Consider the following 57,671-nt stretch of genomic DNA (forward strand, 5'->3'; position numbering starts at 1 on the left):
GGTGGGGCGGTCGTCAAAGGCTACGGAGTCCAACTAGCACCTTCTCGAGCATGTCGATATCGAATGTGTCGCAGTAGGGTCCCGTGGCGAGTTCGGGATGGCGCACCGTGACTTTGCCGGTGTGCAGCAGATCCGCGACCAGAACCGTCGCGATGCCGATCGGCAGCCGCAGTTCGGCGGCGATCTCCACCACCGCGGTCGGCTGCCGGCACATGGTCAGGATGGCCACGTGTTCGCGCTGCATCGCCGGTGCGGGCGCGCATTCACTGACCACCAGGGTGACCGGATCGAATTCTTCGGTGGTGGGGGCGGCACGGCCGCCGGTGAGGGTGTAGAAACGGTCGGGTTCGTCATCGCGGCCGGGTCGGTTCACAGCAGTCTCGCTCGGCTCCCCCGCGGCGGCGCGGACAGATACTCCCCGACCTGTTCGATCAGCGCCGCCATCTGCGCGCCGACCAGGCCGGCGTCGGCGTCGTCGTCGGCGAGGACCGCGATCTGGGCACCCGCACCGGCGCCGACGATGAACAGGATCCCGCCGTAGAACTCGGTCATCGACTGCCGTACCCCGCCGCGGCCGTTGCCGAATTCCGCGGAGGCGCTACCGGCCAGGGCTTGCACACCGGAGGCGATGGCGGCGAGCCGATCGGCCTGATCCATCGACAACCCGGCGGTATGGCACATCTGGATACCGTCCGCGGCGAGCAGTACCGCGTGCCGGGCCCCGGGGGTTTCGCTCAGCAGCCGCTGTAGCAGCCAATCCAGTTGCGCTGGATCCGATGTCATCGTCATCGATCGTTCTCCCAGTCGGTTGTCGTGGAATGACGCGCTGGGCGCGCGGCGCCGTTGCCGGGCGACCCGATCGGTCCGCCGAAGGGCTGGGAGTCCTCCTCCGCCCGACCGGTGACCGCGCGTTGGAACGCTCCCATGGCCGAAGCCGTCGATCGGTGTTTCGCGGTGGTGTCCTCCTGTGCGGAACCGTCGAAGAGATCGGGCCGGTCGGGCAGGCCTTCGGGGTGGGCCGCGGCCAGAGTGCTGCCCCGGCGTCGTTTCGGCAGGACCGTCGTGGTGGTCGCCGAGCTCTCCGATATCGCGGCGGGGAACTGTCCCGACGTGTACTGCGTGACCTGATGCCGCCCCGATGTGTACGGGGACTGCGCCGGATAGCCGGTGTCGCGGTCCGCGCCGGTCTCCAGGGCGCCGTCGGCGGCCGCGGGAACGGTCCGATAGCGGGAGCCGGTATCGGCGGCGGGTCCGAACGGGCCGGTGCCGGTGGATACCCCCGGCGGCAAACCGGGCTGCGCCGCCGAATGCCCGGCGGGCAGTGCCGGCGTGGCCGGTGGTTCGATGCGGGCGGTGAGGTCACGGGGGATCATCACCACCGCCGCGGTACCGCCGATGGCCGACGGCCGGTAGCTGACGGTGAGGCCGTGTTTGCGGGCGAGCCGGCCGACGACCGCCAGCCCGAACCGGGTGCCGTTGAGCGACGAGAGCCCCTCCGCCGCCTCGTCGGTCCCGGAAACCGTGAGCTGCGCGCGGCGCAGCGAGGTTTCGCTCATCACCAGCCCGCTGTCCTCGATCGTCACCACCACACCCGCCGGGATCTCCGCGGCGTAGATATGTACCTCGGTGGTGGGCGGCGAGAACCGGCAGGCATTGTCGACCAGTTCGGACAGGGCGTGGATCACGCCTTCGGCCGCATGCCCGGCGATCGCGATCTCGGCGATCGCCCGCATCCGCACCCGCTGATAGCCGCCGACCCGGCCGATGGCCGCGCGCAATACCCGCTCCATCACGATCGGTTTGGCCCAGCGCCGGCCGGTGCGCGCACCGCTGAGGATCGCGATACTGTCCGCAAGGCGACCGGCCTGGGCGGTGGCGTGATCGAGTTTCAGCAGATCGGCGAGAACGGCCTGGTCGGCGTATCGATGTTCCAGGTCCTGCAGTTCGGCCAGCATACTGGTGGTCATGGCCTGCATCCGGCCGGAGGCGTTCGCCAGCGCGGCGATGGCCGCCGAGCGGCGCCGCTCACTGGCCGCGGTGGCTTCCTTCTCCGCGGCAACGGCCTGTTCGGCGGCCGCCACCCGGGCCTCCGCCCGGGCCAGGAGATGTGCCGTTTCCGCCCGGCGCCGCTGTTCGGCCACGAACAGGCCGCGCACGTACACCGCGGTGGTGATCGCGGTGCACGCGGCGACGACGGCGACGGAAATCCATACGGCCGTGAGCATCCGGTCGGCCGGGGTCACCGAGAACATGGCGCCGGCCACCAGGCCGATACCGGCAGTTACCGAGAGGGTCAGTGTCAGTGCCGGAGCCACCCACTGCCGCCGGGTCGTGGATCCGGGCTCGTTCGAGGGGCCCGCTGCCGTCGATTCGTACATAAGCCGGGTCCCCCCGCTCGCGCCAAGTCCTGCCGACTCGACATCGAGCCCGCTTCGCCACCCCAATGTGACCGTTACCGAATCGCCGGATGAAAAGTGGTTTCACCCCGGTTGTTTCGGGTACTGGGGCCGAAGCATATCGGCCTAGTCCAACCAGCGCTACCCGAGTAAGCCAAACCTCAGCCAACACTCAGTTTCCAGCGGATGTCGGCCGGGCTCCCACCCTTAGAAGCCGAGTTTGCCCAGCTGTTTGGGGTCGCGCTGCCAATCCTTCGCGATCTTCACGTGCAGATGCAGGTAGATGCGGGTGCCGAGAATATGCTCGATCTGCTTGCGCGCGTTGGTGCCGACCTCTTTCAGGCGCGCGCCGCCTTTTCCGATGATGATCGCCTTCTGGCTCGGCCGCTCCACATACAGCAACGCGTGCACATCGAGCATGTCCTCGCGTTCCTCGCGCGGCAGCACCTCTTCGATCACCACCGCCAGCGAATGCGGCAGCTCGTCGCGGACCCCCTCCAGCGCGGCCTCCCGGATGAGCTCGGCCATCAGGGTTTCCTCGGGTTCGTCGGTGAGTTCACCGTCGGGATAGAACGCCGGGCCGGGCGGCATCTGCGACGCGATCAGATCGATCAGCAGCTCGACCTGCTCCCCCTTGACGGCCGAGACCGGGATCACCTCTGACTCCGGGCCGAGCAGTTCGGAGACGGCCAGCAGTTGCTTGGCGATCTGGTCCCGGCCGACCTTGTCGATCTTGGTGACCACACCGAGCAGGGTGGTCTTCGGCGCCATCTGCCGCACCTGCTGCACGATCCAGCGGTCCCCCGGGCCGATCTTCTCGTCCGCCGGGATGCACAGCGCGATCACATCGACCTCGGAATAGGTATCGCGCACGAGATCGTTGAGTCGCTGCCCCAGCAGCGTGCGGGGCCGGTGCAGGCCGGGAGTGTCCACCAGGATCAGCTGGGTGTGTTCCCGGTGCACGATCCCGCGGATGGTGTGGCGGGTGGTCTGCGGCCGCGAACTGGTGATCGCGATCTTCGCTCCCACCAGCGCGTTGGTCAGCGTCGATTTACCCGTATTCGGGCGGCCGACGAAACAGACGAAACCGGACCGGAATTCCCGCTCACCGGATTCAGGCATCGGTGGCCTCGTAACCCTCGGCGATATCGAAAACCGCTCCCGAGGTGTCGGCGAAGATTATCCGTGCCCCCGCGGATACCTCACGTACCGCCGATACGCCCGCGTCGGCGAATTTCCCGCCCACGACGACCGCCGCCTCGAAACCCTCCGCGCCGCTGGAGATCGCCGCCGCGACCGCCGACTGCAACGCCGTGAGCCGCAGCGCCTGCAATCCCACCTCACCGGCGGCGTAGGTGCGGCCGTCGGCATCGCGGATCGCCGCTCCCGCGGCCCCACCCGTCCGGCCCAGCGCTCCCCGCGCCAATACCAGCAGCTTGTTGTCCTCGGCGTCCAGTTCAGTCATGGCCTGCTCCCTCGTCGGTTCGGGCGGACGGGCGGTCCCGGTCCGGCTCCGCATCGGTTTCCGTAGTCTGCTCCGGTGCCCGGGCCACCACCACGGTGTGCACCCGGACCCGGCCGCGGGCGTCCGCACCGCCCTCACCGCGTAGCTCCAGCCCGTGCGCGACCACCTCCGCGCCCGGTAGCGGTACCCGCCCCAATTCGTGTGCGAGCAAACCGCCGACGGTGTCCACCTCTTCCTCGTCGATCGGCAGCCCGTACAACTCCCCCAGGTCGGCGACCGGAAGTCGCGCCGACACCCGGTAGCGGCCCGGTTCCAGCTCCTCGATCGGCGGGGTCTCGTCGGTGTCGTACTCGTCGGCGATCTCGCCCACGATTTCCTCGAGCACGTCCTCGATGGTCACCAGGCCGGCGATCCCGCCGTATTCGTCCACCAGCAGGGCCATATGGTTGCGTCGGCGCTGCATCTCGTCGAGCAGATCGTCGAGCGGTTTGGAATCGGGCATGAACACCGCGTCACGCATCACCTCACGCACCCGCACACTGCGCCCGCGGTCGGCATAGGGCACCAGATCCTTCAGATACACCACACCGAGGATGTCGTCGACGTTCTCGCCCATCACCGGAATCCGGGAATGCCCGCTGCGCACCGCCAGCGACATCGCCTGCGCCACCGATTTATCGGCTTCGATCCACACCATCTCGGTGCGCGGCACCATGACCGCCCGAGCCGCGGTATCACCGAGTTCGAACACCGACTGGATCATCCGGCGTTCGTCGTCGGCGACCACCCCGCGTTCGCGCGCCATATCGACCACTTCGCGTAGTTCGATCTCGGAGGCGAACGGACCGTTCCGGAAACCCTTACCGGGAGTGATGGCATTACCGAGGAGAATCAGCAACCGGCTCAGCGGGCCCAGCAGCGCGCCGATGAACTGCAGCGGCAGTCCCGCGGTGAGGGCGATCGAATACGCGTGCTGGCGGCCCAGGGTGCGCGGGCCGACCCCGATCACCACATAGGAGACCAGCACCATCACCACGGCAGTGACCAGCAGCGCCCAGGCACTGTCGAGGAAGTGGGTCAGTGCCGCGGCCAGCAGCACCGTCGCGGTGATCTCGCACAGGATGCGCAGCAGCACCATGAGGTTCACATAGCGCGGCCGGTCGTCCACGATCCGGCTCAACCGCACCGCCCCGGGCCGGTCACCGCGCGCCATATCGTCGAGACGGGCCGCCGACAATGTGTTCAACGCCGAATCCACGGCGGCGAAGACCCCACCCACCGCAGCGAGCAACACAGCGAGCAGTAAGAGGATCATCTCGTTCACGCGTGCGCGTCACCCGGCCGCGCTCGGCCCTCTTCCGGTGCCACGAAACCCGTTTTGTCCAGCAGCCGGGCATCGCGTGCGGCGAGCTCGGCACGGCGCTGCTCCTCGCGCAGCTCCTCGTACCACTGCTCCAGCAACTGGCCCTGCAGGGTGAACATCTCCTTCTCCTCGGCCGGTTCGGCATGGTCGTAACCGAGCAGGTGCAATACCCCGTGCACCGTGAGGAGGGCGAGTTCGTGGTCGAGCGAATGCCCGGCCTTGGCGGCCTGATCCAGCGCGAACTCGGGGCACAGCACGATATCGCCGAGCATGGAGGGTCCGGGTTCCGGACTGTCGGGACGACCACCCGGCTCGAGTTCGTCCATCGGGAACGACATCACATCGGTGGGGCCCGGTAGATCCATCCAGCGCATATGCAGGTCGGCCATGGTGTCGAGATCGACCAGCACCATCGACAGCTCGGCCGCCGGGTGCACGTCCATCCGGCCGATCACGAAGCGGGCGACACCGACAAGGTCTTCCTCGGGCACGTCCATACCCGACTCGTTGGCGATCTCGATACTCACCTGGTCAGCCTAATGGGTAGCGCCTGCCGGACCGCATCCGACGCCCGCGCGCGAGGCGCTACTGCCGTGCCGCGCGGCCCGCCGCCCGCCGTTGCGCCCGATTCCCGGACATATGCGGCGGCCCGACCGGCGGACGCGTTTCGGCCTCGAATTTCTCGTAGGCGTCGACGATGTCGGAGACCAGCCGGTGCCGCACGACATCGCTGCTGGTGAGTTCGGCGAAATGAATATCTTCGATCCGGGTCAGGATCTCGCTGGCCGCCCGCAATCCCGACCGCGCCCCGTGCGGCAGGTCGACCTGCGTCACATCGCCGGTCACCACGATCTTCGATCCGAAACCGAGCCGCGTCAGGAACATTTTCATCTGTTCGGCGGTCGTATTCTGCGCCTCGTCCAGAATGATGAACGAATCGTTCAGGGTTCGGCCCCGCATATATGCCAGGGGCGCGACCTCGATAACGCCGGCCGCCATCAATTTCGGGATCGCTTCCGGATCCATCATGTCGTGCAGGGCGTCGTACAGCGGGCGCAGGTACGGGTCGATCTTCTCGTTCAGCGTGCCCGGGAGAAAGCCCAGACGTTCCCCGGCCTCGACGGCCGGGCGAGTGAGAATTATGCGATTGACCTGCTTGGACTGCAGGGCCTGTACGGCCTTCGCCATCGCCAGATATGTCTTACCGGTACCGGCCGGGCCGATGCCGAACACGATCGTGTTCTCGTCGATCGCATCCACATAGCGTTTCTGGTTCAACGTCTTCGGGCGGATGGTCTTCCCGCGCCGTGACAGGATATCCAGGCTCAGCACCTCGGCCGGCGATTCGGCACTGCCGTCGGTGAGCATGGTGACGGTATGCCGCACGGCTTCGGGGGTGATGGCCCGGTTACGGCCGGTCAGCGCCACCAATTGTTCGACGACCCGTTCGGCCAGCGCCACCTCGGCGGCCGGACCGGTGAGCGTGACGAGATTGCCGCGGACATGGATATCGGCGGACAACAGGTTCTCGAGTTCACGCAGATTCGCATCGGCCGAACCCAGGAAAGGAAACACCGACTCCGGCGCGAGTTCGATACTGGAACGGACAGTACGAGCCGCGGACCCGGAGGCGCCGTTCTCGGCCGCGGAGGAATTCTGATCGCCGATATCGCCTTGTGATCGCACGTAGTGGCTATGGCCTGCTTTCCGGTCTCGACAGGCGCGGTGAGGCGCACTGTTTGCTCTGCTCGCGAACGGTATCGCTGCCCCCGAGTCTAACTCCCGGGCCCGACAGGTCCCACCCGAATTACTGCGGTCCACACCCGATGAACCCGGAGGTACGCGGCGTTCACCCGAAGGTCACCAACGGGCCGTGAGCGCACCGAGCGCACCCAGCGCGACCGCGGCCGCGGTGGACGTGCGTAGCACGGTGGGCCCCAGCCGCACCACATCGGCACCGGCGGTGGACAGTGCCGTCAACTCGGCATCGTCGAGGCCGCCCTCGGGGCCGACGATCAGCATGACCGCGGGCGCCGCGGCCCACGGCAGGCCGGTGAAGCTACCGGTACCCGATTCGTGCAGCGCGGCGACCACCGCACCCTGCGCTTTCGCCACGCGTACCGCATCGACCACCTCGGGCGTGCGATGCAGGGCGGTCACCTCGGGGATATAGGCGCGGCGCGACTGCCGGGCCGCGCCCCTGGCGGCCACCCGCCATTTCGCCACGCCCTTGTCGGCTTTGGCCTCCCAGTTCGAGACGCAGCGGGCCGCCTGCCACGGGATGACGACATCGGCACCGGCCTCGGTCATCAACTCGACCGCCAGTTCCGAACGTTCGGATTTCGGCAGCGCCTGGACCACCGTCACCGCCGGGGACACCGGCTCGGCTCGACCCCGGTCACGCACCAGGAGTTCGAGCCGGTCCTTCTGCGCGGCAACGACTTCCGTCTCCGCGACCACGCCGCGGCCGTCGGAGAGGCTGATCGCCTCGCCGATCCGGATCCGGCGCACAGTCGCGGCGTGCCGGCCCTCCGGGCCGTCCAGTACCGCGATACCGCCCGGCTCCGGGATCTCGTCGAGATAGAAGACGGTCGGGGCGGCCATCGGGTCAGCGTCCGCTGAAGGAGGCGCGCAACCGGGCGAACAGACCGCTGTTGTGCTCGGACTGGGCCGACATCACCTCGGCCTTGTCCCGGCCCCGCAGGCCTTTGTACTTGCGCAGCAGATCGGCCTGCTTACTGTCCAGTTTGGTGGGCACGACGATATCCAGATGCGCCATCAGATCACCCCGGGCGCCGGACCGCAGCCGCGGCATACCGTGCCCGCGCAGCACCGAGATCTCACCCGGCTGGGTCCCGGGCGCGATGGTGAGCTCGGTGGGGCCGTCCAGAATGGTGTCGATCACCACGGTGGTGCCGAGGGCGGCATCCACCATGGGAACCCGGACGGTGCAGTGCAGATCGTCGCCGTCGCGGACGAAGACATCGTGCGGCTGTTCCACGATCTCGACGTACAGGTCACCGGCATGACCGCCGCCCGGGCCGACCTCGCCCTGCGCGGCCAGCCGCACCCGCATCCCGTTGGCCACACCGGCCGGGATCGGGGCCGCGATCTCGCGGCGGGCCCGGACACGGCCGTCGCCACCACATTTGTGGCAGGGGTCGGGAATGGTTTCCCCGGCGCCCCGGCAGGTCGGGCAGGGGCGCGACGTCAGCACCTGGCCGAGGAAAGAGCGCTGTACCGACTGGACCTCACCGGCACCGCCACAGGTTTCGCAGCGCACCGGTTTGGAGTTGCCGTTGGTACCCGCGCCCTTGCAGAGGTCACAGAGAATAGCGGTGTCGACGGTGAGATGTTTGGTCACCCCGACCGCGCATTCGGCGAGGCTCAGCCGGGTACGCACCAGCGAATCGGCACCGGGCTGCACCCGGCCCCGGGCCTTGCGCGCGCCGCCGCCGGCGCCGCCGCTCATCCCGCCGAAGAACGCCTCGAATACATCGCCCAGGCCACCGAACCCGGCACCGCTGAAACCACCGGCTCCGCCGCCGGCCTCCAGCGGATCGCCGCCCATATCGACGATGCGGCGTTTCTCCGGATCCGACAGCACCTCGTACGCCGCGGAGACTTCTTTGAACCGAGCCTGCGCGGCCTCGTCGGGGTTCACGTCGGGATGCAGTTCGCGAGCCAGTTTCCGGTACGCGCGTTTGAGCTCTTGGTCGGAGGCGTCCTTGCCGACACCGAGCAGTCCGTAGTAATCCCGTGCCACTTGAGTTCTCTTAGTCCTTGGTCGCTGTCCACGGCCCCGGCCACATCCGGCCGGCCGCATGACTCCTGTTGGATGTAGCCGCCCGGCCGTGATCTAAGTCGGGTCGACTCAACTTTAGCCGTCTGAATATCCGAGCGTAACAGTGCCTGTCGGCGCCGTTCCGGCACCGCGGCACAACCCTCACCGTTCGGCGAGGACCTCACCTATATAGCGGGCAACGGCCGCGACGGAAGCGATGGTTCCCGGATAGTCCATCCGGGTGGGGCCGAGCACCCCCATACCGCCGAGGACCGCGCCCGCGGCGCCGTAGCCGGTGGTGACGACCGAGGTTCCGCGCATCTCCTCGACCTGGGTTTCCTCCCCGATCCGCACCGTCACCGTACCGGGCTGCTGGGCGGCGGCCAGTAGTTTGAGAACCACGACCTGCTCCTCGAGCGCTTCCAGCACCGTGCGCAGCGAGCCGTGCAGACCGAAATCGCCGGCGTTGCGGGTGAGGTTGGCGGTACCGCCGAGCACGAGCCGCTCCTCGGGATGCTCGACCAGGGTTTCCACCAGCACCGTCGACACCTTGATCAGCACATCCCGCAGCTGCGGCGGCGCCTGCTCCGGTAGTTCGGCCACCGCGGCGGAGGCGGAGGCGAGCCGTTTACCGTCCATGGCCGCACCGAGCATGCCGCGCAGCGCGGCCAGATCCTCGTCGTCGACGACGGTGCCGAGTTCCACGATGCGCTGATCGACCCGGCCGGTATCGGTGATCACCACCAGCAGCAACCGCGCGGGATTGAGCGCCACCACCTCCAGGTGGCGAACCGTCGACGCCGACACCGTCGGGTACTGGACAACGGCCACCTGGCGGGTGAGCTGGGCCAGTAACCGGACCCCGCGGCGCAGTACATCGTCGAGGTCCACGCCCGATTCCAGGAACTGCATGATGGCCTTGCGCTCGGCGGCCGACAGCGGCTTCACCTCGGCAATGCGGTCCACGAACTGCCGGTAGCCCTTGTCGGTGGGAATCCGCCCCGAGCTGGTGTGCGGCTGGGCGATATATCCCTCGGCCTCCAGGACGGCCATATCGTTGCGTACGGTCGCACTGGAAACACCGAGGTTGTGCCGTTCCACCAGGGTTTTCGAGCCGATGGGCTCCTTGGTGGCGACGTAGTCGGCGACAATCGCCCGCAGGACCTCGAAGCGCCGATCTTCGGTGCTCGACATCGACCCCACCTCCTCGCTGTGCTGTACGCCGCCGTTGCCGGCCGGCGGCGCACCGGCTTCCTCCGAGCCCAGCTCGGACACCCGGGCTCGCTACCCAGTCTAAGTCCGCCGGGCGCCCGTCCACCCGCGCACAGTTACCCGGGCATGCTGATCGCGGTGTTCACCCGAGCAGGTCCAAGACCACACCGTCGGCGAGCAACCGGCCGCGGTCGGTGAGTATCAGCCGGTCGTCGCGGATCGAAACGAGGCCGTCCGCGGCGACCCGCTGCGCGGCGGCCGCACCGGCGGCATCGAGATCGGACAGCGGGAGCCCGGTGCGCAGGCGCAGGGCGAGCATGACCCGCTCCAGGTAGCGATCCTCTTCGGTGGGAGCTTCCCAGCCCGCGGCGGGAAATCCGCCGTTCGCGGTGCGGTCGGCGTAGCGGGCCGGGTGCTTGACATTCCACCAGCGCACTCCCCCGACGTGGCTGTGCGCACCAGGGCCCGCGCCCAGCCAGTCGCCGCCGTCCCAGTAGCCGAGGTTGTGGCGGCAGCGGGCGGCGTCGTCGGCCGCCCAGTTCGAGACCTCGTACCAGGTGAGACCGGCGGCGGTGAGGCGAGCGTCGATGCGCTCGTAACGGGCGGCCAGGACGTCGTCGTCGGGCGCGGGGAGTTCGCCGCGGCGAACGCGGCGGGCCAGCGCGGTACCGTCCTCGACGATCAGCGAATAGGCCGACACGTGGTCCACACCCGCGTCCAGTACGGCGTCCAGGCTCGCGTCGAGGTCGCTGTCACGTTCACCGGGAGTGCCGTAGATCAGGTCGAGATTGACATGGTCGAAACCGGCTGCGCGCGCCTCCCGGGCGGCGGCCACCGCGCGACCGGGAGTGTGGGTGCGGTCCAGCACGGCCAGCACGTGCGCCGCCGCCGACTGCATCCCGAGCGAGACCCGGGTGAACCCGGCCGCCCGGATACGTTCGAAGAATTCCGGGGACGTCGATTCCGGATTCGATTCGGTGGTCACCTCGGCGTCCGGGGCCAGGTCGAATTCGGACCGGACCGCATCGAGCACACCTGCCAGACCGTCCGCGCCGAGCAGCGACGGTGTACCGCCGCCGACGAACACGGTCGCGACCGGCGGGGTGGCGCTGGGCAGCGCCGCGAACCGGCCGGCCGCGGCCGCGAGTTCCCGGCGCAGCGCGTCCGACCAGGATTCCGGGGAGGCGGAGGTACCCAGTTCACCGGCGGTGTAGGTGTTGAAATCGCAGTATCCGCAGCGGGTCGCGCAGAACGGTACGTGTATGTAGATGCCGAAGGGCCCGCCACCGAAATCGCGCAGCACCGGAATGGTGTCGCTGTGCGGGGTCACGGTGGCGGGCGAAGTCATCGTTCCAGTGTGCCGGGCCGCGGCTCAGCCTGCGATAACCGGGGTGTTCTGGTTAGCGGTGAGCATCCAGCGCCCGTTCTCCTTGGTCATCACGTACAGCGGGGCACCTTCGCTGTCCACGTCGCCGGCGTCGGTGTAGTAGCGCTGCCGCACCTTGACCGCCGCCACATCGGGCCGGAGGAACAAGATGTGCTCGACGTCGTAGGTGACCCGGTCTTTCAAGGCGGAACCCGGCAGTACTTGTGCTGTGAACTCCGCGATCGCGGGCTGCCCGTACAGCCGCTTGCCATGTCCGGTCGTCCACAGGGCGTCCGCGCGGAACAACGCGGCGAACCGGTCGACGTCCTCGTTCGCCTGCGCCTGCGCGACGGCGGCGACCACAGCGTGGATCGCGGCGATCTCGATATCGGTATCGGCCGGTGCGTGGGCCGGCCCGTCTGTTTCGGTACTCATACCGCCAGACTGCAACCTCGAGTTATCTCGAGGTCAACCCCTTCTTTCCTGCCGGCCCCGATGCCGGTCAAGAAAATATGACGACCGTCACAAATAGCCGGACAGAACCAGGCGATTTCCCGGGAGTTCACGGGAAATACTGGTAGGGCGGTCGGAATGCGCGTCACGGCATGGCACAATGGGTCGCATGCGCGCATCCGGAGTTCGACTTGTGGCCCGCCGCCACGTCGACTACAAGCGCGTCTGCAGCGCCTGTTGTCTGCCCGGTTCCGCCCGGTAGCTCAGCTGCGCCCTGTCCCGGTTCTTCCGGCGATATCTCCGATTCCAGGATTTCGGCCCGCTGACACCGCGGGTGCGAGTCAGCCCCTCGCGCCCTCAGCACGGACGTAAGCCACACCCAGCAGGAGCGATTTCATGACGTCGAGCACCGACGCCGCCACCCCCGCGCAGGCCGAGACCCCGGCAAAAGGCGAGGCCCCCGCCCGCCCCACTCGCGCCCGCACCGGTAAACCGGTGCGGCGTCGCGCCGAGGGCCAGTGGGCGCTCGGCTACCGGGAACCGCTCAACCCGAACGAGCAGTCCAAGAAGGACGACAACCCGCTCAATGTCCGCACCCGGATCGAGAACATCTACTCGAAGAACGGGTTCGACAGTATCGACAAGGGCGATCTGCGCGGACGTTTCCGATGGTGGGGCCTCTACACCCAGCGTGAGCAGGGTTACGACGGCACCTGGACCGGCGACGAGAACATCGATCTACTCGAAGCCCAGTACTTCATGATGCGGATCCGCTGCGACGGTGGCGCCCTCACCGCCGCGCAGTTGCGCACCCTCGGCGAGATCTCCACCGAATTCGCCCGCGATACCGCCGATATCTCCGACCGGGAGAACGTCCAGTACCACTGGATCGAAATCGAGAACGTCCCCGAGATCTGGCGGCGGATCGAATCGGTGGGCCTGCAGACCACGGAGGCGTGCGGCGACTGCCCCCGCGTGGTACTCGGCTCCCCGCTGGCCGGTGAATCGCTGGACGAGATCATCGACCCCACGCCCGCGATCGAGGAGATCGTGCGCCGCTATATCGGCAAGCCGGAGTACTCCAACCTGCCGCGCAAGTTCAAAACCGCGATCTCGGGCCAGCAGGATGTGGTGCACGAGATCAACGATGTGGCGTTCATCGGCGTGAACCATCCCGAGCACGGGCCGGGCCTGGACCTGTGGGTCGGCGGCGGCCTGTCCACCAACCCGATGCTGGCGCAGCGGGTCGGCGCGTGGGTACCGCTGGACGAGGTACCCGAGGTGTGGGAAGGCGTCGTGAGCCTGTTCCGCGATTACGGCTACCGCCGGCTGCGCACCAAGGCACGGCTGAAGTTCCTGATCAAGGACTGGGGTATCGAGAAGTTCCGGCAGGTGCTCGAGGACGAGTACCTGAAGCGGAAGCTGATCGACGGTCCGGCGCCGGAGCAGCCGAGCCGGCCGATCGACCATGTCGGTGTACAGAAACTGCGCAACGGGCTGAATGCCGTGGGCTTCTCCCCCATCGCCGGGCGGGTCTCCGGGACGATCCTCACGAAGGTTGCCGAGGCGGTCGAACGTGCCGGTTCCGACCGGATCCGCTTCACTCCGTACCAGAAGATCGTGGTGCTGGATATCGCCGACGACAAGGTCGAACAGCTCATCGCCGAACTCGAGCCGCTGGGTCTGCAGGCGCGGCCGTCGGTGTGGCGGCGCAACCTGCTGGCGTGCAGCGGTATCGAGTTCTGCAAACTGTCGTTCGTCGAGACCCGCAAGCGGTCGCAGGTGCTGGCACCGGAGCTCGAACAGCGGCTGGCCGATATCAACGCCGAACTCGATGTGCCGATCACCATCAATATCAACGGCTGCCCGAATTCCTGTGGCCGTTCCCAGATCGCCGATATCGGGTTCAAGGGCCAACTGGTGGACGACGGTGACGGAAATCAGGTCGAGGGCTACCAGGTTCACCTGGGTGGCAGCCTCGGCCTGGACAGCGCTTTCGGCCGCAAACTCCGCCAGCACAAGGTGACCAGCACCGAACTCGGCGATTACATCGAGCGCGTGGTGCGCAACTTCGTCAAACTCCGCGAGGACGGTGAACGGTTCGCGCAGTGGGCTGTTCGCGCCGACGAAGCCGATCTGCGATGAAACCCGCAAGCGTGGTGACGGGAGAACCCACTGTGACAACCGAGCAGAAACAATTGCCGGCCAAACTGAGCGCCGACGAGCTCCGGGCACTGGCCGAACGCGGGGCCGCCGAACTCGGCCCGGACGCCTCGGCCGAGGAGCTGCTGCGCTGGACCGACGAGAACTTCGGTAGCGGCTATATCGTCGCATCCAATATGCAGGACGGGGTGCTGGTGCAGCTGGCGGCCCAGGTGCGGCCGGGTGTGGACGTGCTGTTCCTCGACACCGGCTACCACTTCGCCGAAACCATCGGCACCCGTGACGCCGTGGAAGCGGTGTACGGGGTGAACGTGGTGAACGTTCGCCCGGAACACACTGTCGACGAGCAGGACGCATTGCTGGGTAAGGACCTGTTCGCCCGGGACGCGGGTGAATGCTGCCGGCTGCGCAAAGTGGTGCCGCTGCGTAATTCGCTGACCCCCTACAACGCGTGGGTCACCGGTATCCGCCGGGTGGAGGCCCCCACCCGCGCGAACGCTCCGCTCATCTCCTTCGACGAGGGGTTCGGGCTGGTGAAGATCAACCCGATCGCGCCGTGGTCCGACGACGAGATGCAGGACTACATCGAAAAGCATTCGATTCTCGTCAATCCCCTGGTGGAGGAAGGGTTTCCGTCCATCGGCTGCGCTCCGTGCACACGGAAGCCGGAGCCGGGTTCCGATCCGCGAAGCGGCCGCTGGGCCGGGCTCGCCAAGACCGAATGTGGGTTGCACGCATCATGACCGACGTAATCACCGAACGCTCTGTCGGCCTCTCGGATTTCGACACCCTGGCCGCGCTGGAATCGGAGGCCATCCATATCTTCCGCGAGGTCGCGGGCGAGTTCGAACGGCCCGTGATCCTGTTTTCCGGCGGTAAGGACTCCACGGTCCTGCTGCATCTGGCATTGAAGGCCTTCTGGCCGGCCCCGCTGCCGTTCGCCCTGCTGCACGTGGACACCGGGCACAACCTGCCCGAGGTGCTCGAGTTCCGCGATCAGGTGGTGGAGAAGTACGGTCTGCGGCTGCACGTGGCCAGTGTCGAGGACTATCTGGCCGACGGCCGGCTCACCGAGCGGCCGGACGGTATCCGCAACCCGCTGCAGACCGTGCCGCTGCTGGACGCCATCGGCGAGAACCGGTTCGACGCCGTATTCGGCGGCGGCCGCCGCGACGAGGAACGGTCCCGCGCCAAGGAGCGGATCTTCTCGCTGCGCAACGCCTTCGGCCAGTGGGATCCGAAGCGGCAGCGCCCCGAACTGTGGAACCTGTACAACGGGCGGCACGCGCCGGGTGAACACGTCCGGGTGTTCCCGCTGTCGAACTGGACCGAACTCGATATCTGGCGCTATATCGCCCGCGAGAACGTCGAACTGGCCACCATCTACTACGCGCATCAGCGGCCGGTGTACCAGCGCGACGGTATGTGGATGACCCCCGGCAGCTGGGGCGGCCCGCGCGACGGCGAGGTCCTCGAGACCCGTTCGGTGCGGTATCGCACCGTCGGCGACGGTTCCACCACCGGCGCCATCTTGTCCGACGCCGCCGACAACCAGGCCATTCTGGCCGAGGTCGCCGCATCCCGGCTGACCGAACGCGGCGCCACCCGTGGCGACGACCGGGTCTCCGAAGCCGCCATGGAAGACCGTAAACGAGAGGGTTATTTCTGATATGTCCGACCTATTGAGGCTGGCCACCGCCGGTTCTGTCGACGACGGCAAGTCCACTCTGGTCGGACGTCTGCTCTACGACACCAAGTCCGTACTCGCCGACCAGATCGACGCGGTCACCCGGGCTTCGGTGGACAAGGGTCTGTCCACCCCCGACCTCTCGCTGCTGGTGGACGGTCTGCGGGCCGAGCGCGAACAGGGCATCACCATCGATGTCGCCTACCGGTATTTCGCGACACCGAAACGCTCCTTCGTCCTGGCCGACACCCCCGGGCACGTCCAGTACACCCGCAACACCGTGTCCGGCGCGTCCACCGCGCAACTGGTGATCCTGCTGGTGGACGCCCGCAAAGGCGTGATCGAGCAAACCCGCCGCCACGCCGCGGTGCTGGCGCTGCTCGGTGTGCCGAAACTGGTGCTGGCCGTCAACAAGATCGATCTCATCGGTGGCGACGAGCCCAGCGAGCAGGCCCAGCAGGCCGCGGCCGCCAAGGTGTTCGCCGAGATCTCCGCCGAGTTCTCCCACCTCACCCGCACTCTCGGCTGGGCGGACGAGGATGTGCTGGAGGTTCCGGTCTCCGCGCTGCACGGCGACAATATCGCCACCCGCTCGGACAAGACCCCGTACTACAGCGGCCCCTCGCTGATCGAGCATCTGGAATCGGTCCCGGTGGACGCCGACAATTCCGGAACCCACGCGGTGGGCCTGCGGTTCCCGGTGCAGTACGTGATCCGGCCGCGCACCCCCGACTACCCGGACTACCGCGGGTATGCGGGCCAGATCGCGGCGGGCTCGGTGGCGCCGGGTGATGAAGTGGTGGTGCTGCCCTCCGGTATCCGCACCACCGTGGAGCGGATCGACACCCCCGACGGGGAACTCGCGGTCGCGCAGGCCGGGCGCAGTGTCACACTGATCCTGACCGACGAGGTCGATATCTCCCGCGGCGACACCATCGCTTCCCCCGGCGACGCCCCGGAACCGGTCGACACCTTCGACGCCACCGTCTGCTGGCTCGGCGACAAACCACTGCGCCCTGGTGCCCGGCTGCTGCTCAAACACGGCACCCGCACCACGCAGGCCATCGTAGGCGCGCTCACCGAACGTTTCGACGAACAGCGCCTCATCGCGGATCCGAACCCGGAATCGCTGGCGCTCAACGATATCGGCCGTATCTCGGTACGCGTCGCCGAACCGATCGCGACCGACGACTACCGCACCAACCGGCACACCGGCAGCTTCCTGCTGATCGACCCCGCGGGCGGCAACACCCTCGCGGCCGGGCTGGTCGGCGATGTGCTCAGTGCGGTAGAGGTCGGAACCGAGGCCTGATGCCGGCGCCCACGCTGGTCGCGGTGGCGCACGGCAGCCGGGACCCCCGGTCTGCCGCCACCGTCGCCGCGATCGTGGACCACGTCCGCGCGGCCCGCCCGGACGTGCCCGTGCATCTGGCGTTCCTGGACCTGAACGCACCCTCGGTAGGGCAGGTCCTGGACGCGGTGGCCGCATCCGGGGAATCCCGTGCCGTGGTGGTTCCGCTGTTGCTCGGTAGCGCTTTCCACGCCCGGATCGATCTCCCCGGACTGCTCGCGGCGGCCGCGGCCCGTAATCCGCGACTACAGGTGACGCAGGCCGACGTTTTCGGTGCCGATCCGCGCCTGATCTCGGTGCTGCGCAACCGGGTCGACGCCGTGCGCACAGCCCACGGCTGGAACGGCCCGGACGACCGGGTGGGTATCGCCCTGGCCGCGGTCGGATCGTCGTCGCCTGCCGCGAACCGCAACACCGCTCGCCTGGCCCGCCGATTCGCGGCGCGAACCGGCTACCCCACCGAAGTATGTTTCGCCACCGCCCAGCCGTCATTACCACAGGCGGTGCAGCGGTTGCGTATACGCGGCGCCGAGAACCTGATGGTGGCCCCGTGGTTCCTGGCCCCGGGACTGCTCACCGACCGGCTACTCGAGCAGGAACGCACCCTTCCGCACGCCGCGGTGCTGGGTGCCGACCCGGCCGTCGCCGAGATCGTATGGCACCGCTACGACGCCGAAACCCGCCGTGCGCTGCCGCTATCGGCCTGAGTCGTATCTTCTCGCCCACGGCCCACCCGGATACAGGTGGCAGACTGTGATCTATGACCGATGCCCCGGTTCCCACCATCACCTGCGGTGGACGTGTTCGGGTACAGCCCGAGGCACACGACCGGGCGGGGAGGCTCGCTGCCGCACTCGCCGACTCGGGTATCGGGCGCGGTGACCGGGTAGCGGTCATGGCACGGAACGACATCGAATTCCTGGAGATCTCGCTCGCGATCGCCACGTGCGGCGGTAATCCGGTTCCGATCAACACCCGCTGGCGGGCGGCGGAGGTCGCCCATGTACTCGGCGACAGCGGTGCAGACCTGGTTCTCGCGCACACCGAGTTCGTGCCCGTTGTCGAGGCTGCCCGCGAGCAGCTCGGGAACGATATGCGGCTGCTCGAGGTGGCCATGCCCGAGGAGCTGATAGCCGAGGCGAAACTGGACCGGTCGCTGGTGCGGCCGACCGGTCGCCACCCGTTGCTCGAGCAGTGGATCGACGCGCAACCCGAGCCACTCGGATACGTCGAGGGCGCAATCGCCGACTCGATGGGGCTGATCTACACCTCGGGTACCACCGGCGCCCCCAAAGGAGTATTCCGGGAGCGGATGAGCCCGCAGCAACTACTGTCCGTTGCCGGCGGCACTGCGCAGCGGATGGGCCTGGCCTCCGGCGGTCGGATGCTCGTCGCCGGCCCGCTGTACCACACCAGCCCGAACGCCGTCGCCGTGCTGGGACTGCGCATGGGCACCGATATCACGATCATGCCCCGCTGGAACTCCGAGAGGTTTCTCCAGCATATCGACCGTGGCCGTATCCAGCAGGCCAAGGTGGTGCCCACCATGCTGTCGCGGCTGCTGTCACTACCGGCGGACGTCCGGGCGAGCTACGACGTGTCGAGCCTGACGCACCTCATCCATTCCGCCGCCCCGTGCCCCCCGGCGGTGAAGCGGGCCGCGATCGACTGGTTCGGTGAAGCCCTGTGGGAGTTCTACGGCAACACCGAGACGGGAACAGTCACCTGGATCTCGGCATCGGAGTGGCTGGAGCATCCGGGATCGGTCGGCCGGCCCGTAGATGGTTCGGCCGTGCTGATTGCCGACGAGCACGGCAACCCATTACCCTCCGGTGCCACCGGTCGCGTCTACGTGCGCAGCGCCGACTACTGGCCGCGGTTCACCTACCTCGACAAGGGGGCTCCCGAAAGCCCGGTCGAGGACATGGTCTGGGTGGGCGATCTCGGCCACGTCGACGAGGACGGCTGGTTGTACCTGGCGGGCCGCTCCAGCGAGGTCATCATCCGCGGCGGTGTGAACGTCTACCCCGCCGAGATCGAGAACGCGATCATGGCGCTGGCGGGCGTGGAAGACGTCGCGGTCCTCGGCCTGCCCGATAGCGGTGACCTCGGCGAGGCCGTCACCGCCTACATACTTGCCCGGCCCGGCGCCGCCCTCGATCCCGGCGGTATACGCGCAGCACTCCGGGACCGGATCGCGGACTACAAGGTGCCCACCGCGGTACATCTCGTCGACGAACTCCCCCGCGATGATTCCGGCAAGGTCTACAAGCGGCGCCTCCGCGATCGTGCGGCCGAACCGGCGTCCGAGCCGCCGGCGCCGTCCTGATCCGCTGCCGCACCGGACCACCCCGAGACCTACTGCTCGCGGCCCGAGCCGCGATGCCCGCAGCGGCGCACGGCCGGCGAACCTGTTCAGAACCAGCGTTCCAGGACGGCGGCCACGCCGTCGGCGGTGACATCGGCGGTCACCTCGTCGACGATGCCGTGCAGTTCGACGGGCGCGTTCGCCATGGCGACCGAATGCCCGGCCCAGGCGAACATTTCGCGGTCGTTGAATCCGTCCCCGATGGCCAGGGTGGCCTCGCGCGGGATGTCCAGTTCCCGGCGCAGCCGCTCCAATGCCCAGCCTTTGGACACCCCTGCCCGGGAAATCGTGAGCCACGGCCCGAACTCACCGTGAACCCAGCTGATCCCCGGAACGGCCAGCGTTTCCAGCAGTCGGCGCATCTCGGTGACAGAACCCTCGGGCCACCAGCAGTTCAGCCTCGGGGTGGGCACACTACAGAGGGTGTGGTGATCGACCACCAGGTATTCCCCGCCGGCGTAGTACTCGCCGGGACTCGTACCGGTCGCCCAGAAACCCGATCCCACCTGCTCCGCGGTGAAAATCATATCCGGAAACATTTCCCACAGCGCCGTCACCGCCGGCCGCGGATCGAAGGTGTGCACCGCGGTCGGCTCGACGGCTTCGATATCGATGTGCACCGCCCCGTTCGAGCAGATGGCGTGCCCGCGCACGAGACCCAGTTCGGCGAGCACCGGACGCGTGGTGACCACGGTCCGCCCGGTACTCACCACTACATGCGCTCCCGCCGCAACCGCCGACCGAACGGTTGCCGCTACCCGATCGGTAACCGGCGCACCGGTTTTCAGCAAGGTACCGTCCACATCCAACGCGATCAGCCGCGGTGGGCCCCCGTCTACGTCCACCCGTCGATTCTCCCGCGAACCCGCCGCCCGGGCACCGGATTTTCCGGATCCACCCTGCCGCCCGCTGTCCGGCCCGCCGGATGGATCCCGAACTCTCGAACTCGGCGCAGGTACGCACGCCGGTCATCGATGGACCGATCTGTGCGGTCCGCACACCTCGTCGAGCGCCGAGCACGATTTTCAGCTGAACCGTAGTCCGAATCCGCCCGGAGTGAGCTCGGGCACCGGCCGGCCGCTGCGCCGGGTTACGGCCCTCGCCAACAGTGCCTCGGCAAGATGGGTACGAGGTCAGTTATCGGAACCTCCGCCCGAGGATTTCCCGCGCGAGCCCTTGCCCCGAGAGGAAGCGCCGTCACTGCCGGAGGAACTGGAGCCGCCCGAATCGGAGCCCCGGGATTTCGAGCCCTTCGACGAATCGGAGCCGCTGGAATCCGAGTCACCGGCACTCGAGCGACTGCCGCCGAAACCACCGAAGCCGCCGGAATTACTGTTCGAGCCGCCGGACGAGTCGGATCCTCCGGAGGAAATCCCGCCCGGGCCGATGTCCGAGCCGCCGAAACCGCCCCCTCCGAAACCACCCGAATCGCCTGCGCCGGAGCCACCGGAACCGAAACCACCCGAGTCACCCATGCCGTAACCGCCCGAATCGCCTGTTCCGTAACCGCCCGGAACACCCGTGCCGTAGCCACCGGGGTTTCCCGTGCCGACGCCGCCTGGGTCTCCCGCTCCGGAACCGTCCGAAGTGCCCGCACCGGATCCGTCGTCCCCGGACCCCGGCTCCGGGGTGTCACCCGGGCCTCCCGGCGCCGACCATCCGCCGCCCGGCTCCGACCCCTCGCTACCCGGTGCCGACCAGTTGCCTCCCGGCGATTCACCGCCACCGGACCAGCTCCCACCCGGTACTTCCGGCACTCCCGGGTTACCGGTATCCGGTACTTCCGGCGCTCCCGGGTTACCGATATCCGGCAGTACCGGGACCGAGCCGGCTCCGTTGTCCGAACCGGGTTCCGGCTCATCGGTTTCCCCACCGGGCTGTTCACCGGGCGGATCGACAACGGGCGTATCGTCCGGATCGGGGCTACCGGGAAGTTCGCCGCCGGGAGCCTCCGGTTCCGCGGGGCCCGGATCGGGCCGCGCCGGGATACCGGGCCGTTCGAAGGGGATCGGATTCCGGAATCTCGCCGGATCGCTGTAGCGGGATTCGTTGTCCGCGTGCCGGTCGCGGGGTGAGGTGTGCGAATCCGCCCGGTCGCCATCGTGACCCGGTGCCGGCTTCGCCGGTGCGGCCGCGGCCCCGGGCATGGGTGGCCCGTACGGACGCGACACCCCCGCGGGCACGATACGCGGCCCGGTGTTCAGCGGCGCGTAGGAAACACTCCATCCGGTGCCGGAGCGTTCCACCTGTGCCTCGCCGTGAATTTCGTACAGCACCGCGCCCGGCGTCTGTAGCGGCATCCGGTCCTGGTCGGGCACCACGGTATCGGCGGCACCATTACCCAGGATGGTGGCCGCGGACATGGCGACCGCCGAGAATACGGCGGCGCCGGAGAAGATCGGGGCGTGTCTGCCCCGGGAGGAGGCGGCCAGCGGAACGCTCTCCGCGGCCATGGCGGCGGCGCCGAGTGCCACACAGTGCGCCGAATCGGCGGCGATCGTCACCGGCAAGCCCAGTTCGGCGAGAGTTTCGGCGACCTGCGGGGGGCGGGCGGCGCCGCCGACCACCAGGATGCGGCCGATATCGGACAGCGCGACCCCGGCCGAGCGCACCGCGCCGCGCACCACCTCGAGCGAATCCCGGATATGTTCGCGGCGCAGGCCTTCGGGGTCGACGAAGGACATCAGCGAAACAGCGCCGGTTCCGGGCTCGGCCGGGCCGATGGCCCGGTCACCCGCGCAGCGGGCGATCATCGCCCCCAGCGGCCGGCCACCGAATTCGTAGGAGCGCACCGGCTTTCCGACCACCGGATGATCCGGCCAGTCCAGCCCGGTGCGCACCACCGCGACGTCGAGGCTGTTCCCGCCCAAGTCGTAGACCAGGACGAACCCCGTGTCCAGCGGTCCGTGTTCGGTATCGAGCCAATGCGCGGCGGCCACCGGTTCCGGAACCAGCTGGACATGCCCGGCACCCGCGAGGTCGAGGCTCTGCCGGAGCAGGTCGAGTTGTTTGGCGCTGTACCCGGCCGGATGGGTGGCGACCACTCCGGCCGCCGGTTCGGCGGCGACCAGGCCCTGTACCACCGAGGCGAAGATGGTGGTCGGCGACCAGATCCGGCCGTCGACGTAGACCGATTCAGGGTCGCGGCCCAGGTCGGCGAATTCGCTTACCGCCGTGGAGAATCGGGTGATTCCGCCGAGGCGCGCACTCCCGCGGTCGTCGAATCCGACCGCCGTTCGCCGTGTCCGCACGATCGGCCGGGCGTCGTACTCGCCGACCCGTGCCGAGACCACGTTCACAGTGCCGATGCTGATACCCAGCCCAGAAGTCATTTGCCATCCCGTCAACGCACCGAGACCACGTCCTGCGAAAAAGCCATGGGCGCGGTCGTTTTCCAAACAGCGACCACAGGTTAGCTGCACGGACCCTGATTAATCGAATAATCGGCGATGAAAGTTGAAGTTACGGAACAACTCCCCGAATATCGGCAGTAAAACAAACCGGCAGTCCAATTGCGAGTAACCCACAAAATCGGTTCTGAACTGGCATTTTCACAGAAATGGACAGTGATACATCATCGTCCACTGAGGTGGCCGCACGTAACCCCTACTGACGCCGACACATGCGTCCGGGTACGACTACCCAGCGGTAACCAATCAATTGCTACCCCGGCGGAATTCGCACCGCGCAAACGCAGACCGCCCGCCCGGTGCGATACCGGACGGGCGGGAAACTGGAAGGTTGCCTCAGGCGCGAGCGAACAGGCGGCGCGCCGGCTTGGCGGTACGGGTCACCGCGCCCGCGGCCCGGACCTGCGGCCGGCGCTGCCGCAACAGCCGGTCGAACGCCTCCGGGCCACCCGCGGGCTCGGCCAACCGGCCGGCGTTGAAATCGTCGGCGAGTTGCTGCACGGTTTCCTGGGCACAGGATTTGTTGGTGCCGATGAACCCGGTGGGACCGCGCTTGATCCAGCCGGTCACATACGCGCCCGCGAGCACCTCGCCCTCCGGACGCACCAGCACCCGGCCGGCCCGGTTCGGGATGATCCCGCGCTGTTCGTCGAACGGCAGACCCGGTGTGGGTACACCGCGGTAGCCGACCGAGGTGAGCACCAGCCCCGTCTCGAGCAGATCGGTATCGCCCGTGGCAACCGCACGGACCCGGCCGTCGTCCCCCGGAACCAGCGCGGTCCGGTCCACCTCGATACCGGTGACGACATCCGGTCCGAAGATCCGGCTCGGCGCGCTCTGGTAACGGAATACGATCCGGCGGCGCTGCCCGAACGGCCGCTCGGCGACCCGGTGCAACAGTTTCAGCTTCTGCTCCACCTGATACGGCAGGTCGCCGGTGAGCGGCGGCAGGTCGCCCTCGATGGCGATATCCACATCGGCACCCAGCAACCCGACGAACTCCGGGACGGTGAAGGCCGATTCGGCCGGACCACGCCGCCCCAGCACCACGACCTCGCGTACTTCGCTGCGCCGCAGGGCCTCGAGGGCGATAGGCGAGATATCGCTACCGGCCAGAGTTTCCGGATCGGTGGTGAGAATCCGGGCCACGTCCAGCGCGACATTCCCGTTGCCGACCACGACGACCCGGCGCTGGGACAGATCGAAATCATGCTCGGCATGGTCGGGATGCCCGTTGTACCAGGCGACGAAATCGGTGGCCGAGACGTTTCCGGCCAGACCTTCACCGGGGATGCCGAGCTTACGGTCGGCGGAGGCACCGACCGCGTACACGACCGCATGATGGTAGGCGAGCAGCTCTTCGTGCGAGATATGTTTGCCGATCTCGATATCGAAGTACGAACCGAATCCGGGCTGCCGCGACATCACGTCGAACAGATCGGCGACCTTGCGGGTCTTCCCGTGATCCGGTGCCACACCGTAGCGAGCCAGGCCGTAGGGAACCGGCAGCCGGTCGAACACCGTCACCCGCACATCCGGCTGGGTGAGCAGTTCGTCGGCGGCGTACATGGCCGAGGGCCCGGAGCCGACCACCGCGACCCGCAGCGGGCCGCGGCCGGCGGTATCGATCGGCGGCGCCGGTACCGGTTTGGCGAGAATCGGGCGCGGTCGCGACTGCCGGTAGAAGTCGGCGTTGATCTCGATGAACGGCTTCTGCTCGTCGGTCAGCTTCTTCGACGAGGTGATGGCGTCCACCGGGCAGGCCGAGGCGCAGGCGCCGCAGTCCACGCAGGAAGCCGGGTCGACGTAGAGCATTTCCGCGGTCCGGAAATCCGGTTCGTCCGGGGTCGGATGGATGCAGTTGACCGGGCAGGCGTAGACGCAGGAGGCGTCGCTACAGCACGACTGGGTGACGACGTAGGGCATCGAGTGGACCCGTCGCTCAGGCGGCCGCGCCGGACACGGCGCGCAGCGGTTCGGAACGGTACCGGGTGGTGTGCCCGGCGATACCCAGCACCTTCCAGACCCGCTTGGCGATCGGGTTCATCAGGCCGATGTCCTCGGCCAGGGCGCGCACATCACCGAAGTAGTCGCTGAAGGTCTGCTTGGCCTCGGCGGAACCGTAGAACAGTTCCTTGCGCACGCTCTTCGGGATATCGAATTCCTCGAAGAAGGTCTTGGGCGGGGTCGCGATGGCGCGGCCCAGGATCCACATGATCACCGGCATGGCCAGCGACAGCACGAATTTGTTGCGCCGCGAGGATTCCGGTACGTGCTGCTTGAGGAATTCGTGCGCGAAGGAGATGTGGCGGGCTTCCTCGGCCACGTGGATGGCCATCACACCGCGCATGATCGGGTGCACTTCCTCGCCGGAGCGCAGGATGTCCTTCTGGATGTGGTCGATCGGCTCTTCGCCGGCCAGTACGGCCATGAAGAACAGGTTCGGGAAGGCGACCGCGACCGGTACCGCGAGGTGGCGCAGCTGCCGGACCAGCGGGCCCATCCCGGGTACGTCGACGCCGATCCGGTTCACCATCTCCTGGAACATCAGGGTGTGGTTGTGCTCCTCGATCATCTCGTGGGAGCAGTAGCGGAACTCCGGGTCACCGTTGGGCAGCCCGAAGACGTGCTGCATCATGCCGCTGATCAGGATGGCCTCGAACTGCAGCCCGACCTTGGCGACATTGGCCTGGCGGTACTTGCCGAGTTCGATCTTCTGTTCCTGCGACAGCGCCTGATACCAGGGGTGCCGGCCGAGGGTGTCGGCGGAAACGGGCAGGATCCAGCGTTCCGGCCGCGCGTTCACGTCGAAGTCCGGGTGGTCCCAGTCGATATCTTCGAACGGGTCGAAATGCCGGTTGACCGAGCCTTCCGACAGCAGCAGCAGCTTTTCCGCGTACTCCTGGGCCTGCGCGACCAGCTGGTCGTCGGAGACCGTGGTGGCTGAAGACGTCATCGTCATGCCTCTCGTCAATGATTCCGGCTTAACTGTTTCCCATAGTTACAGCTAAGGCGGGGTACGTCAACACGACGGTCCGCGCAACGGGATCACAGTCGACAACCGAAAGACATCACCGCAGCTCAACGCCGATATCGAGGGACATATCGACCTGCTGGGAGCTACCACTGCCGCAGGCCCGGGACCTACGACCCCACTCGCTCCCCGGGCTCTCCGGTCACAGCTACTTGCCGATTCGCCGGATGAACCGTGCAGCTCACGACGCAACCGGACCTGCTACGACCCATCGCCCGGCCGTGCAGGTCCGATCAGCACAGCTGCGTCACCCGACCGGCAGGTCCGGGATCCGGGTCGCGCGGGCATACACGGTCTCCCCTTCGGTCAGCCGCAGTGCCTCGGCATCACCGCGGGTCACCTGCGCGACGAACAGATCCCCGGTGGCGGCATTGCGCATTTCCACGCGGACCTCGAACCCGAGCCGCACCACCCGTTCGATGGTCGCCCGCGTGACCCCCGCGGATTCCGCCGTCCCCTCGTAGGCGGCCAGCGCCATACTCGGATCCCGGCCGACCCGGATATCGTGCGGCCGCACCAGATGGCCGTTCAACCGCGCCACCGCCCCGAGGAAGGTCATGACGAATTCGCTGGCCGGCCGGTCGTAGACGTCTTCGGGACTGCCGACCTGCTCGATCCGCCCGGCGTTCATCACCGCGATCCGGTCCGCGACGTCGAGCGCTTCCTCCTGGTCGTGGGTCACCAGCACGGTGGTCACATGCACTTCTTCGTGCAGGCGGCGCAGCCAGGTGCGCAGATCCGCCCGTACCTTGGCGTCCAGCGCGCCGAACGGTTCGTCCAGCAGCAGGACCTGCGGGTCCACGGCCAGCGCACGGGCCAGCGCCATCCGCTGGCGCTGGCCACCGGAGAGCTGCGCCGGATAGCGGTGCTGGAATCCGTCGAGCCCGACGATGCCCAGCAGTTCGTCCACCCGTTTCGCGATCTCGTTCTTGGGGCGTTTGCGGATGGTCAGGCCGAAGGCGACATTGTCGCGGACCGTCATATGTTTGAAGGCCGCGTAGTGCTGGAAGACGAATCCGATATCGCGTTTCTGCGGCGGTACCCGGGTGACATCGCGACCGCTGATGGTCACCACGCCCGAATCGAGGTTCTCCAGCCCGGCGATCGACCGCAGCAGGGTCGATTTACCGGAACCGGAGGGGCCGAGCAGCGCGGTCAGCTCGCCGGAGGGAATCTCCAGACTGACATCGTCGAGGGCGGCGAAAGAACCGTAGTTCTTGCGCGCGTTGGTCACGGTGATCATGGGCGGCCTCCGGCGTGCACGGTCATGACACGTCCCGCTTACGTTCCAGGAGCGTCATCAACAGCAGGGTGATGAGCGCGAGACCCATCAGCAGGACTGCGGCGCAGTAGGCGCCGAAATCGTTGTGATCGTTGATATAGCGTTCGTGCACCAGCAGGGTGAGCGTCTGCGAGACACCGGGGAAACCGGAGGACACCATGATCACCGCACCGAATTCGCCGAGCGCGCGGGCGACGGTGAGCACCACACCGTAGGTGAGGCCCCAGCGGATGGCGGGGACCGTGATCCGCCAGAAGGTCTGCCAGCGGGACGCGCCGAGGGTCGCGGCCGCCTGTTCCTGATCGTCACCGATCTCGTGCAGTACCGGTTCCACCTCGCGCACCACGAACGGCATGGTCACGAAGACGGTCGCCAGCACCATCCCGGGCAGCGCGAAGATCACCCGGAAACCCCATTCGGTGACCACCCCGAACCAGCCGCCGACACCCCACAGCATGATCAGCGCGACACCGACCACCACCGGCGAGACCGCGAACGGCAGATCCACCACGCCCTGCAGCAGCCGCCGGCCCGGGAAGTTGCCGCGTACCAGGGCCAACGCGATCACCACCCCCAGGATCACGTTCACCGGCACCACGATGATCAGGATGATCATGGACAGGTTGAAGGCCGAGATGGCGGCCGGCGTGCTGATCTGGTCGACGAACGCGCCGATACCGTGCTCGAACGCCCGGTACAGGATGATCCCCAGCGGCAGTACCAGCAGCACGAACAGATAGCCGAGCGCCAGCACCCGCAGGGTCACCCGGCTGGATGCGGACAGTTTCATCGAGCCTCGCGTTCCTTCCGCGCCGTCCGTTCGGCGAACACCCGCAGCACCAGCAGGGCGGCGAACGCGATCACCAGCAGCGCCACCGATACCGCTGCCGCGTTCACCGGCCGGTCGATTTCGATCTGCTGCTGGATGTACTGCGACGCAACCTGTGTCTCCCGCGGAATGTTGCCGCCGATCAGCACCACCGACCCGAACTCACCGATCGCCCGGGCAAAGGCCAGCCCGCCGCCGCTGATGATCGCGGGTGCCAGCGTGGGCAGCACGATCCGCCGGAATGTCGTCCAATTGTCCGCGCCCAGCGACAGCGCCGCCTGCTCGACTTCGCGGTCCGCCTCGATCAGCACCGGCTGCACCGAACGCACCACGAACGGCAGGGTGACGAAGGCCAGCGCGACCACCAACCCCGGCTGGGTGGCGTTCAGATGGATATCGATCGGGCTCTTGGGCCCGTACAGTGCGAGCAGCACGATACTGGCGACGATCGTCGGCAGCGCGAACGGCAGATCGATCAGGGCATTGACCAAGCCCTTGCCGGGGAAGTCGTCACGCACCAGCACCCAGGCGATCAGCGTGCCCATGACGACATTGACCAACGCCACCACTACCGATACGAGCACCGTCACCCGCAGCGAGGCCAGCGCCAGCGGGTCGGTGATCGCGCCCCAGAACCCGGACCAGCCGTCGTCGAAGGCACTGAAGGTCAGCGCGGCCAGCGGTAGCAGCACGATCACGCTCAGCCACAGCATCGCGGTGGCGATACCGAGTGGGCCCACCGAACCGGTGAACCGCAACCAGGAGCCCAGCGGGCGGCGGGCGGGTTCGTCGCGCACCGCGGCCGCGGCGGGCGCGGGTTCGGTGCCGGGGCTGTGTTCGGTCACGAGTATCGAGTATCGCGTGTGGTCCGAGTCACCTGGCTACTCGGTCGCGTTGTCGTAGGCGACGGCGATGGCGCCGGAGTCGGGAGCGAACAGATCCGCCTCCACCGTCTCCCACCCGCCGAGGTCGGCGATGGTGTACAGCGTGGCCGGTTCCGGGAACGCCTCGGCGAATTCGGCGGCGACCCCGGGGTCGACCGGGCGGAAGCCGGCCTCGGCCCAGGCCCGCTGCGCGGCCGGGGTATAGAGGAAATCCCGGAACGCCAGTGCCTTCTCCGGATGCTGTGCGTGTTCGAGCACCGCGACCGGATTCTCGATCCGGAACGTGGCCTCCGGCACGATATGTACCACCGGGTCCCCGTGCCGTTCGGCGAAGATCGCCTCGTTCTCGTAGCTGATCAGGACGTCACCGGTGCCCTGCAGGAAGGTCTCGGTGGCTTCCCGGCCGGATTTCGGCTGCACCCGCACCCGGGTGAGCATCTGATTCAGGTAGTCGATTCCCGCCTGCTGATCGCGACCCCCGTCGCTGGCCGCGGCATAGGGCGCCAGCAGATTCCATTTCGCGGAACCGGAGCTGAACGGGTTCGGGGTGACCACCTCGACGTCCGGGCGCAGCAGATCGTCCCAGCCGCGGATGTTCTTCGGATTACCGGCCCGCACCACCAGGCTGACCACCGAACCGAACGGGATACCGCGGGTGGCGTCGGCGTTCCAGTCCGGATCCACCAGCCCGGCGTCCACCAGCCGCGTGATATCGGGTTCGAGGGAGAAGCTGACGATATCGGCGGGGGCCCCGCGGGCGATCTTGCGGGACTGGTCGGCGGAGGCGCCGTAGGACTGGCGTACCTCGACCCCTTCGCCCGCTTCGGTCTCGTTGAAGGCCGGCACGACCTTGTCGTAGCCGGGTTTGGGGATCGCGTACGCGTACAGGTCGACCGTGCCGCCGCTGCCGTCGGCGCCGCCGCCCCCGACCTCGTCACTGGAACCGCCCGCGCACGCGCTCAGCAATACGGGCAACGTCACCAGCGCGGCGAACAGCCGGCGCCGCCGTGCCGGACGACCGGTACGCGACATCATGGACCTTTCCGCGCCGAATCCGCGCCGAGCTCGTGCGGATCCGCGGCCACCGGCGCGGATCACAGGGTGAACAGCCAGGCGATGACCACCAGCACCAGCAGCGCGGCCAGTGCGAGCTGTACTCGCGAGCGCGGCATCAGCCCACCTCGCTTCCGGTCTCGCGGTCTCCATCGGTTTCGTCGTGGCCCAATACTCCGGCGGCCAGGCGCACGGCCCGGTCGATGAGATAGGCGATACCGAAGCTGATCGGCACCATGCCCACCAGCACCACGAGGAACTGCGGGATGAACGGCAACCCCGCCACCCACAGTTCGAACCCGTCCCACCAGCCGGCAATACGCTCCACGGCGACCAGCGTAGAACACCGGGTTCCGGGCCCTGCCCACCCGGCATGACAGGACCCGCGTCCCGGCGCACCGCCACCGCGGCCGGCGCATTCGCTCACGCCTTGACCTCGAGCGCGCTCGAGGTTGCAGGCTGAAGTCATGACACAGGCCACCGAGGTATGGAACTCCGCCTACGACAACGACACCGCACCGTGGATCATCGGCCAACCGCAACCCGCCATCGTCGCCCTGGAACGCTCCGGCCGGATACAGGGCCGGATCCTGGATCCGGGGACCGGTGCCGGTGAGCACACCATCGCGCTCACCGCCGCGGGCTACGACGTCCTCGGTGTCGACCTCTCCCCCAGCGCCGTCGCCTACGCACGGCGCAACGCCGCGGCAAAGGGCGTGCCCGCAGCCCGGTTCGAAGTGGTCGATATGGTCGCGCTCGCGGATTCGCCCGCCAACCCGCTCGGCACCTTCGACACGATCGTCGACAGCGCCCTGTTCCACGTGTTCATGGACGACCCGGCGGCCCGTGCCGCGTACGTCCGAACGCTGCACAGGCTGTGCGAACCCGGCGGATACGTGCACGTCCTGGCGCTCTCCGATGCCGAACCGGGTTTCGGGCCCCGTATCGGGGCAGACCTCATCCGCGACTCCTTCAGCGGACCGGGCTGGGAGCTCGAGGACCTGCGGCCGGACCACTACTACGGGCGCGTCACCGAATCCAATGCCGGCCAGATCGGCGACCTGACGGTCGACGCCGAGGGCAAGGTAGAACTCGCGGCCTGGCTCGCCCGGATCCGGCGCACCGGATAACCGATGGTGGCGACTCGGGGCTCGGCAACACATCATGGGTGGTATGCCGAGTCCCGAGCACGTACCACCGGCGAGCGGACTGCCGGGCACCCACCCGGCCGCGCCGCGTCGCGAGGACAGTTTCCCGGCCATCGACGACTACGCATTCCTCTCCGACTGCGAAACCACCTGCCTGATCGCCGGCAGCGGCGCGGTGGAGTGGATGTGCATACCCCGCCCCGACTCACCGAGTGTGTTCGGTGCCCTGCTCGATCGCAGCGCCGGCCATTTCCGGCTGGGACCGTACGGGCATTCGGTTCCCGCGGCCCGCCGCTATCTACCGGGCGGGATGATCCTGGAAACCACCTGGCAGACCGCGACCGGCTGGTTGATCGTGCGCGACGCACTGGTCCTCGGCCCGTGGCACAGCACCGAGCAGCGCAGCCGCACCCACCGGCGCACCCCGACCGACTGGGATGCCGCGCATATGCTCCTGCGCACGGTCAAGTGTGTGAGCGGCACCGTCGAACTCGAGCTGAGTTGCGAACCGTCCTTCGACTACCACCGGGCCACGGCCTCCTGGGAGTACACCGGCAAGGTGTACGAGGAGGCGACCGCGGTCTGCACCGCCGATGCGACCGCCGGACCGAACCTGGTACTCACCACCGATCTGCGGCTGGGCCTCGAGGGCCGGGAAGCCCGCGCCCGCACCCGGATGACCGAAGGCGACTGCGCCTACGTCGCGCTGACCTGGTCCGAACTGCCCGCCCCGCGCACGTTCGACGAGGCCGCCGACCAGATGTGGACCACGGTCGAATGCTGGCGGCAATGGATAACCATGGGTGATTTCCCCGACCATCCATGGCGCCGCTATCTACAGCGCAGCGCCCTCACTCTGAAGGGTCTCACCTACGCACCGACCGGTGCACTGATGGCGGCAGGCACCACCTCGCTACCGGAAACCCCCGGCGGGGAACGTAACTGGGACTACCGCTACTCGTGGGTGCGCGATTCCAGTTTCGCCCTCTGGGGTCTCTACACCCTCGGCCTGGACCGCGAGGCCGACGATTTCTTCGCATTTCTGCACGACGCCACCACCGACCCCGACGGCGAACCGGTACCACTGCAGGTCCTGTACGGAATCGGCGGCGAACGGCACCTGCCCGAATCCACCCTGGACCATCTCACCGGCTACGGTCACGCCCAGCCGGTGCGAATCGGCAACGGCGCGTTCGACCAGGAACAGCACGATATCTGGGGCACCATGCTGGACGCGGTGTACCTGCACGTGAAATCGCGCAAGCATGTCCCGGAAACGCTGTGGCCCATGCTCAAACGCCAGGTCGACGCCGCCATCGCGAACTGGCGTGCCCCCGACCGCAGCCTGTGGGAAGTACGCGGCGAGCCACAGCATTTCACCTCCTCGAAAGTGATGTGCTGGGTCGCGCTGGACCGCGGCGCCCGCCTCGCCGAACTGCACGGCCAGGCGGCGATCGCCCGGAAGTGGCATGAGATCGCGGCGGAGATCCGGGCCGATATCCTGGCCCACGGAGTGGACGAACGCGGCCGGTTCACCCAGGTCTACGGCGGTACCACCTTGGACGCCTCGTTACTGCTCGTGGTACTGACCAGGTTCCTCCCCGCCGACGACCCACGGATACGCGCCACCGTTCTGGGCATCGCCGACGAGCTCACCGTGAACGGCCTGGTTCTGCGTTACCGCACCGAATCCACCGACGACGGAATGTCGGGCGCCGAAGGCACCTTCACCATCTGTTCGTTCTGGCTGGTGTCGGCGCTGGTGGAAATCGGTGAAATCGACCGCGCCCGCGTCCTGTGCGAGCGACTGCTCAGCCATTCCAGCCCGCTCAAGCTCTACGCCGAGGAAATCGACCCCTACACCGGCCGCCAGCTCGGCAACTTCCCGCAGGCCTTCACCCATCTCGCGCTGATCAACGCCGTCACCCACCTGATCCGGGCCGAAGGCGCGGAACAGGCGGGCACGTTCCGTCCCGCGCACGACAGGACCGGCGGGACCCCGTGGCGCAGCCGGCCCCGCGATATCGGCCGTATGCGCTGACGATCATCGTCAGGCGGCGGCGATACTGTCCGCCTGCTGCCGGAGATCGCGCAGCTTGCCCATATCGGTATCGAGCCGGGCGAGGCGTTCCGCGCCCCGATCGCCGTACTGCGCGCCGGCCTCCTCGGCCACGCGCAACGCCTCGTCCGCCGCACGCAGCGCATCGGTCGCGATATCGGTGAAATGGTCCCGCAGCACCCGTTGCACCTCCCGTAGCCGGGTCCGCGATTCCTTACCGACCTGGAAGACCACATCGTCCATCAGCCGCGAAACCGCGGCTTTCGCCTCGGCCTGCCGCCGCAACCGGCGCGCCCTGCGGTCCTCCCACAGGGCATGCAGGCCGAGCAGGATACCCGCCCCGGCCGAATACCAGTTCACCAGCGACATCCCGAGGAGGCTGGTGGCCAGGCCCACCATCAGGATGCCGCCGTAGGACCCGCGCAGCGCGGACAGGAACTGTTCGGTGACACCGGCTTTCGCACTCTGCAGCGGTTCCAGCGGCGCGACGTCCGCGAGCAGATCCGACGCGTACCGGGGGCGGATATCGGGTAGCTCCGGGCGGCGGTGCTCGGCGGGAAACCGCGCCGCGACCTGCTCGCCGAGCTCCTCGGCACGGTAGTTCGCGGTTTCGAAGTTCTCCGCGATCGCCTCGGCGATCCGGCCCTCCAATTCGGTGCCGAACCGCTTCCACCGAGTGGCCGGATCTATTCCGGAGATCTCGGTTTCGGCGTCGCGCATCAGGCCCCGCAGCCGGTGCCGCAGATCGTGCTCGATATCGGCCATCAGTTCGGTACTGCCGTCGGCGAGCGTGATCTGCCAGGTCGCGGTGCGCTGGCGCAGCTGGTCGGCCTGGTCCCGGGCGGTGGCCAGCTGCTGGGTGACATGGGCGCGGCGCCGCGGATCGCGCAGCGCGTCGGCTTCGGTGCGCAGCACCACACCGAGATGATCGCCTACGAGCTGGATATCGCGGACCGCGGATTTCACGGCCATGGCATCGGCGTGGGCCACCACATAGTCGCGCAGATGCTCGATCAGCTGCGGTACCCCGGATTCGATCGCCCGCTGCTGGTTACCGGACCGCTGCGCCTGGTGGTGCAGTTGCGCCGAAACCGGCGCCACCGCAAAGCCCAGTCCGGCCTCGTCGAGCAGTTCCCGGTTGAGCTCCTGCACCTGCGCCCAGTGCGGATTCCGGTCGATCTTGTTGAGCACGCAGATCACCGTCGGGCAGATCTGCCCGATTCGCCGCAGATGCGCGATCTGATCCCGGTTGTACGCGGTATCGGCATCGCTCACGTACAGCACCGCATCGGCGGCCGCGATCATCGACCACGTGGTGCTGTCCTGCACCGCGGCACCGGGCGCGTCCATCAGCACGATTCCCTCGGCCAGCAGCGCACTGGGGTGGGTGAAATCGGCGCGGATCACGCCCTTGGCCGTCAGCGCCGGGGCCGGGTTCAACGGGTCCACGGGCTGTCGCCGGACCCGGCCGCCGCCCTCCCGCCGGACCAGGGTGGCTGTGGCCTCGGGGCCGTACTCCACGATCGCCGGAACACTGATCGGGCTGTCGGTGGCGCTGACCGGCGCGCCCGCCAGCGCGTTCACCAGGGTGCTCATCCCACTCTTCGGCGGGCCGACCACCACCAGCCGCACCCGGGTATCGGCGACCCGGGCGCGGACCATACCGAGCCGGCCCCGGAGATCGTTACGGCTGGCGGTGCGGGAAACATCCCGCAACTCGTCGATGATCTGGATGAGCGGGGCCATCACATCCGGATTCTTCACCGTGGCGGCCTGCGGTCCGGCTACGGCAGACAAGCCCTGCTCCTTCGCTCTCGGTCACAACACGTCCTGCGGCCACGATCGGCCGTTCACCCCCGCCCACCCGACCGGATCGAATCCGGGATCGGCCGTGAACCGTCAGAAATATACCCAGAACGCGGGGTCGGGAACCGCGTCTTCGGCCAGTGCCACAGTATGCGGCAGCAATCCCGCCGACAGATCACCCGTCAGCTCGCCACCGGCGAGCCCCAGCACCGTGTGATCGGTGTAGGGCGTGGCGGTGGCGACCCCGTGCACATCGTACGGAACGACCGCGACGCCGTGATCGGCGATCGGCTTCACCTGTGGTGCGGGCATCGGTGTGGGCATCGGCTGCGGCATCGTCGGCAGTTGCGCATCGGGCAGACTCGGCTGCTGGCTGGGCATGCTGACGGTCGGCACCTGCGGCTGTTCCACGGTCGGCACCTGCGGCGCAGGCTGATCCGCGGTCGGTATCTGCTGAGTGGGCAGATCGACGGTGGACGGAGTGGCGCCCTGGTCCCCGGTACTCGGCGCGCCGGTACCGGTACCACCACCGACGGGTTCGGTGGTGGTACCGGCGTCACCGGTCGACGAGCCGGGCGCGGTGGTGGTCACACCGCCGGATTCGCCGGTGGTCGAGGACCCCTCGGTGGCGGTGCTCGACTCCCCGGAGCTACTCGTCGGCGACGAGCCACCGGTCTCGGTGGTATCGGTGACGTCCGAGGGGGTGGTCGAGCCGTCCGGCGATGTGGTGCTGCCCTGCGGCGACGTCGTACTGCCCTGCGGTGATGTCGTGATCCCGGGCAGCAGTGTCGTACTGCCGCCGACCGACGTCGTGCTGCCGTCGGTGGTGGTGGTTCCGCTCGGTCCGGTGGTCGTCGAGCCGTCCGGGCCGGTCGTCGTGGTATCCGGTGTCGTGGTGACACTGTCGGAGGTCGTCACGGGCGCCGTGATGGTCGGCAGCACCGTCGTGGAATCACCGGGCAATGTCGGCTCGGTGGGCAGGTCCGGTGGCACCGGCTGCGGCAGCCGGTGGAAGAGGTCCGGCAGCTGGGCCGCGGGCGCGGTCAACGGCGACTGTCCCGTCGGCGGCTGGAAAACATGCGCGACCGGGCTGGTCGCGACATCGGGCTGCACCGTCGTCTGCAACGGGGTAGCTGCGACCGGCTGTACCGCAGGAGCTACGGCCGCCGGCGCCACCGGGGGTGGAACCGGCACCGCGACAACCGGAGCGGGCGCCACCGGCGCCATCGGGGCGACCGCCACCGGCGCGGGCGGCGCCACCGGCGCGACGGCCATCGGCGCGGGAGCGCTCGGCAGCGGGGCCGGGGCGGCGGCCGGCGTCACCGACATACCGGAGGTCGCCGGAGCGGCCGTGCCCGGTACGCCCGCCGCGTTCTGTACGGAGGCCGCACCCGTTCCGGTTCCGGTGGTGCCGCCCACCGCGATCCCGGCGTCGTCGCGCTGAACCGGCGCATCGATATCCGGCCCGCGGCCGGGGTCCGGAACATTCGGCTGCGCGCCACCGGCCGCCGGTTCCGTAGTGCCGGCACCGGCCTGCATCCAACCGGTGTATTGATCGAGCTGATCGTCGAGCGAGAAGGCATCATCGGCCGTGATCCCGAAATCCCAGTCGCCGTCGACCCGGACACCGCCGGGGCCCACCGAGATATCGACGTCCATATCCGAATCGACCTGCACCGACCCGCCGGCTCCGCCGAGCGCCAGCCCGGCGAACCCGCTGCCGTCGGCGTCCAGGGAGAACTCGAACCAGGCGCCGTCGTCGCCCGGGCCGCCCTCTCCCGCGGTCATCCGCGCGCCGCCCAGCAGATCGGCGAAGCCGAGATCCCAGTCCGAGAGCCCGGAATCGGCGGACTGTGCCACCGACTTCGGCTGACCGGCCGGATTCAGGCCGAACCCGGGCAGGTCGAAGATATCGGTTTTGAAGGCATCACCGGGCGCCGGCAGTTCGAAACCTCCGGGCGCACCGGGCCCTTCGTTGCCCGCACCGGGAAAATCCCCGCCCAGCCCCGGAATATCGCCGCCGAGGCCGGGAATATCGTCGAGCCCCGGTATCCCCCCGGAGGCCTCCGGGCGGCCGAACTCGGGCAGGCCCGGGATATTGGATTCGGGCACACCCGTTCCCGGCGTCCCCGGTACGTAGCCGGCCCCGGGAGCATCGCCGTCCGGACCCCCGGGGATCAGCTCCAACCCTGGAACCTGGTCCATATACGGCGCACCGTAGGAATCCAGATCGTCGAAGCCGAACTCCCCCGGACGACCGACCTGGATATCGAAGGTTCCGTGCGGCAGTGGCATCGTGACGCTCGCGTCACCCGGCGAGCCGAACGGCATATCCTGCGGCGCAACCGGTTCCGGATCCGGGAAGGTGACCACCGGGCTGGGCACATCGGGATCCGGATCGACATTGTGGGCCCACCCGGTATTGCGGCTGTCCAGTTCACCGGGCGACGCGGGCACCCCGCCGCCGTTGGCGGCAATCAGCGCGCCACCGGTCACATACGCGCCGCCACGGGCAACTCGCGCGGTGGCGCTGGCAATACGATAGGCGGCGTCACCGCCCCGTTCGGCGACTTCTTCTTCGCCGTCGAACGGCAGATCACTCGCCATTCCATAACTCCACTCTCGCGTGCACCGGCGACCGCACCGCCGTCGATCCGGCGCGGATCCGCCACCAGCCTATTGTCGACATCTACGGCTGTCACATTTTCGTTATCAGCGGATATCCAGGCGGGGCGAGGGGCAGCGGAAACCGGCAGCTATTTCTTGTCCTTCGGCTTGTCGGACTGGGCGTCGGAGGACAGCGCGGCCACGAACGCTTCCTGCGGAACGTCCACCCGGCCGATGGTCTTCATCCGCTTCTTGCCTTCCTTCTGCTTCTCCAGCAGTTTGCGTTTACGGCTGATATCGCCGCCGTAGCATTTGGCCAGCACATCCTTGCGGATGGCGCGGATGTTCTCGCGGGCGATGATCTTCGAGCCGATGGCCGCCTGGATCGGCACCTCGAACTGCTGGCGCGGGATCAGCTCCCGCAGTTTCGTGGTCATCTTGTGCCCGTAGGCCTGCGCGGCGTCGCGGTGCACGATGGCGCTGAACGCGTCCACCGCCTCGCCCTGCAGCAGGATATCGACCTTCACCAGCTGCGATTCCCGCTCACCGGCTTCCTCGTAGTCCAGCGAGGCGTACCCGCGGGTGCGCGATTTCAGCGAATCGAAGAAGTCGAAGATGATCTCAGCCAGCGGCAGGGTGTAGCGCAGCTCCACGCGGGTCTCGGACAGGTAGTCCATCCCGCCGAGGTCACCGCGCCGCGACTGGCACAATTCCATGATCGCGCCGATGAATTCGCTGGGCGCGATGATCGTGACCTTCACCACCGGTTCGAAGACCTGGCGCACCTTGCCTTCCGGCCAGAACGAGGGGTTGGTCACGGTGTGTTCCGCACCGTCCTCCATCACCACCCGGTACACCACGTTCGGCGCGGTGGAGATCAGGTCGAGCCCGAATTCGCGCTGCAGCCGCTCCCGGGTGATCTCCATGTGCAACAGACCCAGGAAGCCGCAGCGGAAACCGAAACCGAGGGCCACCGAGGTCTCCGGCTCGTAGGTGAGCGCGGCGTCGTTGAGCTGGAGTTTGTCCAGCGCGTCCCGGAGATCCGGATAGTCGGAGCCGTCCACCGGATACAGCCCGGAGTACACCATGGGCCGCGGTTCGCGATACCCGGTGAGCGGTTCGGTGGCGCCGTTGCGTGCGGAGGTGACGGTATCGCCGACCTTCGACTGCCGCACATCCTTCACACCGGTGATCAGGTAACCGACCTCGCCGACCCCCAGCCCCTGTGTGGGTTTGGGTTCGGGGGAGACGATCCCGATCTCCAGCAGCTCGTGCGTGGCGCCGGTGGACATCATCTTGATCTTCTCGCGCGGGGTCAGCTTGCCGTCCACCACCCGGACATAGGTGACCACACCGCGGTAGGTGTCGTAGACCGAGTCGAAGATCATCGCCCGGGCCGGTGCGTCGGCGTCGCCCACCGGTGCCGGTACCCGCTCGATCACCCGGTCCAGCAGTTCGGTCACACCTACCCCGGTCTTGCCGGATACCCGCAGCACATCCTCGGGCTCGCAGCCGACGATATGGGCGAGCTCGGCGGCGTAACGCTCCGGGTCGGCGGCCGGTAGGTCGATCTTGTTGAGAACCGGGATGATCTCCAGATCCTTGTCCAGCGCCAGGTACAGGTTCGCCAGCGTCTGCGCCTCGATCCCCTGCGCGGCGTCCACCAGCAGGATCGCGCCCTCGCACGCCTCCAGTGCCCGGGACACCTCATAGGTGAAGTCGACGTGGCCCGGGGTGTCGATCAGATGCAGGACGAAATCCTCGCCCGCGTGCTCACCGGTTCCCGGCGTCCACGGCAACCGCACGTTCTGGGCTTTGATGGTGATACCGCGTTCGCGTTCGATATCCATCCGGTCGAGGTACTGCGCGCGCATCTGCCGTTCCTCGACGACCCCGGTGAGCTGCAGCATCCGATCGGCCAGCGTCGATTTGCCGTGATCGATATGCGCGATGATGCAGAAGTTCCGGATCCGCGACGGATCGGTGAACGTCGTATCGGCGAAGCTGGCGGGCACTCCACTCCTCATGGGTATCGGGCGTACTGCCGACCATCGTCCCATGGTGGCCCGGCCCTCGGCTTCCCGGTCCCCGCCCGGCCGACCACCTCGCCACCGGACGCTCGCCACGATCTCCCGGCCCGGCCCGCCGCAGGAACCTCCGGCGAGGAACCGGACGGACCCAGCGGCAATACTCCGCGTCGCCACCCGAGCCACGTCCGGACGCGACCATCCGCGATACCGCCGAGGCCGATGCGACGGCGCCGCCCGCCGAGATTCCGACCGGCGGCGTGGCCGCAACACCGAGCGGGCCGACCGGAGCAACCGCTGACGGACCGCCATCGCGGCACCGCACAGCGATACACCGCCCTACCGGTGTGCCGTTATCCTCCTGGGATGCCCCGCAGTTGGAACAGTCTCGGCAAGCAACTCACCGCGATCGCGATACAACAGGGGCCGAAGCTCGTCCGGCGACAGGCACCGAGACTGGTGGAAGCACTGCTGGTCCGCGGCAGCACCCGGGCCACCCGCCGCACACCGCGCGCGGTTGCCGGCCCCAAGGGGGTCCCCGTCCGTCCGGCGGCCTCCACCCCGGTACCGACCGCACAGCGCGCCCGGCGGGTGGTCTACGCCCCCCAACTCGACGGTCGCGCCGACCCCGGCGAAATCGTCTGGACCTGGGTGCCCTTCGAGGAGGATCCGGACAACGGTAAGGACCGGCCGGTACTGGTGGTCGGCCGCGACGGGCACACCCTGCTGGGCCTGATGCTCAGCTCGAACCCGGACCGCGACCACGATCCCGAATGGGTCGGGATCGGCGCCGGCACCTGGGACCACCAGAACCGGGCCAGCTGGGTCCGGCTGGACCGGGTACTCGACGTACCCGAGGACGGGATCCGCCGGGAGGGGGCCATCCTGCCGCGCAAACTGTTCGACCGGGTGGCACACCGCCTGGTCCGGGAATACCACTGGAGCTGAGCAGTCCCGGCGCCGCCGAATCAGGCCTCCAGTTCCCGGGACCGCCCGAACAGCAGTCCGTACAGCAGTGCGCCGAGCACACCACCGATCAACGGGAACACGATGAACGCCCACAACTGCCCCATCGCCCCGTCCTGATAGGGCGCCACCGCGAGACTGCGGGCCGGGTTCACCGAGGTGTTGTCGACCGGAATGGAGATCAGGTGGATGAGCGCGAGGGTGAAACCGATGGCCATCCCGGCCTGCGGTATCTCCGAAATCCGATCGGTCGCGGCCAGCACCACGAAAACGAGGAGCGCGGTCAGCATCACCTCGACGATGATCATCGCGGCCATCCCGTACCCCTCCTGGATCACCACCTCACCGGCCGGACCGGTGACCGCCGACGGACTGTGCTCACCCCAGCCGTTGGCGCCCAGCCCCGAGGACGCGCGGTCGTAGGAGGGCAGGTTCTTGGCAATCGCGAACAACACCAGGCCGGCGAGCAGACCACCCACCACCTGGGAAACGATGTAACCCACCGCACTCATCGGTGACAGCCTGCCCATCATGAGCTGCCCCACGGTCACCGCAGGGTTGACGTGACAGCCGGAGACCGGCCCGATCGCGTAGACCAATACGAGCAGAGACAGGCCGAATGCCAGCGCCACACCCAGCGGCCCGACCTTCTCACCGGCCAGCACGGCGGTCCCGACACCCCCCATCACCAGAACGAATGTGCCGAGCGCCTCGGCCATCCACTTTCTCGTATCGGAGATATCCGCGGGCTCGACACCTTCGAGTACAGCTTCTCGTTCCTGCGCAGTGGGAGACATGAACACCGCCTTCCGAGAGGATCACCGCCCCGCCGGATACCGGGGCGCGCACTGGGAAACCTGGGTCCTGCTGCGAAACCAATGGGCCGAACTCCTCGGCACCTTACGCCGCACGAACGATCTTCACAACGACATATGTCCAGGTCACGGAGTTGCAACGCACCCGCGATTTCGCGGTGCCGCCCACTGCTGGTAACCTGGCCACTCGGCATTGCCGTACCCCGTGCCCGGAGAAATCCGAGCCGGCCGTATTCAGGGTTGGTACGCGCAGACAGACTTTCCGACCGAACCAGACAGGAACCAGAGGATACCGGCGTGGCCAATATCAAATCCCAGATCAAGCGGATCCGCACCAACGAGGCGGCCCGTCAGCGCAATCAGTCGGTGAAATCCGAACTGCGCACCCATATCCGCGCCTTCCGGGCGGCCGCCGCGGCCGGTGACAAGGAGACCGCCGCCGCGCGCCTCCAGTTCGTGAGCCGCAAGCTCGACAAGGCAGCCTCCAAGGGTGTCATCCACGCGAACCAGGCCGCCAACAAGAAGTCGGCCATGGCGCTCGCGCTGAACAAGCTCTGATCGTTCGATCTCTGTAGACATAAGCCGCCGTGGCGTCGATGACCACGGCGGCTTTTGGCATGCCTGGCTCGGTCAGCGCATGTTTTCCGAGGCAGTACCGGATGGCGGGCACCCAGAGGTCGGGCGTCTGTCGTAGCATGCGGCAATGGTCATGTTGTATGCGAACCAGTCGGTCGTCCAAGCCGAGGACCTGCCCGGCGTCATTCGCGCCGCCGAGGTACTCGGTATCGGTGTGAAAATCGAGAATGTGCTGGTACCCGCCGACGACGACGGCAGCCAGGTCGTCGTCTGGATGGTCACCCGCGACGAGGAGACCCCCGTCTACGAGGAGTGGGAGGGGCGCTTCGAGGAAGTCGCGGAGGAAGCCCTGGAGCTCAGCGCGGTCGATTGAGCCCGGCCCCGACCACACAACACCACCTCGACCACCTCCCCCGCAGTTCCGGCCCCGCGGCCTGCACTCATATCCCGGCAGGCACCGGCGCGGCCCTCAGCCACGTCCCTGTAGCGCCAGCAGCTTCAGGACGGCGTCTTCGAGGGCGAACCCGGAATCCGCGGCCCCGCCTTTGACATCAGCGTTCAGTGTCGCCACGACCTGTAGCGCGGAGCCGATCGCGGCCGGTGACCAACCACGCGCCTGGGCCTGGGCTTTCTTCACCTTCCACGGCGGCAAACCCAGCGGTCCGGCCAGTTTGAACGGATCACCGCGCCCCGCCGACCCGACCTTCGCGATCGTGTGGACGGAATCGGCCAGGGCATCCGCCAGCACCACATGCGGAACCCCGCGGTCCTGCGCCCAGCGCAGCGCTTCCACCGCCCCGGCCCTGTTTCCCGCGACGGTCAGGTCCGCGACCTCGAAACCCGATACTTCGGCCTTGCCGGAGTAGTACCGCCGCACGGCCGCGAGGTCGATCTTCCCGCCGGTATCGGCGACCAGCTGAGAGCACGCGGCCGCCAGCTCCCGCAGCTCCGACCCCACCGCTTCCAGCACCGCCTGCACGACGTCGCCGGAGACCCGCGCCCCCGCTGCCCGGAATTCGGCCCGAATGAACTCGGCACGCTCCGCGGCCTTGGTGAGCTTGGCGCATTCGTGGACCTCCGCCCCCGCCTTCCGCAAAGCCGGCACCAAAGCTTTGGCGCGCCCGCCGCCGGAATGCACCACCATGAGCACCACCCCCTCGGGCGGGGCCATCACGGCCTCGGTGATCACGGCCACGGCATCCTTGCCGGCCTGGTCCGCCGATTCGAGAATGATCACCCGGTCCTCGGCGAACAGCGAAGGACTCAGCAGCTCGGCCAGTTCCGCACTACTGGCATCACCCGCCCGCAACCGGTCGACCGGAACCGAGTCCGGGTCGGGGGCGACCGCCCGCACCTGCGCCGTCACCCCCGCAATGGCCCGCTGGATCAGCAGTTCTTCTTCCCCCAGTACCAGGTGCACCGCCGCTCGCTCGCTCACGGCTCCGATCGTACGGGCGCGTCCCGACATTCCCCCGGATCGGCCTCACCGGCGCCCGGCGCCCCGCACTGTCGGGCCCATACCGCAGTACGTTGCGCCACGTTCACGCGCCGGACTTCGGGTCAACGTAGCGATCTCGGCCTGTCGAGCACGACCGTCAGTCCGTCGAGCAACCGTTCGAGACCGAAGGCGAACAGCGATTCCAGATCCACTTCCGCACTCGGATGGGTGAGCTGCGTGACCAACGGCCCGTCGAACGGAAGCCGCGCCCTGGCCCATTCCGTGTTGGTCATCCCCGTGTCCAGGAGAGCGCCGGCTTCGGTTTCGATATTCACCGCCGTCCCGCGTACGTAATTGACCAGCGTCGCGTACACGTGCAGCCGGGTATCCGGATCCAGGTCCAGGCCGTCGAGCGCGCTCAGGGTCCACAGCCCGTACGCCAGCATCCCCGGCAGCGGGACCGGGCGGGTGATGGAAACGAGCCGCGGCAGCCAGGGGTGGCGCTGGTAGGCCGCCCATTGCAGTTGGGCCGCCACCCTGAGATGAGACCGCCATCCGGGTGGCGGCTCGGGATAGTCGATCTCGGCGAAGGCGGCGTCGGCGATCAGCTGGGTGAGTTCGGACTTGTCCTCGAGATGCCGGTACAGGGTCATGGTGGCTATCCCGAGCTCGGCGGCGACCGCCCGCATCGATAGTGACTGCAGGCCACCGGCGTCGGCGATCCGCACGGCCGCGCGGACCACCCGATCGCGTTCCACACCGGCCACCTGCCGCGCCGGCTTCCGGACCGCGACCACCGCGCCGACCCGTGCCCGTGACTCGATGAATCCCTCCTGTTTGAGCGTCGCCAGCGCCTTCGTGGCGGTCGCCATCGCGACTCCCCAATCGCGCATGATCGCCCTGGTGGTGGGAACCGGGTCACCGGGGTGGAGTTCGCCGTCGGTGATCCTCCGCTGGATATCGGCGACGATCCGGCGATATGGCGGCTGTCCGGCGTTCACCGCACCATGCTGCCACGCGTCACCGGTCGGGCAACCAGTTGCCGTGCAGACCCAGCGGCACCCGGCCCGGCAGGTGCACCCGCGCCACCGGATCGCCCGTGAAATCCTGCGCGGCGAGGATCACCAGGTCGGCGGCATCTCGCTGTGGATTGTGGACATAGGTCAGCAGATAGCCTTCGTCCTCCTCGGAGCCCGAAGCGACGAATACGGCCTCGCCCACCGCCTCCTCCGCGCCGAACCCGTGCACCTCGGCCGTGCCACCCACCAGATCGTGTTTCACCAGGGCATTACTGAACGCACCGTCCGGTGTCACACCGTCCGGTACGAACGGAACCCCGTAGAGCGCGGACGCCGCCGAATAGCCGTACCGATACGGGCGGCTGGTGTACGCCTCGTTCACCCGCGGGAAGTCCTGCGGCCGATCATCGATGCGCCGCTGGTGGATTCGGTCCGCGGTGAGGGTCCAGCGGTCCAGTACGGGCCGGATCCCGCCGGGATCGGCGGGGTCGAAAGGTTCCTCCGCCGTTACCAGGTCGAGCACGATCGAATCGCCGTCGTCGTAGGCGTTCAGTGTGTGACTGACATGCACCGGGCCGATTTCCAGCCAGCGCACGTCACCGCCGCTGCGCGACATCACCCCGACACGTGTCGGATGTTGCGGCAGCCATCGGCAGTCGAAACCGTCGAATCCCAGCGGGGTGTCCCACAGCACCACATGGTCGCGGGTCAGCGCGAAATCGTGCAGGAACGGCGTCCGCGGCATCGGGATGGTGGTGGCACGCACGATTTCCCCCGCCGCCCCGGTGACGATGTGCTGAACGAAATCCCGGCCCGGCATATACGACAGTGAGTGGAGTTCACCGGTTACCGGGTCGTGCTTGGCATGGGCTCCGGCGGTGAACCCCTCGGGTGTACAGCCCAGGTCACCGAGCCCGACCGTGTTGAGCTCATCGTCCAGCTCGGCGGGCGGCAGACCACCCTCCGCCATCGCGAAAACGCGCCCGGCGTGCTCGAGTACATGCACCATCGGGGCGAAGCCCGGTGTACGCACGAAACGATTCCGGTACCACTGCGCGCGGCCCTCGCGCAGCCGTATCCCGTGGACCATGCCCTGTCCCATACCCCAGATATGGGCCGCGGGGTCCTCCACCCCCAGCGGATTCGGTCCGTTGCGCAGGTAGCGGCCGTTCAGCTCGTCCGGGATACGCCCCGTGACAGCAAGATCGAAGGCAGTGATCTCTTCGGCGACAGGAGCGAAATGGTTGTCCAGATACTTCATGTGGACAACGTATGCAGTCGACTCGAAAAACCCTCTGCACGAGGAAAAATACCGCTCTCTGCACTAGTGCAGAAGACAATCCGCACTGCCCGGAACCGGCCCCCGGATCGGCCGCGCCGTCGAGTGCCGCCCAGCGGTATCCGGCAACACGCGCCGAGCGGCGTCGGCGCCGTTCCCGGCGGTGCGGAATATCGAGGCGACATAGCCGGTCGCGCCTTGATACTGTCCGAGCGCCGGCCGCGGGACTCCGGCGCGACTTCCGGACGTTGACTCTGAATCAGCCAATTCGCTGTTCGCGCCCCTATACCCCGGCCGGCGCCCATCGATCGACCAGGACAAGTCATGAGTGTGCGCAGCGACCAGATCGCGACCGAGGATGTGCTGCTCTTCGCCAACGCTTCGATCACCGCGACCGGTCAGCGTGAATTCCATTCCGGACAGCGCCGCCAGCAACTCTCCCTGGATTTTCTGCACGACTACATGCTCGGCAACTATCGCGAGCTGTACACCGCGATCCTGGCGCTCGACATCAACGACCACAACGCGGCGGCGATGATCCTGCGGCTGCTGGCGACCGCGGGTGAGGCGAGCCCCGAGCAGCGCCGCACAGAAGGGCTGATGATCGCCCGGCGGCTCGAATTGCTCCCCGCGCAGCGGGTCTACCGGCTGCTGCGGCGGATACGCGAGGCGGGCATCAACAACCGGCGCACCCGGGCCATCATCCGCGATTGGCTCGTGACCCGCCCGGATCCGGACCTCGACGCGGTGAAGTATCGGGGTGCGCTCGCGACAACACTGCGGCACACCCATCTTCCACCGCAGCACACGGAACTGGGCGACTTCCTGTTCGCACCGCACCGCCGTACGCGGTACACCACACCGTTGCTCGAGGCGTGGCGCGCGGCGCATTACGCGAAGAGTGGACTCTACGACCTTCCGTACACGGTCGCCGAGGGATTCGCCGCCCGGCGTCACATCGACCGAGAGGAATTCCTGTCGGGTATCGCGCCGCGGATGACCCGGCTGGAACGATTGCGCCTGCAGGAATCCGCCCGCAGGCACGGTGCCTCGGCGGTGCAGGCAGACCTGAACGGAATGCCGTTGACCCGCTTGGCCTCCTATGTGCTCGCGCTGCCACTCGACGACCGGGTACAGCGGCGCGCAGAGCTCACCGCGGCCTTGTACTCGGCGGCCGGCCGTGCTGCCGGCGCCGAGCGGGGACGCTGGGGGAAGGTGGCCGCGGTGCTGGACGACAGCTTCTCCAGCACCGGCTCCACCGTGAAGCGGCGACGCCCGCTCGCGGTGGCACTGGCCTGCCATTATCTTCTCGAGGTCCTCGCCGCCGAGTATGTTCCGCTGTGGACATCCGGGCGCGACGATGCTCTGCTCGGCTATCCGTACGGAGCGACCCCACTCGGGCACCGCATCATCGATGCACTCGATACCGCACCCGATCGCGTCGTCATCGTGTCCGACGGCTGGGACAACGCTCCACCCGGCCTCGCCGCCGAGGTGCTTCGCGTCTGGTATTCCCAGCTGGATCCGGACGGCCGTGTCGATATCGTGCACCTCAACCCGGTCTACGATTCCGGTGATTTCGATGTCCGCCGGATCGCAACCACCGTACCGACCGCCGGAATCCGCACCGCCGAGGATCTTCCCGCCCTCGTCGAGCTCGCCCATTTCTCCAACGGTCGTACCGAGTTGGCCGATCTGACGGCCTATCTCGCCGTGCGGACCAGGCGATTCCTGGAGGCAGGATGACCGCGCTGGACCTCACCGGTCTGACCACCGGACCCGCGCAGGTCTGGGGCGGTGTGCGGCTGGTACCGCTACTGCGCGCGGAGCCGGTCACCGACCTGCGGCTGCACACCGACCTGTACGACGCCGATATCGGTGTGGTCGACCTCGGCCGCAGCTACTACACCTCTTATATTCCACACGCTTTCGTGGCCGACTGGGGTGGTGACGGCAGCCCGGCGGCCACCTACGGCACGCAGCTGACCAATCGCCGTCCCGACGACCGTATGCGGTTGCATTTCCAGCATCGGATGGTCAAGCGGCAGAACAAGGCCCGGCTCCGCTTTCTGCCACTGCATCTGGCGCTGGAGGGCTACCTGGCCCTGCACTTCGGCGGCCCGGTATTCGCCTGGGAAGAATGGTCGCGGCGGGCGCTGCGCAACGGCCTGTCGCCCCGGGCCGAGCAGGTCTACGTGGGCGCGGAAGTGAGCGGGCTGACCGACGCCCTGCGCGTCTTCGAGATCCACCCGAACCAAAGCGGCGTGCTGGTGTACATCGCCGACGTACTGGCCTCGGCCTTCGTGGTACCGCATCCCGACGACTATCGGTCACTTCATCCGAGTCTTGTCCACGATCTGTACGGCGAACTGATCTATCAGTATTCGTATCTGCCGCCGGTGACGGAGTACCGGGTACGTCTACCGGATAGCGGCATCCGTTCGGTGGCCGACCTGAGGCTCTTCGCCGGACGAGCGGAAACCGAGTGGTCGCGATTCCATGACGCCACCATGGCCGCCGGGCTGCTCGACGATACCTACGCCTGGGAACGGGTCTACCGGATGGGCCGGTTCACGCTGTCACGGTTCCTCCCATCGTTCCGGTTGAAGCATGAGAACCACATCGGCGAGACGATCACCGATGCGAAGGGCAGGGTCCTGTATCTGAAGACGTTCCGGCTCGCCGAGAACCAGGTGCGGCGTGGCTACCTGCTGTCCCAGCTGGCCATCGACGACTGGCGCCTGGCCGATACGGCCGCCCGGCTCGAGCTGAGCGAGGAACAGTTGGGTCTGCGCCTGGAGTCGGCCGGGTTCGGGTACCTTTTGCAGCAGCATGTACTCGACAGCTACCGCGCTCGGGCCCGTCGGAGGCAGCGCGGGTGAGCGGCGGCGGACACGCGAGCCGAACCGATATTTCTCGTACCGGCAGGCGGTGTTTGCCGTGTCAACCGTAAAGCCACAGGAGCAGGGGCAGGTAGGCAGTCGCAACGCCGAGTGCTGTGGCCGCCAGGTATCGCCGTAGCCGGGAACTACGGAGTGCCGCAACCACCGCTGTGACAATGCAGGCGGCGAGCAGTCCGCCGGGGGTCCCGCCGGGCACGGTGAGCAGCGCGCCGGGTACGCCGGCCGCTTCGGTGGCCACGGTGAGCAGCCACCACAGCGGTGGGCCGGTGAGATACAGGATCAGCTCCGCGGGCCGGTACCAGCAGGTGGATACCACCGCGGCGGTCGCCCCGAGCACAGTGATCGGCGCGATCACCGGTGCCACGAGAATATTCGCGACCACCGCCACCACACTGAGCTTGCCGGACAAGGCGATGGTGATCGGTGTGGTGACGACGAAGGCCGCGGCGGCCACGGCGACCAGTTCGGCGGGCAACCGCCACCAGCCGCGGTCACGGAGATGGTCGGCCCAGCTCGGCGCCAACAGCAACAAGGCGCCGGTGGCCAGGACCGAAAGCGCGAAACCGGCCTGGACCGCGAGAGCGGGCCAGAGGGCGAGCAACCCGATCACCGCGGCGCACAGCGCGGGCAGCGCCTGTTTGCGGCGACCGGTCAGCAGGGCGAGCAAGGTGATCGCTCCCATGGCCGCGGCCCGCAGCACGCTGGGGTCGGGCCGGGCGATGACGACGAAGAAGACCAGCGCCGCCGCGGTCGCGCAGAAGGACAGTCGTGGACCGCAGGTCAGTACCCGGGCCAGTGCCAGCACCGCGGTCAGGAGCACCGAGAAGTTCGCGCCGCTCACCACACACAGATGTTGTAGTCCGGAGGCGACGAAATCCTCGTGAACGCGATCGGGCAAACCCGAGGTGTCCCCCACGACCAGCGCGGGAAGCAGCCCGGCCGCATCGGGTACGAGCGCGGACCGGGCGACGGCGGCCAGATCCGCGCGCACTCCCGCGGCCAGTGCCTGCCACCACGGCAGCGTCCCGGCCGCGGTCGGCGGACCGACCGGGTGCAGCGTGACGACGGTTAGATCGTGTTGCCGCGAGGGCGCGGTACGGGCCCGGAATTCGATCGGCTGCCCGGGCAGCAGTTCACCCCAGCGCGGACCGGCGGCCAGGACGACCACCGACCCTCCTGCCCGGACGACCTCGTCGCGGTAATGGAACTCACGCAGCGCGGCACGCACCACCCACAGCCTGCCCTCCCCGGACCCGCTGCTCCGCACGGGTTTCGGGTCGTCGGACGGCGTGACGACCACATGCACCGTCGCCTCGTCCGGTACCGCCCGCAGCGGATGCGCGTTCACTTGATGCTCGCGCCATGCACCCGCCAGCGCGAACCCCGCGCCGAGCACGCAGGCACCGGCCACCGTTATCGCGGCCACGCGGGAGCGCTCACTGCGGTGTGCTACCCCGACCCACAGCAGGGCCCATGAGACGAGTGCCACCAGGATCAGCCCGACCGCCACTGCGATCCCGGCGACCCATCCCGCGGCGACGGCCGTAATCGTCACCGACCAACAGGTCACGGCTGCCGGGAGGAGCCGGGCATCCAATACAGAACCCTCGGATTCACTGGCCGGTCTGTCATTCCCGTCCATGTTCACCGGTGACCGTCCGAACCGCTCACCGGTGGAACCGGGCGAGCGTCGGCTCGATACTTCCCGCCTCGGTCATACCGCCACCAGTTCGCGCAGCCGCGCGAGCCGGGCCGGGCCGATCCCGTCGACCTCGGCCAGTTGTTCCACATCGGTGAAGCGTCCGTTCGTCTCCCGCCAGGCGATGATCGCCTTCGCAGTGACCGGGCCGACACCGGGCAGCGCGTCGAGATCCGACTCGGTGGCAGAGTTCAGGTCGACCGGGGTCCCTGTGTCGGGGGCCGCGCCCTCGGCCTCCGGGACTGCTGCCACTGTTTTTCCTCCACTCACGGTGGCGCTGCCGGGCGGCGGGGTTGCGGTATCGGCGGGACCGACCCGGACCTGATCGCCGTCGGCGAGGCGCTGGGCCAGATTGAGCCCGGTCAGGTCGGCGCCGGACAATGCGCCACCGGCGGCGTCGAGTGCGTCGGCTACCCGGGCACCGGGTGGTAACCGAACCAGACCGGTCTTGTGCACCAGCCCGACCACGCTCACCACCAGCTCGTCCGGCGGCGGGCCCGGTGCGGTTCCGGGTACGGCGGGCGTGGTCACCGAAACCGGTACCGCCGCGGATAGCGCTGCGGGATGGGCGGCCGGTAGCGGGGGTACGGGTTGCGCGACAGGGCGTTCCCAGAACACCACCACCAGCGTGACCAGACAGGCGAGCAACCCGACCCCCGCCATGGTCGCCACACCGCGGCGGCCCGGGTCCAGTCGCGCACCACGGAATCGTGGCGGGATCAGGCGCTCCCGCCAGGTGCGGGCGTCGGGCTCGGCGTCGAGCCAGCGCGGGGTGCGGACACCATCGTCATCGTCGGTGAGGGCGGTATTCGGGTGCGGGGGATCGATCCCCGAATCGTCGCGCCGGCCGCCGCCGAGGTATCCGCCCAGCTGCCGGTGTACCCGTTCCCGCTCGTCTTGTCGTGCCATGCTCGCGACGCTAGGCCGACAGTGGTACCCGACCTCCGGCTCGACCAGGCACTTCGACAAACCTGTGGACAACCTGGTTCTGTAGACAACCAGCTCCCCGGCCGACGGAAAAGCGGGCTCAGCCCCACCCGCCGGGCAGGACCAGCACCCCGACCGCTCCGACCCCGAGATGTACCCCGAGCGCGGGACCGAATTCCGCCGTCAGGATCTCCCGAACCTGCGGAAGGCGTTCACGCAACTGGGCGATCACCGTCTCCGCCGCATCGGCCGCATCCAAATGCTGTACTCCCAGAACGGCTTCCCCCGATCCGGCCGCGGCCGCCGCTGCCGCCACCAGTTTCACGACCGCCTTCGACCGGGTGCGTACTTTCTCCCGCAACTCCAGCCGACCCTGCACCAGCTGCAGGATCGGTTTGCTCACCAATTCACTGGCGAAGAATCCGGCCGCGGTACTGAGTCGTCCACCGCGACGGAGTTGTTCGGTGCGATTCACCAGGATGAAGGTGTGCGAATTCTCCGCCGCCGTGACAGCGGTCCGGTGCACCGCGGCCAGCGGGGCCCCGGCCGCGGCCGACCGGGCGGCGGCCCGCGCCGGCAGTCCCGTTGCCAGGCCGGCCCCGAGCGAATCCACCAATCGCACCGATTCTTCGGCGCCCATATCCCGCACCGCCTGCCGCCCGGACTCCCAGGTGGCGGACAGCTGCCGGGACAGATGCACCGCGACCACCCCGTCACCACCGCTACGCGCCAGGGCCGCGGTGTACGCGTGCCGGAGCTCACCCGGGGACGGTGCGGAGGTGCTGACCGAATCCGCGGTGTAATCGATATCGAGGTCGTCGACACCTTCGCGGATCGTTGTGTCCCCCACCAGGACATGCAGGGGCACGATATCGATACCCAGCTCACCGATGAGGTCCGCGGGCAGACTGGCGGACGAATCGGTGACCACCACGACCGCCACGGCTCACCCCACCTCGCGCAGTGTTTTCACCATCGATTTGGCAACCTCGGAATGCCCGTCCCACCCCCAGTGGATACCGTCGGGGTTGGCGTCACCGGAGAAGATGTTGTCGTGCACGGCGGCCTTCAGATCGACCAGCGGTACACCGGTACGCGCCGACCAGCTCTCGAGTGCCCGCACCGCCGGTTCCCGGCCGCGGTGCACCCGCCCGTACGCATCGCAGTCGTGCACCGACGGCAATACCGCCACCATCGGCAGATCGGGCCGCAGCTGGGCCAGTGCCGTACGGCACTGCTCCAGGTAGTCCACGCTGATCTCCGGCGGCAAAGCTACCCGGCTGCCCAGTTTCGAGGCTCTGGGCTGGACCCACTGGTAGACCGAACGCACCACCCGGCGCAGCCCCGGCGGCCGGACGTAGCGGATCAGTTCGCGTAGCGCGGTGGGCAGCGGCGAGGGCAGCGAATCCATCCCGCCCACCGCGAAAACCACCGCACCCGCGTGCGGTACGGCCGCCCAGACCCGGGGGTCGCCGATCAGTGCCCAGTAGGCATCGCGGCAGGTCCATCCGATACGGGCGACCAGTTCGACATCCCAGTCGAGTTCGGACGCCACCAGATTCGGCCAGATCCGGGGATGGTCGGCGGGAAGACCGCCCTTGGGCCCGAAATAGGACAGCGAATCGGCGATCACCAGCAGGACCGGCCGGCGACTCGCCGGATCCCCGGCCGCGGATTCGTCGAGTGGGAGGGCGGTGGGCGCGCCGTCGGTGTGATCCCCGGTCGAGCCGGTTCCCGGCACAGGCCGCCGATCGGCCGAACCCGCTACCGGCCCGGCCGATTCCGGCCGGTTCGTCTCCTCCGACCTGGCTGTCACTGCGCGACCCTCCTGATGATCAGACTGCCTTACGCATATCGTCGCCGTCGGTGTTCTCGGCGTTTTCGTCCCGCTGCGGCTCGGTCGCCGGGCCGAACAGCGCATCGGGTAGCGCGCGTTCCGGTTTCGCGGAAACCCGCTGGAACAGTTCGTCGGGGATCTGCCGGTTCAGGTCTTCAGATGACATCGGGTGCTACTTTCGCCGCTGCGTTCCACACATCGAGACGCCAGCCGGGCTTCTCGATGCTCGGACCGTGGCTGCTGAGCTGCACCCAGCTGGCATTGGCAAGCCCACCGAGGGCCGGCCAGTTCTGAGGCGGCAGGTCGAGCAATGCGGCCGTGAGCGCGGCGATCAGCCCGCCGTGCGCCACGAGAATCATAGTGGCGCCGGGCCAATCCCGCCGCTCGGCGAACAATTCCTGCACCACCGGCAGCGCCCGGGCGCCGACCTCGAGCTTCGATTCGCCGCCGGGCGGGGTAAAGGTGGCGTCCATCCGCCATTCCAGGCGCGCACCCGGGTAGAGGGAATCGACCTCCACATCGCCCATCCCCTGCCAGTCACCGAGATGGGTTTCGCGCAGCCGCGGCTCCCGGACCACCTCCAGGCCGGAATGCTCCGACAGTGCCTGCGCGGTCTCGTAGGCCCGCTTCAGATCGGACGAAACGAGGCCGATCGCCTTGTGCGATACGAGCTCCCGTGCGGCCTCCTTGGCCTGCCGCCGGCCCAGGTCGGTGAGATCGGTATCGATCTGTCCCTGCATCCGGTCGTTGGCGTTCCATTCGGTTTGCCCGTGCCGCAACAGGATCAGGGTGCGCACACCGGTTTTCTGTGTCACTCGGTTTCTCCAGCACTTTCTTCATCGGTGGCACCCGGCGCACCGATCCCCTCGACCGGAACGACGGGGCAGTCTTTCCACAGCCGTTCCAGCGCATAGAAATTACGTTCGTCGTTGTGCTGGATATGCACCACCACATCGACATAGTCCAAGAGTGCCCAGCGGCCCTCGCGGGTCCCTTCCCGGCGAACCGGTTTGTGCCCGGCCGCGCGCAGTTTCTCTTCGACATTATCGACGATGGCGTTCACCTGGCGCTCGTTCGGCGCCGAAGCGATCACGAAGCAGTCGGTGATCACCAACTGCTCGGAGACATCGAGCACCACCACATCGGCGGCCAGTTTCTCGTCCGCGGCCAACGCGGCGACGGTCGCCATCTGCACTGCCTCGGCTGTCGCAGTCATGGTGTGGTTCCCCCTGGTCCTCGGTTCACGCTTCCATTACCTTCCGCTTGCGCCGGCACGTAGAGGTGCCGTTTCGATATGTATTGCACGACCCCGTCCGGCACCAGGTACCACACGGGCCGGCCCTCGGCCGCGCGCCGACGGCATTCACTCGACGAGATGGCCAGCGCGGGGACCTCGATCATGGTGACCGCGTCGTCGGGCATACCGCGCAGATGGTCGGCCAGATGATCGATATTCAGCTCGTACCCCGGCCGGCTGACGCCCACGAACTTCGCCAGCTCGAACAGTTCCGCCCAATCCTGCCAGGTGAGGATGCTGGCCAGCGCGTCCGCCCCGGTGATGAAGTAGAGCTCGGCGCCGGGGTACTGGGCGTGCAGGTCGCGCAGAGTATCGACCGTATAGGTCATCTTGCTGCGCTCCACATCGGCCCGGCTCACCGAGAACCGCGGGTTGGAGGCGGTGGCGATCACCGTCATCAGGTAGCGGTCCTCGGCCGGGCTGACCCGCCGGCCCGATTTCTGCCAGGGCTGGCCGGTCGGGACGAAGATGACCTCGTCGAGGTCGAACCGGTGCGCGACCTCGCTGGCCGCGACCAGGTGCCCATGGTGGATGGGATCGAAGGTGCCACCCATCACCCCCAGCTTGGGTCCGCCCTGGCCTGTTCCACGCATGAGTGTCGAGCTTAACGGGGTGTTCCCGGCGGGTCCCGGTCAGACCGGCAGCAGCCGCGAGACCACGGCCGTGAGCTGGGACGCGGACCGGCATTCGTGCATTTCGATGACCTGCTGGTAGCGGTCGGCGGCCGAATCCCCGGACCCCCAGTTCTGGCGCGGCTCGGGGTTCAGCCAGTGGGCGTGCTTGGCGACGGCGACCAGCTCGGACAGTGTGGACAGTTCCGGATCGCGGTAGTTGGTGCGAGCGTCACCGAGGATCAGCAGCGAGCTGCGGCTGGTGACCGCATCGGCGAATCCGTCGGCGAAGCTGGTCAGTGCGCTGCCGTAGTCGGAGTGGCCGTTGAAGCCGACGATATCGGCCTCGGCGAAGATCCGCTGCATGGCCTCGTCGAGCTGGGTATGGGGATCGAAGAACCGGGTCACCTCGTCGGTGTTGTCGACGAAGGCGAAGATACGCACCTTCGAGAACTGTTCACGCAGGGCGCTCACCAGCAACAAGGTGAAATTGCTGAATCCGGCGACCGAACCGGATACATCGCACAGCAGCACCAGCTCCGGGCGGCCGGGCCGCGGTTTGCGATTCACCAGGTCGATCGGTACCCCACCGGTCGACATGGATTTGCGCAGCGTTTTCCGCAGGTCGATCTCACCGCGCCGGGCATGCCGCCGCCGGACCGCCAGCCGGGAGGCCAGTATCCGCGCAAGCCGTTGGGTGCTGCGTTTCAGCTCGGCCAGTTCGTTCTGCGAGGCGCGCAGGAAATCCACGTCCTCGGCCTGCCGTGCGACCCCGTACGAAGCGACCCGCTCCCGGCCGATCCGTTCGGCCACCCGCCGCCGCGTCTCGGCCTCCACCGTCCGGCGGAAGTTGTCGATCCGGCCGCGGGCCGCCCGGCGCGCGATCTCGGTTTCGAAATCGCTCATATCCGGTGTGGTCATCCCGGCCAGGATCTGCGCCAGCAGGGTCTGCGGCTGAATCTCCTTGAGCGCCTGATACGAGGAGAACGACGCGCCGCGCGCCGACTGGTACTGCCCGAGCTGTTCCACCAGCTGCGCGGCCATCAGTGCCTGCGCGCCGGCGGAGTTCTCGTCGGCGAGCATTTCGGCCAGCATCTTGCGCAGCGCGGGAACGTCGAGCCGGCCGTCGTCACGGTACGGCAGTTCGATCTCCCCGGCGGCGTCGCGCTCACCGATGGCGATGGGGAACCACAGGTCGAACAGGCCGTCGTAGGTGGCGCGGTGGGTGGTGCGCCGCAGCAGGGCACAGGCCAGACCCTCCCGCACGGCTTCCCGGTCCAGGAGATCGAGGACGGACAGCACGCGGCCCGCGTCCACCGTTTCCGAGGGCCCCACCGGGATCCCACGCGCCCGCAGTGCCTCCACGAACCCCACCAGATGCCCCGGCAGACCGTGCGGGGCCAGCGGCCGGTCCTCGGCGACCGCCATGATCAGACCGGCTTCAGCTCGGCCAGCGCGCGCTGGTGGTCGCTGCGGTGTTTCAGCACGACCCCGAGGGTTTCGCGCACCGTCGTATCGTCGAGGTCGGTATGCCCGAGCGCGAGCAGGGTGCGCGCCCAGTCGATCGTTTCGGCGACCGACGGCAGTTTCTTCAACTGCATCCCGCGCAGTACGTGCACGATCCGCACCAGCTGCGCCGCCACGGCCTGCGGGAGTTCCGGTACCCGGCTGGCCAGGATGCGCCGCTCCAGGTCCTCGTCCGGGAAATCCAGGTGCAGGTACAGGCAGCGCCGTTTCAGCGCCTCCGACAGTTCCCGGGTGGCATTGGAGGTCAGGACCACGAACGGTTTGCGGTCGGCGGTGATGGTGCCGAGCTCCGGAACGGTGACCGCGAAATCGCTGAGCACCTCGAGCAGCAGCCCCTCGATCTCCACATCGGCTTTATCGGTTTCGTCGATGAGCAGTACCGTCGGGTCGGTCCGCCGGATGGCGGTGAGCAACGGCCGCGACAGCAGGAATTCCTCGGTGAACACATCGGCCTTGGTCTCGGCCCAATCGTTGTCACCGGCGGCCTGGATGCGCAGGATCTGCTTGGCGTGATTCCACTCGTAGAGCGCCCGCGCCTCGTCCACACCTTCGTAGCACTGCAACCGCACCAGTTCCGCGCCCGAAGTCTGCGCCACCGCACGCGCCAGCTCGGTTTTCCCGACACCCGCCGGACCCTCGATGAGCAGCGGCTTACCGAGACGATCGGCGAGGAAGACCGAGGTCGCGGTTGCCTTGTCGGCCAGATACCCGGTTTCGGCAAGGCGGTGCTGTACGTCGTCGACCGACGCGAAGATCGGCTCCTGAACCGGCGGGATGGGGGAACTCGCGGGCTCCATGGGCGTCCTTCCGTCGAACTCTGCCCACCCCACGCTACCGGGAGCTTGCTCGACAGGCCTTGTCCCCCACGGCCGAGAGACCTGGGTCACGGCCGAGCCGACCGACCGCATACGCTCGTTTCATCCGAGGTACGCCCGTCGAGATTCGAACTGGCGCCGGACCTCGCCATCGCTGTCGGCGATGACGGGGCGAGGGTCGGTGTAGATGCCTACGAGCCCAGCGATCTCGATAT

The 57,671-nt window shown here is 67.9% G+C and carries 54 protein-coding genes (1 of these 54 running past the window's edge); 14 read left to right on the forward strand and 40 right to left on the reverse strand.

Features of this window, described 5'->3' with window-relative positions; genetic code table 11:
• Positions 1-13: 13 nt before the first annotated feature.
• From QH195_RS30680 to QH195_RS30740, 13 genes are all read right to left on the reverse strand, one after another.
• Positions 14-373 carry a DUF742 domain-containing protein gene (locus tag QH195_RS30680; RefSeq protein ID WP_280426578.1) on the reverse strand — a complete coding sequence of 120 codons (360 nt, stop codon included), beginning with the start codon at positions 371-373 and terminating at the stop codon, positions 14-16.
• The gene (locus QH195_RS30685; protein WP_280426579.1) at positions 370-783 is read right to left on the reverse strand and encodes a roadblock/LC7 domain-containing protein; all 414 of its coding nucleotides are present in this window, start codon (positions 781-783) and stop codon (positions 370-372) included. The genes QH195_RS30680 and QH195_RS30685 overlap by 4 nt, the downstream gene beginning before the upstream one ends.
• 2 nt (positions 784-785) lie before the next feature.
• Positions 786-2,378 carry a sensor histidine kinase gene (locus QH195_RS30690; protein WP_280437943.1) on the reverse strand — a complete coding sequence of 531 codons (1,593 nt, stop codon included), beginning with the start codon at positions 2,376-2,378 and terminating at the stop codon, positions 786-788.
• 225 nt (positions 2,379-2,603) lie between these two features.
• Entirely contained in the window at positions 2,604-3,518 is a 915-nt protein-coding gene (gene era, locus QH195_RS30695; protein WP_280426581.1) for a GTPase Era, read from the reverse strand.
• Positions 3,511-3,861 (reverse strand): cytidine deaminase, encoded by a 351-nt coding sequence (locus tag QH195_RS30700; protein WP_280437944.1) that lies wholly within the window; start codon positions 3,859-3,861, stop codon positions 3,511-3,513. Before QH195_RS30700 ends, era begins: the two co-directional genes overlap by 8 nt.
• Complete coding sequence (locus QH195_RS30705) at positions 3,854-5,176, reverse strand: hemolysin family protein (protein ID WP_280426634.1); 1,323 nt, start codon at positions 5,174-5,176, stop codon at positions 3,854-3,856. Before QH195_RS30705 ends, QH195_RS30700 begins: the two co-directional genes overlap by 8 nt.
• 5 nt (positions 5,177-5,181) lie before the next feature.
• Positions 5,182-5,751: an rRNA maturation RNase YbeY gene (ybeY, locus tag QH195_RS30710; RefSeq protein WP_280426582.1), complete on the reverse strand. Its 570-nt coding sequence runs from the start codon at positions 5,749-5,751 to the stop codon at positions 5,182-5,184.
• Positions 5,752-5,809: 58 nt separating this feature from the next.
• Positions 5,810-6,892, reverse strand: coding sequence for a PhoH family protein (locus QH195_RS30715; protein WP_432278475.1), 1,083 nt, complete (start codon positions 6,890-6,892; stop codon positions 5,810-5,812).
• A gap of 192 nt (positions 6,893-7,084) precedes the next feature.
• Positions 7,085-7,828: a 16S rRNA (uracil(1498)-N(3))-methyltransferase gene (locus QH195_RS30720; protein WP_280426584.1), complete on the reverse strand. Its 744-nt coding sequence runs from the start codon at positions 7,826-7,828 to the stop codon at positions 7,085-7,087.
• A 4-nt stretch (positions 7,829-7,832) separates the two neighbouring features.
• A complete protein-coding gene (gene dnaJ / locus QH195_RS30725; RefSeq protein ID WP_280437945.1) occupies positions 7,833-8,990 on the reverse strand; it encodes a molecular chaperone DnaJ in 1,158 nt (385 codons plus the stop codon).
• A gap of 180 nt (positions 8,991-9,170) precedes the next feature.
• Positions 9,171-10,202 (reverse strand): heat-inducible transcriptional repressor HrcA, encoded by a 1,032-nt coding sequence (gene hrcA / locus QH195_RS30730; protein WP_280426635.1) that lies wholly within the window; start codon positions 10,200-10,202, stop codon positions 9,171-9,173.
• Positions 10,203-10,362: 160 nt separating this feature from the next.
• Positions 10,363-11,568 carry a radical SAM family heme chaperone HemW gene (gene hemW, locus QH195_RS30735; RefSeq protein WP_280437946.1) on the reverse strand — a complete coding sequence of 402 codons (1,206 nt, stop codon included), beginning with the start codon at positions 11,566-11,568 and terminating at the stop codon, positions 10,363-10,365.
• Between the two features lie 24 nt (positions 11,569-11,592).
• Complete coding sequence (locus QH195_RS30740) at positions 11,593-12,021, reverse strand: SgcJ/EcaC family oxidoreductase (protein ID WP_280426587.1); 429 nt, start codon at positions 12,019-12,021, stop codon at positions 11,593-11,595.
• 187 nt (positions 12,022-12,208) lie between these two features.
• On the opposite strand from QH195_RS30740, the gene QH195_RS35320 reads away from it, so the two are divergent.
• The 7 genes from QH195_RS35320 (at position 12,209) to QH195_RS30770 (ending at position 19,569) form a co-directional block, all read left to right on the forward strand.
• Positions 12,209-12,301 carry an Ms4527A family Cys-rich leader peptide gene (locus QH195_RS35320; protein ID WP_357054283.1) on the forward strand — a complete coding sequence of 31 codons (93 nt, stop codon included), beginning with the start codon at positions 12,209-12,211 and terminating at the stop codon, positions 12,299-12,301.
• Positions 12,302-12,435: 134 nt separating this feature from the next.
• Positions 12,436-14,184, forward strand: a complete 1,749-nt coding sequence (locus QH195_RS30745; RefSeq protein WP_280426588.1) for a nitrite/sulfite reductase — start codon at positions 12,436-12,438, stop codon at positions 14,182-14,184.
• Positions 14,181-14,945: a phosphoadenylyl-sulfate reductase gene (locus tag QH195_RS30750; protein WP_432278473.1), complete on the forward strand. Its 765-nt coding sequence runs from the start codon at positions 14,181-14,183 to the stop codon at positions 14,943-14,945. The genes QH195_RS30745 and QH195_RS30750 overlap by 4 nt, the downstream gene beginning before the upstream one ends.
• Positions 14,924-15,871 carry a sulfate adenylyltransferase subunit CysD gene (cysD, locus tag QH195_RS30755; protein WP_280426590.1) on the forward strand — a complete coding sequence of 316 codons (948 nt, stop codon included), beginning with the start codon at positions 14,924-14,926 and terminating at the stop codon, positions 15,869-15,871. Before QH195_RS30750 ends, cysD begins: the two co-directional genes overlap by 22 nt.
• Before the next feature lies 1 nt (position 15,872).
• Positions 15,873-17,201 carry a sulfate adenylyltransferase subunit 1 gene (locus QH195_RS30760; RefSeq protein WP_280437948.1) on the forward strand — a complete coding sequence of 443 codons (1,329 nt, stop codon included), beginning with the start codon at positions 15,873-15,875 and terminating at the stop codon, positions 17,199-17,201.
• Positions 17,201-17,947, forward strand: coding sequence for a sirohydrochlorin chelatase (locus tag QH195_RS30765; protein ID WP_280437949.1), 747 nt, complete (start codon positions 17,201-17,203; stop codon positions 17,945-17,947). The genes QH195_RS30760 and QH195_RS30765 overlap by 1 nt, the downstream gene beginning before the upstream one ends.
• Positions 17,948-18,000: 53 nt before the next feature.
• Positions 18,001-19,569 (forward strand): AMP-binding protein, encoded by a 1,569-nt coding sequence (locus QH195_RS30770; RefSeq protein WP_280437950.1) that lies wholly within the window; start codon positions 18,001-18,003, stop codon positions 19,567-19,569.
• An 86-nt stretch (positions 19,570-19,655) separates the two neighbouring features.
• Here the strand turns inward: QH195_RS30770 and QH195_RS30775 are convergent, their stop codons facing one another.
• The 9 genes from QH195_RS30775 to QH195_RS30815 all read right to left on the reverse strand — a co-directional run bounded on the left by QH195_RS30775 (position 19,656) and on the right by QH195_RS30815 (position 30,428).
• Positions 19,656-20,453 (reverse strand): HAD family hydrolase, encoded by a 798-nt coding sequence (locus QH195_RS30775; RefSeq protein WP_280437951.1) that lies wholly within the window; start codon positions 20,451-20,453, stop codon positions 19,656-19,658.
• 288 nt (positions 20,454-20,741) lie between these two features.
• Positions 20,742-22,940 (reverse strand): Hsp70 family protein, encoded by a 2,199-nt coding sequence (locus tag QH195_RS30780; RefSeq protein WP_280437952.1) that lies wholly within the window; start codon positions 22,938-22,940, stop codon positions 20,742-20,744.
• 414 nt (positions 22,941-23,354) lie between these two features.
• Complete coding sequence (locus QH195_RS30785) at positions 23,355-24,944, reverse strand: FAD-dependent oxidoreductase (protein WP_280437953.1); 1,590 nt, start codon at positions 24,942-24,944, stop codon at positions 23,355-23,357.
• Positions 24,945-24,960: 16 nt separating this feature from the next.
• Complete coding sequence (locus QH195_RS30790; RefSeq protein WP_432278472.1) at positions 24,961-25,980, reverse strand: AurF N-oxygenase family protein; 1,020 nt, start codon at positions 25,978-25,980, stop codon at positions 24,961-24,963.
• Between the two features lie 319 nt (positions 25,981-26,299).
• On the reverse strand, positions 26,300-27,295 hold the full coding sequence (locus tag QH195_RS30795; protein ID WP_280426598.1) for a sulfate/molybdate ABC transporter ATP-binding protein: 996 nt from the start codon (positions 27,293-27,295) through the stop codon (positions 26,300-26,302).
• A gap of 22 nt (positions 27,296-27,317) precedes the next feature.
• On the reverse strand, positions 27,318-28,124 hold the full coding sequence (gene cysW, locus QH195_RS30800) for a sulfate ABC transporter permease subunit CysW (protein ID WP_280426599.1): 807 nt from the start codon (positions 28,122-28,124) through the stop codon (positions 27,318-27,320).
• Positions 28,121-28,960, reverse strand: a complete 840-nt coding sequence (gene cysT / locus QH195_RS30805; RefSeq protein WP_280426636.1) for a sulfate ABC transporter permease subunit CysT — start codon at positions 28,958-28,960, stop codon at positions 28,121-28,123. Before cysT ends, cysW begins: the two co-directional genes overlap by 4 nt.
• Positions 28,961-29,044: 84 nt before the next feature.
• On the reverse strand, positions 29,045-30,079 hold the full coding sequence (locus tag QH195_RS30810) for a sulfate ABC transporter substrate-binding protein (protein WP_280437978.1): 1,035 nt from the start codon (positions 30,077-30,079) through the stop codon (positions 29,045-29,047).
• 139 nt (positions 30,080-30,218) lie between these two features.
• Positions 30,219-30,428: a hypothetical protein gene (locus QH195_RS30815; protein WP_280437954.1), complete on the reverse strand. Its 210-nt coding sequence runs from the start codon at positions 30,426-30,428 to the stop codon at positions 30,219-30,221.
• Between the two features lie 139 nt (positions 30,429-30,567).
• Here QH195_RS30815 and QH195_RS30820 point away from each other — a divergent pair, with 139 nt between their 5' ends.
• Positions 30,568-31,230 (forward strand): class I SAM-dependent methyltransferase, encoded by a 663-nt coding sequence (locus QH195_RS30820; protein WP_280437955.1) that lies wholly within the window; start codon positions 30,568-30,570, stop codon positions 31,228-31,230.
• A gap of 43 nt (positions 31,231-31,273) precedes the next feature.
• Complete coding sequence (locus QH195_RS30825; protein ID WP_280437956.1) at positions 31,274-33,289, forward strand: glycoside hydrolase family 15 protein; 2,016 nt, start codon at positions 31,274-31,276, stop codon at positions 33,287-33,289.
• A gap of 9 nt (positions 33,290-33,298) precedes the next feature.
• Here the strand turns inward: QH195_RS30825 and QH195_RS30830 are convergent, their stop codons facing one another.
• The 3 genes from QH195_RS30830 to lepA form a co-directional block, all read right to left on the reverse strand.
• Positions 33,299-35,104, reverse strand: coding sequence for a GTPase (locus tag QH195_RS30830; RefSeq protein ID WP_280426603.1), 1,806 nt, complete (start codon positions 35,102-35,104; stop codon positions 33,299-33,301).
• A gap of 102 nt (positions 35,105-35,206) precedes the next feature.
• Positions 35,207-37,720 carry a hypothetical protein gene (locus QH195_RS30835; protein ID WP_280437957.1) on the reverse strand — a complete coding sequence of 838 codons (2,514 nt, stop codon included), beginning with the start codon at positions 37,718-37,720 and terminating at the stop codon, positions 35,207-35,209.
• Positions 37,721-37,869: 149 nt separating this feature from the next.
• Positions 37,870-39,747: a translation elongation factor 4 gene (lepA, locus tag QH195_RS30840; protein WP_280426605.1), complete on the reverse strand. Its 1,878-nt coding sequence runs from the start codon at positions 39,745-39,747 to the stop codon at positions 37,870-37,872.
• A 366-nt stretch (positions 39,748-40,113) separates the two neighbouring features.
• On the opposite strand from lepA, the gene QH195_RS30845 reads away from it, so the two are divergent.
• A complete protein-coding gene (locus QH195_RS30845; RefSeq protein ID WP_280426606.1) occupies positions 40,114-40,695 on the forward strand; it encodes a type II toxin-antitoxin system PemK/MazF family toxin in 582 nt (193 codons plus the stop codon).
• Positions 40,696-40,715: 20 nt separating this feature from the next.
• Here the strand turns inward: QH195_RS30845 and QH195_RS30850 are convergent, their stop codons facing one another.
• Positions 40,716-41,510, reverse strand: coding sequence for an aquaporin (locus tag QH195_RS30850; protein ID WP_280437958.1), 795 nt, complete (start codon positions 41,508-41,510; stop codon positions 40,716-40,718).
• 315 nt (positions 41,511-41,825) lie between these two features.
• On the opposite strand from QH195_RS30850, the gene rpsT reads away from it, so the two are divergent.
• Both rpsT and QH195_RS30860 read left to right on the forward strand, forming a co-directional pair.
• A complete protein-coding gene (gene rpsT / locus QH195_RS30855; protein WP_280426608.1) occupies positions 41,826-42,086 on the forward strand; it encodes a 30S ribosomal protein S20 in 261 nt (86 codons plus the stop codon).
• A gap of 145 nt (positions 42,087-42,231) precedes the next feature.
• On the forward strand, positions 42,232-42,477 hold the full coding sequence (locus QH195_RS30860) for a hypothetical protein (RefSeq protein WP_280426609.1): 246 nt from the start codon (positions 42,232-42,234) through the stop codon (positions 42,475-42,477).
• A gap of 96 nt (positions 42,478-42,573) precedes the next feature.
• Here the strand turns inward: QH195_RS30860 and holA are convergent, their stop codons facing one another.
• The 3 genes from holA to QH195_RS30875 form a co-directional block, all read right to left on the reverse strand.
• The gene (gene holA / locus QH195_RS30865; protein WP_280437959.1) at positions 42,574-43,542 is read right to left on the reverse strand and encodes a DNA polymerase III subunit delta; all 969 of its coding nucleotides are present in this window, start codon (positions 43,540-43,542) and stop codon (positions 42,574-42,576) included.
• Between the two features lie 122 nt (positions 43,543-43,664).
• On the reverse strand, positions 43,665-44,543 hold the full coding sequence (locus tag QH195_RS30870) for a GntR family transcriptional regulator (protein WP_280437960.1): 879 nt from the start codon (positions 44,541-44,543) through the stop codon (positions 43,665-43,667).
• 19 nt (positions 44,544-44,562) lie between these two features.
• Positions 44,563-45,822 (reverse strand): carotenoid oxygenase family protein, encoded by a 1,260-nt coding sequence (locus QH195_RS30875; protein WP_280437961.1) that lies wholly within the window; start codon positions 45,820-45,822, stop codon positions 44,563-44,565.
• A 342-nt stretch (positions 45,823-46,164) separates the two neighbouring features.
• Between QH195_RS30875 and QH195_RS30880 the strand changes: the two genes are divergently transcribed.
• Together QH195_RS30880 and QH195_RS30885 are read left to right on the forward strand one after the other, a co-directional pair.
• Positions 46,165-47,586, forward strand: coding sequence for a hypothetical protein (locus tag QH195_RS30880; RefSeq protein WP_280437962.1), 1,422 nt, complete (start codon positions 46,165-46,167; stop codon positions 47,584-47,586).
• Positions 47,583-48,722, forward strand: coding sequence for an ARPP-2 domain-containing protein (locus QH195_RS30885; protein ID WP_280437963.1), 1,140 nt, complete (start codon positions 47,583-47,585; stop codon positions 48,720-48,722). Before QH195_RS30880 ends, QH195_RS30885 begins: the two co-directional genes overlap by 4 nt.
• Before the next feature lie 61 nt (positions 48,723-48,783).
• Here QH195_RS30885 and QH195_RS30890 read toward each other — a convergent pair whose 3' ends face one another.
• From QH195_RS30890 to QH195_RS30940, 11 genes are all read right to left on the reverse strand, one after another.
• A complete protein-coding gene (locus QH195_RS30890) occupies positions 48,784-50,298 on the reverse strand; it encodes a ComEC/Rec2 family competence protein (protein WP_280437964.1) in 1,515 nt (504 codons plus the stop codon).
• A gap of 159 nt (positions 50,299-50,457) precedes the next feature.
• On the reverse strand, positions 50,458-51,351 hold the full coding sequence (locus QH195_RS30895; protein ID WP_280437965.1) for a ComEA family DNA-binding protein: 894 nt from the start codon (positions 51,349-51,351) through the stop codon (positions 50,458-50,460).
• A gap of 118 nt (positions 51,352-51,469) precedes the next feature.
• Positions 51,470-52,312, reverse strand: a complete 843-nt coding sequence (locus QH195_RS30900) for a DegV family protein (RefSeq protein ID WP_280437966.1) — start codon at positions 52,310-52,312, stop codon at positions 51,470-51,472.
• Positions 52,313-52,315: 3 nt separating this feature from the next.
• Entirely contained in the window at positions 52,316-53,008 is a 693-nt protein-coding gene (octT, locus tag QH195_RS30905) for a diglucosylglycerate octanoyltransferase (RefSeq protein WP_280437979.1), read from the reverse strand.
• A 196-nt stretch (positions 53,009-53,204) separates the two neighbouring features.
• Complete coding sequence (locus tag QH195_RS30910; RefSeq protein ID WP_280426618.1) at positions 53,205-53,372, reverse strand: hypothetical protein; 168 nt, start codon at positions 53,370-53,372, stop codon at positions 53,205-53,207.
• Positions 53,362-54,021: a histidine phosphatase family protein gene (locus tag QH195_RS30915; RefSeq protein ID WP_280437967.1), complete on the reverse strand. Its 660-nt coding sequence runs from the start codon at positions 54,019-54,021 to the stop codon at positions 53,362-53,364. The genes QH195_RS30910 and QH195_RS30915 overlap by 11 nt, the downstream gene beginning before the upstream one ends.
• Positions 54,018-54,422: a ribosome silencing factor gene (gene rsfS / locus QH195_RS30920; protein WP_280426620.1), complete on the reverse strand. Its 405-nt coding sequence runs from the start codon at positions 54,420-54,422 to the stop codon at positions 54,018-54,020. Before rsfS ends, QH195_RS30915 begins: the two co-directional genes overlap by 4 nt.
• Positions 54,419-55,096, reverse strand: coding sequence for a nicotinate-nucleotide adenylyltransferase (nadD, locus tag QH195_RS30925; protein WP_280437968.1), 678 nt, complete (start codon positions 55,094-55,096; stop codon positions 54,419-54,421). Before nadD ends, rsfS begins: the two co-directional genes overlap by 4 nt.
• 39 nt (positions 55,097-55,135) lie before the next feature.
• Positions 55,136-56,542 (reverse strand): vWA domain-containing protein, encoded by a 1,407-nt coding sequence (locus tag QH195_RS30930; protein WP_280437969.1) that lies wholly within the window; start codon positions 56,540-56,542, stop codon positions 55,136-55,138.
• A gap of 2 nt (positions 56,543-56,544) precedes the next feature.
• Positions 56,545-57,438, reverse strand: coding sequence for an AAA family ATPase (locus QH195_RS30935; RefSeq protein ID WP_280426623.1), 894 nt, complete (start codon positions 57,436-57,438; stop codon positions 56,545-56,547).
• A 120-nt stretch (positions 57,439-57,558) separates the two neighbouring features.
• On the reverse strand, positions 57,559-57,671 hold the 3' portion of the coding sequence (locus tag QH195_RS30940; RefSeq protein WP_280437970.1) for an NUDIX hydrolase. Its footprint extends 58 nt past the window's final position; the window shows 113 of its 171 coding nt (coding positions 59-171); its start codon lies off the right edge, out of view — the gene reads right to left on this strand; its stop codon occupies positions 57,559-57,561.

It is taken from the genome of Nocardia carnea (genome assembly GCF_029868855.1).
GTDB classification, from domain to species: domain Bacteria; phylum Actinomycetota; class Actinomycetes; order Mycobacteriales; family Mycobacteriaceae; genus Nocardia; species Nocardia carnea_A.

Coding starts and splice junctions, on each gene's coding strand:
- QH195_RS30685 (WP_280426579.1), bottom strand. CDS start 783: ATGACATCGGATCCAGCGCAACTGGATTGGCTGCTACAGCGGCTGCTG.
- QH195_RS30690 (WP_280437943.1), bottom strand. CDS start 2,378: ATGTACGAATCGACGGCAGCGGGCCCCTCGAACGAGCCCGGATCCACG.
- era (WP_280426581.1), bottom strand. CDS start 3,518: ATGCCTGAATCCGGTGAGCGGGAATTCCGGTCCGGTTTCGTCTGTTTC.
- QH195_RS30700 (WP_280437944.1), bottom strand. CDS start 3,861: ATGACTGAACTGGACGCCGAGGACAACAAGCTGCTGGTATTGGCGCGG.
- QH195_RS30705 (WP_280426634.1), bottom strand. CDS start 5,176: ATGATCCTCTTACTGCTCGCTGTGTTGCTCGCTGCGGTGGGTGGGGTC.
- QH195_RS30720 (WP_280426584.1), bottom strand. CDS start 7,828: ATGGCCGCCCCGACCGTCTTCTATCTCGACGAGATCCCGGAGCCGGGC.
- hrcA (WP_280426635.1), bottom strand. CDS start 10,202: ATGTCGAGCACCGAAGATCGGCGCTTCGAGGTCCTGCGGGCGATTGTC.
- hemW (WP_280437946.1), bottom strand. CDS start 11,568: ATGACTTCGCCCGCCACCGTGACCCCGCACAGCGACACCATTCCGGTG.
- QH195_RS30740 (WP_280426587.1), bottom strand. CDS start 12,021: ATGAGTACCGAAACAGACGGGCCGGCCCACGCACCGGCCGATACCGAT.
- QH195_RS35320 (WP_357054283.1), top strand. CDS start 12,209: ATGCGCGCATCCGGAGTTCGACTTGTGGCCCGCCGCCACGTCGACTAC.
- QH195_RS30745 (WP_280426588.1), top strand. CDS start 12,436: ATGACGTCGAGCACCGACGCCGCCACCCCCGCGCAGGCCGAGACCCCG.
- QH195_RS30750 (WP_432278473.1), top strand. CDS start 14,181: ATGAAACCCGCAAGCGTGGTGACGGGAGAACCCACTGTGACAACCGAG.
- cysD (WP_280426590.1), top strand. CDS start 14,924: ATGTGGGTTGCACGCATCATGACCGACGTAATCACCGAACGCTCTGTC.
- QH195_RS30760 (WP_280437948.1), top strand. CDS start 15,873: ATGTCCGACCTATTGAGGCTGGCCACCGCCGGTTCTGTCGACGACGGC.
- QH195_RS30765 (WP_280437949.1), top strand. CDS start 17,201: ATGCCGGCGCCCACGCTGGTCGCGGTGGCGCACGGCAGCCGGGACCCC.
- QH195_RS30770 (WP_280437950.1), top strand. CDS start 18,001: ATGACCGATGCCCCGGTTCCCACCATCACCTGCGGTGGACGTGTTCGG.
- QH195_RS30780 (WP_280437952.1), bottom strand. CDS start 22,940: ATGACTTCTGGGCTGGGTATCAGCATCGGCACTGTGAACGTGGTCTCG.
- QH195_RS30785 (WP_280437953.1), bottom strand. CDS start 24,944: ATGCCCTACGTCGTCACCCAGTCGTGCTGTAGCGACGCCTCCTGCGTC.
- QH195_RS30790 (WP_432278472.1), bottom strand. CDS start 25,980: ATGACGATGACGTCTTCAGCCACCACGGTCTCCGACGACCAGCTGGTC.
- QH195_RS30795 (WP_280426598.1), bottom strand. CDS start 27,295: ATGATCACCGTGACCAACGCGCGCAAGAACTACGGTTCTTTCGCCGCC.
- cysW (WP_280426599.1), bottom strand. CDS start 28,124: ATGAAACTGTCCGCATCCAGCCGGGTGACCCTGCGGGTGCTGGCGCTC.
- QH195_RS30810 (WP_280437978.1), bottom strand. CDS start 30,079: ATGTCGCGTACCGGTCGTCCGGCACGGCGGCGCCGGCTGTTCGCCGCG.
- QH195_RS30820 (WP_280437955.1), top strand. CDS start 30,568: ATGACACAGGCCACCGAGGTATGGAACTCCGCCTACGACAACGACACC.
- QH195_RS30825 (WP_280437956.1), top strand. CDS start 31,274: ATGCCGAGTCCCGAGCACGTACCACCGGCGAGCGGACTGCCGGGCACC.
- QH195_RS30835 (WP_280437957.1), bottom strand. CDS start 37,720: ATGGCGAGTGATCTGCCGTTCGACGGCGAAGAAGAAGTCGCCGAACGG.
- lepA (WP_280426605.1), bottom strand. CDS start 39,747: ATGAGGAGTGGAGTGCCCGCCAGCTTCGCCGATACGACGTTCACCGAT.
- QH195_RS30845 (WP_280426606.1), top strand. CDS start 40,114: ATGCCCCGCAGTTGGAACAGTCTCGGCAAGCAACTCACCGCGATCGCG.
- QH195_RS30850 (WP_280437958.1), bottom strand. CDS start 41,510: ATGTCTCCCACTGCGCAGGAACGAGAAGCTGTACTCGAAGGTGTCGAG.
- QH195_RS30860 (WP_280426609.1), top strand. CDS start 42,232: ATGGTCATGTTGTATGCGAACCAGTCGGTCGTCCAAGCCGAGGACCTG.
- QH195_RS30875 (WP_280437961.1), bottom strand. CDS start 45,822: ATGAAGTATCTGGACAACCATTTCGCTCCTGTCGCCGAAGAGATCACT.
- QH195_RS30880 (WP_280437962.1), top strand. CDS start 46,165: ATGAGTGTGCGCAGCGACCAGATCGCGACCGAGGATGTGCTGCTCTTC.
- QH195_RS30885 (WP_280437963.1), top strand. CDS start 47,583: ATGACCGCGCTGGACCTCACCGGTCTGACCACCGGACCCGCGCAGGTC.
- QH195_RS30895 (WP_280437965.1), bottom strand. CDS start 51,351: ATGGCACGACAAGACGAGCGGGAACGGGTACACCGGCAGCTGGGCGGA.
- QH195_RS30910 (WP_280426618.1), bottom strand. CDS start 53,372: ATGTCATCTGAAGACCTGAACCGGCAGATCCCCGACGAACTGTTCCAG.
- rsfS (WP_280426620.1), bottom strand. CDS start 54,422: ATGACTGCGACAGCCGAGGCAGTGCAGATGGCGACCGTCGCCGCGTTG.
- nadD (WP_280437968.1), bottom strand. CDS start 55,096: ATGCGTGGAACAGGCCAGGGCGGACCCAAGCTGGGGGTGATGGGTGGC.
- QH195_RS30930 (WP_280437969.1), bottom strand. CDS start 56,542: ATGGCGGTCGCCGAGGACCGGCCGCTGGCCCCGCACGGTCTGCCGGGG.
- QH195_RS30935 (WP_280426623.1), bottom strand. CDS start 57,438: ATGGAGCCCGCGAGTTCCCCCATCCCGCCGGTTCAGGAGCCGATCTTC.